Below are 57671 nucleotides of genomic sequence, written 5' to 3' on the forward strand. Positions count from 1 at the left end.
GGTACTGCACTTTTGTGGGTGTGGGAGAGTAGGTTATTGCCGCTTTATTATTCAATAGCCCCGGCTTCGCCGGGGCTATTTTTGTTTGGGGAGGTCGTTAGGCCTCCCCATTTGTCTTAACATCCCATCAGTACGGGTGCGCGGAAGGTGCTCTCTATACTAGAATGGTATGGCTTATGTTTAGGCATTAGCGGGTGTATCTAAAGCACCCCTCATAGAGTTGATGCCTCAGGCAGCGGTTCGCCCGAATCGACTGCATACCCTACCCGCCCACACTGGCGGATACCTCCCAAGGAGATTCATGTCTGAGACCCCCCGTCACGAGTCTAACGGCTCCGGCCCCCGCCAGCACCGCAAGAACAGCGGAGGAAAGGACTTCCGCTCCAAGAAGGGCGGCAAGAACTTTGGCGGCAAGGGCGGTTTCAAGCGTAACGACCGCGGAGGCAAGAAGTTCGACGGCCGTCGCTCCGACTCCCGATCCAAGGCACCTCGCTCCAACGGTCCCGAGGCTGAAGTACCTCGCGAAGAAGTACGCAGCATCGGTGGCCGTGCAGGCTACCGCCCCGCAAAGCCCAAGGCACCGGAAATTGATGACGACATCACCGGTCGCGAGCTGGACGGCGCAACCTTCCGTCAGTTGCGCGCCCTGGAACCTCGCAACGCAGAAACCGTCGCAAAGCACCTCGCCATGGCCGGTCGCTACCTCGACATCGACCCCGAATTTGCGCTGGAACACGCCGTTGCCGCATCCCGCAGTGCAGGCCGTATTGCCGCAGTACGCGAAGCCGTTGGCGTCGCCGCATACGTTGCAGAAGACTTCGAACTGGCACTGCGCGAACTGCGCACCCACCGCCGTATTAGCGGCTCCGTAGACCACCTGGCACTGCTGGTGGACTGCGAACGCGCGCTCGGCCGCCTGCCCAAGGCAATGGAAATGATTGCAGAATTCAAGAAGGAAGAACTGCCCGCTAACGTGCGCGTAGAGCTCGCCATCGTTGAATCCGGTATCCTCAGCGATCAGGGCAAGAAGTCCGAGGCCGTCGTAGCGCTGCAGATTCCTCAGCTGAACCCCAAGCGCGCCTTCGAGTACAGCCCCCGTCTGTTCAGCGCATACTCCGACGCGCTGGCTAACGCAGGCCGTAACCAGGAAGCAGAACGCTGGGCACGCCTCGCATTCATGGCAGAAGCAGCACTGGGCCAGGGCAATTTCGCAGAACCCGAAATCTTCGACATGTTCGGTGAAGCTGGCCTCTTCGAGCAGGAAGAGAAGTCCGTAGAACTCACTGAGACCGCAGAAGAAGCTGAAGAGACCGCTGAAGCTTCCGCAGAAGAGGAAGCAATCGAAACTGCAGAAGAAGTAGCTGAGGACGAGAAGACCGAAGCGCCCAAGACTGAAGAAGCAGAAGAAACCTCCGCAGAATAAGACTGCAGAGAATCTAAGAATTCTAAATACGTGACCTAAGTGTCAGCGTGAAACCGCTGGACGCCACACCCAAGCAGGGGAGAGCGTCCAGCGGTTTTCTATATAATCGCCCGAAGGCACCAACGCTAGAGTGTCTAACAGGTACGATTAATAGCGACAACCGCCAGAGCCCCCGAGAGGAACACTCTATGACCACGAACGTACTCCTATCCCGCTACGATGCCCTCCTCTCCGATCTGGACGGCGTGGTCTACGCGGGTCCCTTCGCCATCGAAGGCGCACCCGAAGCGCTCAACCGTGCCGAAGAAGAACTCAATGTACCGGTCATCTTCGTCACCAACAACGCATCGCGCTCCGTAGAATCCGTAGCAGAGCACCTGCGAGAACTGGGTGTGCACACCCGAGCAGAACGAGTCGTCAGCTCCGCACAGGCAGGCGCCGCACTGCTCGCACAGCACGTACCCGCAGGCTCCAAGGTACTCATCACCGGTACCGAAGCACTCGCCGACTGCGTTCGTGCGGTAGGCCTCGAAACCGTACGCAAGGAAGAAGAAGGCCCCGTAGCCGTCATCCAGGGTTTCGACCCCAAGATCGGCTGGGAAGACCTGGCGGAAGCCGCCTACACCCTCGCAAACCCCGACATCCTCTGGATTGCCACCAACACCGACCAGAGCATCCCCAAGGAACGAGGCCAGGCACCCGGTAACGGCACCCTCGTAGCAGCCGTGGCAAGTGCAACCCGCCGCACCCCGCTCGTCGCGGGCAAGCCCGAAGCACCCATCTTCCACACTGCAGCAAAGGCAGTGAACTCCAGCCGCCCCGTTATCGTGGGCGACCGCCTGGACACCGACATTCTCGGTGCCAACAACGCAAAGATGGACGGTGCCCTCGTCCTCACCGGCGTACAGACCTACCAGGACGTCATCGAGGCAGTACCGAATCAGCGTCCGACCTATATTCTGCGCACCCTCGAGGACTTCTTCGCACCCTACCCCGAAATTGAGGTGCTCTACGAAGGCTATGAAGTCACCGCAACCGGCCCCACCTGGCAGGCACGAGTCCGCGGTGAAAACCTGAGCCTGACCGGCCCCGAGGTTGAAGACACCGAAGCATTTGCGGGCAGCGAGAGCGAAGCCGAAGCATGGCGTGTAGCCTGCGCGGCATGGTGGGCGGCAAACCCCGAACAGGGCGCACGCCCCAACATCCAGGGGATCCCCGGTGCCTAAAGAACCGGAGACTAATAGCACGGCAGAGGAAACCGCTGAGCTTGATGCAGAATTCGAGCGCCAACTCGCGGCGACCCTCGCCATGGATCCCGTAGAGCGCGTCAAGCGCCTCGAAACGATGAGTGAGCAGCTGGAGAAAGACCTCGAAAACCTCTCCTAGTTCGCGGCGGTGTCACCTCAGAACAGCAATGCTCTGAGGTGACACTAGATAACCCGTCACCAGACGATGACATCACCAGACGACGACAGAAAGAAGACAAGGACACCGTGCGCCTCGATAAATACCTGGTCGAAGCCGGATTCGTGAGTTCCCGAACCCTCGCCGCAAAACTCATCGCGGCAAGGGACGTGCAAGTCAACGGCAAGGTTGCGCGCAAAGCGTCCATGCTCGTGGGCCCGGAGGATACCCTCTACGTGCGCCAGAGCGAGCTGACCGAATACGTCAGCCGCGCAGGCCACAAGCTCGCCGGTGCCCTCGACGCGTTCCCCGAAATCGAGGTAGAAGGCAAGCGTTGCCTGGACGCGGGAGCATCCACCGGGGGCTTTACCGACGTGCTGCTTCGTCGAGGAGCCGCCCACGTAGCCGCCGTTGACGTCGGACACGGGCAGCTCGTGGACACGCTACGCGAAGAACCGCGAGTCGGCGTGTACGAAGGACTCAACGTTCGCTACATGAAGCCCGAAGACATTGGTGGGCAGGTCGAACTGACGGTTTCTGACCTCTCGTTCATCTCGCTGACCCTGGTTATGGAGGCGCTAGCGAACGCCACCGAAACCGGCGGCGACCTGGTGCTCATGGTCAAGCCGCAGTTCGAGGTCGGCAAGCACCGCATCGGACGTGGGGGAGTGGTGCACGAAGAATCCGCCCGCCGTGAAGCAGTAGAAAAAGTTCAGGCATCTGCGGTCAGCCACGGATTGCGTGTGATGGGTATGGAACCCAGCCCGCTCCCCGGACAGGACGGCAACGTAGAGTACTTCCTATGGTGCAAAAAATAAAGGGTCTTCGGAATATATAGTGGAATTACTTTCTTAATAGTTTAAAAACAACTGGTGTTTAAATCGGATTTTCTGGTGGGATGTTAGGATAATCAATAGTATTATATAAAAGTATCAATCACATACGAGTGATACTTTGGGAAAAAAATAAAATAGTCCAATTTACTTGACCGTGTACTATGGTACATGGTTTATAATATTCAGGGGGTGAAATAAGATGATTTATCGCATTAGTGAGTTTGCAGATAAATGTGGAGTTAATAAAGAAACGATCAGATATTACGAGCGAAAAAATTTATTACAAGAACCTCACCGAACGGAAGCTGGTTATCGGATATATTCATATGATGACGTTAAGCGTGTTGGGTTTATTAAACGAATACAGGAACTTGGTTTCTCTTTAAGCGAGATTTATAAATTACTTGGTGTTGTAGATAAAGATGAAGTTCGTTGTCAAGATATGTTCGAATTTGTTTCTAAAAAACAAAAGGAAGTGCAAAAACAAATAGAGGATTTAAAACGAATTGAAACTATGTTATAATAGAAACATTAACAAACGAAAGGAGCTTTTTTATGAATAAATTTAAGGTAAACATTTCAGGAATGACTTGTACGGGTTGTGAAAAACACGTAGAATCAGCACTTGAAAAGATAGGTGCTAAAAATATTGAGTCTAGTTATCGTCGTGGTGAAGCAGTATTTGAACTGCCCGATGATATTGAGGTTGAAAGTGCAATAAAGGCGATTGATGAAGCAAATTACCAAGCCGGAGAAATTGAAGAAGTATCATCACTAGAAAACGTGGCGTTAATTAATGAAGGCAATTATGACCTTCTTATTATTGGTTCTGGTGCTGCTGCCTTTTCTTCGGCAATTAAAGCTATAGAATACGGTGCAAAAGTTGGAATGATTGAGCGTGGAACGGTTGGGGGAACCTGTGTGAATATTGGCTGTGTTCCGTCAAAAACTCTTCTTAGGGCAGGGGAAATCAATCATTTATCAAAAGACAATCCGTTTATAGGTTTACAAACATCCGCTGGAGAAGTGGATTTAGCTAGTTTAATCACGCAAAAGGATAAATTGGTGAGCGAACTTCGGAATCAAAAATATATGGATTTAATTGATGAATATAATTTTGATTTAATTAAAGGTGAAGCAAAATTCGTTGATGCTAGTACGGTTGAGGTCAATGGGACAAAGTTATCTGCAAAACGCTTTTTAATTGCAACAGGTGCATCGCCTTCGTTGCCCCAAATTTCAGGACTTGAAAAAATGGACTATTTAACTAGTACAACACTTCTTGAGTTAAAGAAAATACCAAAACGATTAACTGTAATTGGTTCAGGATACATTGGAATGGAGCTTGGACAACTATTTCATCATTTAGGTTCAGAAATAACGCTTATGCAAAGAAGTGAGCGACTTTTAAAGGAGTATGATCCTGAGATTTCAGAGTCAGTTGAAAAAGCGTTAATTGAACAGGGTATAAACCTTGTCAAAGGGGCAACTTTTGAGCGTGTTGAACAAAGTGGAGAGATAAAAAGGGTTTACGTAACAGTAAATGGCAGTAGAGAAGTCATTGAATCAGATCAGTTACTTGTTGCCACTGGAAGAAAACCAAATACGGATTCTTTAAATTTAAGTGCAGCAGGTGTTGAAACTGGAAAAAAATAATGAAATCCTGATCAATGATTTTGGTCAAACAAGTAATGAAAAGATTTATGCAGCAGGAGATGTGACTTTAGGACCACAATTTGTATATGTAGCAGCCTATGAAGGTGGAATTATTACTGATAATGCTATTGGTGGATTAAACAAAAAAATAGATTTATCGGTAGTTCCTGCTGTTACGTTTACGAATCCGACGGTTGCAACGGTTGGTTTAACAGAAGAACAAGCAAAAGAGAAAGGGTATGATGTGAAGACATCTGTATTACCTTTAGATGCTGTTCCAAGAGCAATTGTAAACCGTGAAACAACCGGTGTATTTAAACTAGTAGCAGATGCAGAAACACTAAAAGTATTAGGGGTTCATATTGTATCTGAAAATGCAGGAGATGTCATCTATGCAGCATCATTAGCTGTTAAATTTGGCTTAACGATAGAAGATTTAACAGAAACCCTAGCACCATATTTAACAATGGCTGAAGGGCTAAAATTAGTTGCACTTACGTTCGATAAAGATATTTCGAAATTATCTTGTTGTGCAGGCTAAGGGAACTTTTTTACAACTCCCTATTCAACGGTGTCGAAAGTAAATATAGTGCCGAAAATAAATAGTGCTAAGGCAGTCTGAGAGAAACCGCTCGGTAACGCAGGACGCGTTGAGGGCGGGGCTTTCTCAGGCTGCCGCGCTATTCGCAGGTATTTTTACAGGTATTTTAGAGATACCCCAGCTGTACATTATTCGAAATAATTTTCTAAAAATATAGCTATTTAGAAAATCTTCGAGAACATATTCGGTATGATAGGTGTAGATACACCATCTCAACACCCGATGGGAGAGAGTCGTTATGGCAGAACACGAAGGCCACGCACCGCAGGAAGCAACCGCGCAGGTAGCTACCGCAGGTGCGCGTCATGGTTCCGAAGACTCGGTGGAACAACGTCACCGTAAGATTCTCGTCTTCGCCCACGTGGGGCGCAAAGAAGCACGAGATGCCGCCCGACAGGCATGCACCCAGCTCTACGAAGCGGGACTCGCACCCGTCATGACTCGCTCCGATCTGGAGACCCTGAGTGAAAACTGGGACGAGCCCGTCCCCGTGCAGGTCGTCCACGAATCCGTGGCGCTCATCGATATTGAACTCGGCGTGGTGCTCGGTGGTGACGGTTCGATTCTTCGCGCCGCAGAAATGGTGCGCCGAACCAGTGTTCCGCTCATCGGTGTGAACCTGGGGCACGTCGGCTTCCTCGCCGAATCCGAAGAGAGCGACCTGACCGAAACCGTTCGCTGCATCGTCAACAACGAATACACCGTTGAAGAACGCATGGCAATCGACGTGGAAGTCTGGAACGACGGCAAGCGCGTGCACAGCGACTGGGCGCTGAACGAAGCCAGCGTCGAAAAGGGCAACCGCGAAAAAATGATTGAAGTCATTATCGAGGTGGACTGCCGCCCGCTCAGCAGCTTCGGATGCGACGGCGTGGTCATGGGAACCCCCACCGGCTCGACCGCCTACGCTTTCTCCGGCGGCGGCCCGGTCGTCTGGCCCGAAGTTGAAGCAATTCTCATGGTGCCCCTCTCGGCTCACGCGCTCTTCGCACGCCCGCTGGTAGCAGCGCCGACCTCCACTCTGGCGGTAGAAATGATGCCCGGAAACGGAGCCTCCGGTGTGCTTTGGTGCGATGGCCGCCGAACCGTAGAGCTGGACCCCGGCTCCCGTATTGAGGTGCGACGCTCCGAAAAGTCGGTGCTGCTCGCCCGTATTCACCCGGCTCCCTTCTCTGAGCGACTGGTGCGTAAATTTGAGCTTCCGATCCGTGGCTGGCGTGGCCCGCAGGACACCGAGAAGCACTAAAGAAAAGGAATGAACGTTCGTGATTGAGGAAATCCATATTCGAGACCTCGGCATCATCACCGATGCGAGGCTCCCCCTCGAACCCGGATTCTCCGTGCTGACCGGTGAAACCGGCGCAGGTAAAACCATGGTCGTCACCGCCCTCGGCATGCTCCTGGGTGCCCGATCCGACGCATCCAGCGTGCGTAACGGCGCTAAGAGCGCCCTCGCCGAAGCAGTGATTCGCCTGCCCCACGGGCACCGCGCCCTCGAGCTTGCCGAAGAAGCCGGAGGCACCGCCGAAGACATTGACGAACAGACCTCCGAGCTGCTTCTGGCACGCACCGTCAACGCCTCGGGACGCTCCCGCGCCCACGTCGGCGGTTGCTCCGCACCCATCGGAACCCTGTCTCAGATTGGTCAGACTCTTGTTGCAGTCCACGGCCAGTCCGATCAGCTGCGCCTCAAATCAGCGGCAGAGCAGCGCCAGTCCCTCGACCTGTACGCCGGCGAAGAGCTCTCCAACCTGCTGGAGAAGTACCGTGAAAACTACGAGCGATACCGCGCCGCCGCCGCAGAGCTGAAGGAAGTACGCGAAAACTCGCGCGCACGAGCCCTCGAAGCGCAGACCCTGCAGGGTGCCCTCGAAGAAATCAGCGCCGTCAACCCGCAGGCGGGTGAAGAAGAAGAGCTCAAAGCCGAAATGGTGAAGCTCATGAACGTTGAAGCGCTACGCATTGCGTCGGCAACCGCCTCCGCGGCGCTCAGCGGTAGCGAATACTCCACCGGCGACGAGCAGAGCGTCATGAGCCTGCTCGATGCAAGCCGCTCCGCGCTACAGGCACAGGCAGACGCTGACGAAGAGCTTGCTTCTCTCGCCGCGCGCGTCAACGAACTGTTGATTCTTGCCACCGATATCTCCTCGGAGCTGTCCTCCTACATGGCCTCCCTGGATGTTGAAGGCCCCGAACGTCTGGCGCAGGTGCAGACTCGCCGCGCCCAGCTGGCGACCCTCACCCGCAAGTACGGTGCCGATATTGCCGAGGTCCTCGAATGGGCCGAAGAATCCCGTGCACGCCTCGAGACCCTGGTGGATGACCCGCAGCGACAGGAAACCCTGGAAACCGAGCTGGTACAGCTACGCAAGGTGCTTGGTGCCCAAGCAGAAGAGCTGACCGCCCTGCGCCGTGCCGCCGCGCAGAAACTGGCGGACGCCGTCAGTGAGGAGCTCACTGCTCTTGCCATGCCGAACGCCTCCCTGGTCGTGGAAGTTGCCGAAGCCGAAAAGTTCTCGGTACACGGCCGAGACACCGTGACCTTCATGCTGGCGCCCCACCGAACCGCCGTGCCGCGCCCGCTCGGTAAGGGCGCCTCCGGCGGCGAGCTCTCCCGCGTGATGCTCGCCCTGGAGGTAGTGCTTGCCGAAGTGGACCCCGTACCCACCTTCATCTTCGACGAGGTGGACTCCGGCGTGGGCGGTAAGGCCGCTATCGAAATCGGTCGCCGCCTCGCCATGCTCGCCCGACACGTGCAGGTTCTAGTGGTCACCCACCTGCCGCAGGTTGCAGCCTTCGCGGACCAGCACATCCTCGTGCTGAAAAACGATGACGCGTCCCTCTCAAAGGTCAAGGTACTTTCCGAAGAGGAACGCGTGGTGGAACTGGCGCGAATGCTCTCCGGGCACGATCAATCAGAATCGGCGCGAGAGCATGCCCGAGAGCTACTGGCAGCCGGTCGAGAAGTGCCGCAGGGGCGCTGAAACTGACGGCAAGCCGGCGGCAAACCGGCAGAGAAAAGTATGAGGAAAGTGCTGGCAAAAGCGCCGAAAGGTGGCATCTTTCGCACCAAAGACCATCAAAGGGGCTGAAGTGTGCGAGCGTGCCTCAGAAAGTTGCCAGTACAGCCCGCGCCGGTGACCAATAGCGGTGCATGGATCCCAGAGGATGTGAGATACTCTGTGAATGCTCCTAGACCTGCTTCTACACGGCGCGGCGGGAATAATAAATCCCCAGCTCCGTTTACAGTGGTGATAAGGACAAATAGGGGAGGGAAAGCCGCCTGAGAGAATCCTCTCGCGGCAAAACCCTCTGCTTGGATAGCAGACAAGAAAATGGTAGGCTTGAATTCCGTGGTGAATGAAAAAAATAACGCTCTGAACGCGTCCTCTAACGACAAGGTAACCCGCCAGATTTTCGTGACCGGCGGCGTTGCATCTTCTCTCGGTAAGGGCCTGTCGGCCTCTTCCCTCGGTCAGCTTCTTCGCGCACGTGGCCTCTCTGTGACCATGCAGAAGTTCGACCCCTACCTGAACGTCGACCCCGGTACGATGAACCCCTTCCAGCACGGTGAAGTCTTTGTCACCGACGACGGTGCTGAAACCGACCTCGACATCGGACACTACGAGCGCTTCCTGGACGAAAACCTCGACCAGTCCGCTAACGTGACCACCGGCCAGGTCTACTCCTCCGTCATCGCAAAGGAACGCCGCGGCGAATACCTCGGCGACACCGTCCAGGTCATCCCTCACATTACTGACGAAATCAAGGCCCGCATGCGTCACGCAGCGGAAATTGACAACGCACCCGACATCATCATCACCGAAATCGGTGGTACCGTCGGCGATATCGAGTCCCTGCCCTTCATGGAAGCAGCACGCCAGGTACGCCGCGATGTTGGCCGCAAGAACGTCTTCTTCCTGCACGTCTCCCTGGTGCCCTTCATCGGCCCCTCCGGCGAGCTCAAGACCAAGCCGACCCAGCACTCCGTGGCAGCACTGCGCGGCCTGGGCATCCAGCCTGACGGTCTGATCCTGCGCTGTGAGCGTGAGGTCCCCGTATCGCACCGTACCAAGATTGGTAACGCATGCGACGTGGACAGCGACGCAGTCATCTCCTGCGCCGACGCACCCAGCATCTACGACATCCCCAAGACCCTGCACAGCCAGAAGCTCGACGACTACATCCTCGACTACTTCGGCATTGAGGCTCCCGCACCGGACTTCACCCAGTGGGACCGCCTGCTCGACGCAGTGCACCGCCCCGCAGCAGAGGTCAACGTTGGCCTGGTCGGTAAGTACATCGACCTGCCCGACGCATACCTGTCCGTCTCCGAGGCTCTGCGCGCCGGCGGCTTCGCAAACAACGTGAAGGTCAACATCAAGTGGGTTGCAGCCGACCTGTGCGCAACCGACGAAGATGCAGACCACCAGCTGCGCAACATGGACGCAATCCTCGTGCCCGGCGGCTTCGGCATCCGCGGCCTGGATGGCAAGATCGGTGCCCTCAAGTACGCACGCGAGCACAAGCTCCCGACCCTGGGCATCTGCCTCGGCCTGCAGTCCATGGTCATCGAGTACGCACGCAACGTACTGGGTCTGACCGAAGCATCCTCCACCGAGTTCGATCCGGAAACCTCCGTACCGGTTATCGCAACCATCGAAGAGCAGAAGCAGTTCGTCGAAGGTGCAGGCGACCTGGGCGGCACCATGCGCCTGGGCCTGTACGAGGCAAACCTTGTTCCCGGCTCTCAGGTTGCTAAGGCGTACGGTGCAACCGAGGTTGCAGAGCGTCACCGCCACCGCTACGAGGTGAACAACGAGTACCGCGAGCAGCTTGAAGAAGCAGGCCTGCGTATCTCCGGTACCTCCCCGGACTCCTCGCTGGTCGAGTACGTGGAACTGCCCGCAGAGGCACACCCCTACTACGTGGCAACTCAGGCACACCCCGAGTACCGCTCGCGTCCGACCCGCCCGCACCCGCTCTTCTCCGGCCTGATTAAGGCTGCTCTGGAGCGCCGCAGCGCCTAACATCTAGGCACAAACGTTCAGCATCCCGCTCACCCCGCGCAGGGGAGAGGGGGATGCTTTCGTTTAAACCTGAACATGCCTTATTCTATGCCCGTACCTGACGCGCCAAACGTAGCGGGGCTAAGAAGCCGCCTACAATGAAAGAATGAGCAACAACCAGCAGATTATTGATGCACCCTCCGAACGCACCATCCGCACCCGCACCGTGAAGTACAGCGGCTACGTGATCGAAACGACCGTTGAAGAGTACGAACTTAACGAAAACACCGTGCTGACCCGCGACGTCGTGGAAATGCCCGGCGCCGTCGCCGTGGCGGTCCTCAACGACAACAACGAACTGCTGATGCTAAACCAGTACCGCCACCCGGTGCGCATGAACCTCTGGGAAGTACCCGCCGGACTGCTCGACATCGACGGTGAAGACCCCCTGGTCGCCGCGCAGCGCGAACTTGCCGAAGAGGCAGACCTGCAGGCAGAAACCTGGAACGCACTGACCGACTACTTCAGCAGCCCCGGCGCAACCAGCGAAGCAGGCCGCGTCTACCTGGCGCGTAACCTCTCGGAACTGCCCGCCGAAGAACGTAGCGAGCGTACCGAAGAAGAAGCTGAAATGACCTACCGCTGGGTGCCCCTCGCCGAGGCGGTACAGCTGGTACTGGGCGGAAAGGTTCATAACGCGCTCGCTATCCAGGCGGTACTCGCCACCTACGCGGCTGCGCAGAACAACTTTGAAGGCCTGCGCCCCGCCGAGGGTGGCTGGGAGTTCCACCCCTACATGGGACAGCGCCGCGAAAAGCCGGAGAACTTCCGCAACCACTAAGAACGGAACAGGGGGGGGGCGGGGGAGTAGCCTCGCCTACGGCAAGCCCAAATATCAAGAGGCCCAAACATCAACAGAACCGACAGAGGAGATAGCGTGAAGCAGACAAAAAGCACGGTGAGCAAGGCGCCCCGCGGCGCGGGTCTGCTCGGCGTAACCTCTTCTGCCGGTTCCTCCGTGCTGGGTTCTTCTGCTCTGGATTCTTCTAGCCTGGGTGCTTTCCACCAGGAGGCACAGACCCCGCTCCAGAAAGCCGTTGACCAGTACCTCATCCACCTGCGCGTGGAACGAGGAAGCAGCGAGCACACCATCGCCTCCTACGCGCGTGATTTGCGACGATACAGTGCCTACATGGCGACCCTCGGCGTCATCGACCCCGAACGCATCACCACCGCGCAGGTGCGCTCCTTCATGCGGGAACTCGCCGCCCCCACCGTGCCCCTAGCTGGATTCGTCGCCGGATTTGACGCGGGGGAGAAGAACAACCAGAACGCGCAGGAAGTACAGGAAACGCAGGAAGAAGCCGCAGAATCGCTGGCACTGATAATCGCCTCCGAATCGGGGCGAGGTGCAGGAACCGGGCGCGCTGGAAAAGGGCAGACAGGAAAAGAGCGTGCCGGGCAGCCGGAGAAAGCCGGGGAATCGGAAAAAGAAACGCCAACCGCTGAAGGCGCACCGAGCCTGCCCCTACCCTTGGGCCCGAACTCCATCGCCCGCACCATGGCGGCAGTCCGCGGAGCACATGCCTTCTGGGTCTCCGCGCTCATCGTGCCCACCGATCCGGCGGCACCGGTCACCCCGCCCAAGAACGTTAAGCGCCTCCCCAAAGCAGTCAGTGTAGAAGACATCCAGCGGCTACTCGCCGTACCCGACCGTGAAACCGCCACCGGGCTACGCAACCGAGCCATACTCGAATTCCTCTACGCCACCGGCGCGCGCGTGAGCGAAATGCTCAACGCCGATATCGACGACGTGCACTTCGAGGGAACCCTCACCGATGAAGATGGCAACCAAATCACCCTGCCCGGCTACGTTCGACTCTTCGGCAAAGGAAACAAAGAACGACTCGTACCCATCGGAAGCTACGCCCAAAAAGCAATCCAAGACTATCTGGTGCGTGCCCGCCCCTCCCTCGTGGCGCACGGTAAAGGCACCGCCGCGCTCTTCGTCAACGGACGAGGCAGCAGACTCGGACGCCAAGGCGCCTGGCTCATCCTCAAAGAAGCCGCCGAAGCCGCCGGGCTCAGCTCTGACTTCTCGCCGCACTCCATGCGCCATAGCTTCGCAACGCACCTGCTGCAGGGCGGTGCCGATATTCGCGTGGTGCAAGAACTGCTCGGGCACGCCTCCATCGCCACCACTCAGGTGTACACCAAGGTCACGCCCGAGGGGCTCATGGAGGTGTACCGCATGGCGCATCCGCGTGCCCACGAACGGGGATAAAACCCCGTCAATCCGCGGAACAGCCGCTCTTGAGGTAACCTTATAGACAACGCTTAAACTTTAAAACTTCGAATTCATTGATGAAGGTGAACCATTGACTGAAGCTCAGGCTCAAGAACTCGGCCCCACCGGTCGACCCCTGCGCGTATACCCCGACCCGGCTCCGCTGAGCAGCCACGGTCCCGCCCGCATTATCTCTATGGTGAATCAGAAGGGCGGCGTGGGTAAGACCACCTCCACCATTAACCTGGGCGCGGCGCTGGCAGAATGCGGCCGTAAGGTGCTGCTGGTCGACTTCGACCCGCAGGGTGCTCTCTCCGCCGGTTTCGGTGCGAACCCGCACGAACTGGACCTGACCGTCTACAACGTCATGATGGACCGCAAGGTCGACATCAAGGACGTCATCCTGCCTACCGGCGTGGAGAACATCGACCTGCTGCCCGCCAACATTGACCTCTCCGCAGCTGAAGTTCAGCTGGTCAACGAAGTGGCTCGCGAGCAGGTTCTCGCCTCGGCACTGCGCAAGGTCCGTGACGAATACGACGTCATCCTCATCGACTGCCAGCCCTCCCTGGGCCTGCTGACCGTCAATGCACTGACCGCTTCCGAAGGGGTCATCATTCCGCTGATTTGTGAGTTCTTCGCGCTGCGCGCCGTCGCACTGCTGGTCGACTCCATCGAGAAAGTTCAGGATCGACTGAACCCCGACCTCGAAATCTCCGGCGTACTTGCCACCATGTTCGATGCGCGCACCATCCACTCCAAGGAAGTTCTGGCACGCATCGTGGACGCATTCGGCGACAAGGTCTTCGACACCGTCATCAAGCGCACCGTGAAGTTCCCGGACGCATCGGTGTCCGCTGAGCCGATTCTCAGCTACGCCTCCAGCCACCCCGGCGCGGAAGCATACCGCCAGGTGGCACGCGAACTGATCTACAAGGGCGGCGCACGCTAAAGCCCCCACACCTATACGCCCTCTGCTGAGGTGACTCTCACTCTTGAGTCACACCGGCAGAGGGCGTATAATTGTGTGGATTCTAAAGACCCCGCACACTGCTTACGCCGAAAAAGTAGGCGAAGCAGAAGCCGCATCTGAGACGGCACCAACAAAGCCGGGGAGAATAAACCTAAGGAGAATAGGTCGTTTATGACCACGAACGTCGCTGCCGTGAGGGTACCGACACCGAACGCAGACACCGCCGCAAACGCCCGGACTGAGGGCCGCGGCCTGCAGAACCCGGAACGCGGTTTCACCCTCACCCTCAGTAATTTTGAGGGTCCCTTTGATCTTCTACTCACCCTGATTTCGCGCCGCAAACTCGACATTACCGAGGTGGCGCTCGCAGAGGTCACCGACGAGTTCCTCGCATACCTGCACGCCCTCTACGCTGAAGGCACCGAACGTGCACTCGACGAAGCCAGCGAATTTCTGGTCACCGCCGCAACCCTGCTGGAACTCAAAACCGCACGCCTGCTCCCGCAGCATCGTGAACCCCTCGAAGAGGACGTTGCACTGCTGGAGGCACGCGACCTGCTCTTCGCCCGTCTGCTGCAATACCGCGCGTACCGTGAAGTTGCCGATATTTTTGCTGAACGCTGGGCGCAAGAATCACAGCGTTTTCCCCGTGCGGTAGCCCTCGAAGAACGATTCGCCCAGGCGCTTCCCGAGCTGGTTTTCACCGGAGGCGCTGAAGAGTTCGCCCGCATCGCCGCAGCAGCACTGAGCCGAACCCCCAAAGAACCCGAACCGGAACCCGAAGAAATCGTTGAAGAACTCAACGAGCACCTGCACGTTCCGCTCACCACCATCGCGGCTGAAGAACACTACATTCTGCACAGCCTGCTCGATACCGCGGCGCGGGAACTGAGCTTCGCCGAACTGGTTCAAGGATCCGGCGAATTAGAAATCGCGGTGGTTCGTTTTCTCGCCCTGCTCGAGCTCTACAAAGAAGGCGCCCTGCACGTAGAACAGGACGCACCGCTCGGATCTGTTCGGGTACGTGCGAGCGCGAGCGCCGCACAATTCGTAATCCGCGAAGAAACTGCAGACACCGCAGGCACACAGGATGCGCACGAAACCAGTGGAGCACTTGAGTCATCCGAAGCGAACGAATCTGAAGCTAACACGGAACCGGTAAAGGAGGATTATGAGTAATCACGGCTCACGCTTTGACCGTGAATTCACCCCCGACGACCTTGCCATCGTGAACATGGGCTACTGGGATCCGAACGCAGACGAGGATTCGGAACAGACAGACTCGGTGCCGGTAGAGGCGGAAATCTCAAAGCCTGCTGAGGCGGACGCTGAGCCGGCTGAGTACGAGGTAGCGGCAGCTCCTCTGGATGAGGTGACCGAAGACGCTGAGGTTACCGAAGATGCGGAGGAGGCTGAAGCCGCTGAAACGGTAGAGGACTCCGATGGTTCCGACATTTCCGACAGCTCTGGGGAATCGCAGGAAACTGCATCCCGCGAGTCGAAGGAATCGGTAACGAAACCGGTAGCGAAATCGGCAAAGATTCCGGCGGGAGGCCCCTCCACCGCACCCAGTGTGGCGGTCGATGCCGAAGCCGAATTCTCCAAGGTCGAGGCAATCCCCGGCGGCGTCAAAAGCGCCATCGAAGCAATCCTAGCCGTTGCCGAAGCGCCCGTGAGCGTGCGTGAACTCTCCGCCGCGCTCATCGTCAGTGAACGAGCTGTTGAGCACTCGCTCGACCAGCTGTACCGCGAGTACAACGGCGAAGAAAGCGGCTACGGAGAAGACGAAAACCGGGTGGCGCCCGAACCGCGCGGATTCCAGCTACGGAACATCGCAGGAGGCTGGAAGCTCTACGCCCGCGACGACTTCGCCCCCTGGGTGGCACGCTTCGTGACCCGCTCCAAGAGCGCGACCCTCAGCAAACCCGCCTACGAGACGCTCGCCGTGATTGCTTACCGGCAGCCGGTGACCAGGGCGAGGGTAGCCTCCATTCGAGGCGTGAACGCGGACGCGGCAATCCGTCAGCTGCTCCAACGGCAGCTGATTCGTGAGGCGGGTCGAGAAGCCGGAAGTGGCGCGACCCTCTACGAAACCACGGAGCTGCTGCTGGCGAAGCTCGGGTTGAACTCCCTGGAGGAGCTACCGGCGCTCGCGCCCTTCCTGCCCGATGACACGGAAGCCGCAGTGCTTGCCGAGGGCAACGACTAAGACAACGAATCAATAAGACGAACGAACGTTCTGGAAAAGCCTGAAACGTTCGCACTATACGACAGAAAAGAGAAGAACACCATGGCATATGGAAACTCCTCCCGCGGCGGCCGCTCTGCATCCGGTCGCCCCCAGAACTCCCGCGGTGGCCGTCCCGGCGCTGCTCGTCCCGGTCAGGGCGGTAAGCCCGGTGCTAAGGGCGCATCCGCACGCGGCGGTCGCCCCGGCGCACCGAAGAGTGGCGCAGGCAAGGGCGGCGCAAAGGGCTTCGGCGAGAAGAAATTCGGTGACAAGAAGTTTGGCGAGAAGAAGTTCGGCGCAGGCCGCGCAGGTTCCGGCCGAGGCCGCGGTACCGAACTGCCCAAGCGCGAACGCCGCGCACCGGGCCGCCCCTACCGCTCCGGCGAAGCCTTCGCAAACGAGCGTGGCGAATACCGCGTCAGCAACTACGCTGGTCCGCACCGCCCCCGCCGCCCCCGCAACGCCCCGGTAGACCACTACGAGTTCTACGACCACGACGGCGTGCGCCTGCAGAAGCTGCTGGCTCAGGCCGGTGTGGCATCCCGCCGCGTCTGCGAAGAAATGATTACCGAAGGCCGCGTCACCGTCAACGGTGAAGTCGTGACCGAGCTGGGCGTGCGCGTGGACCCCTCCAAGGTGACCGTGCAGGTGGACGGCATGACCGTTCAGACCAACGACAAACTCGTCTACATGGCATTCAACAAGCCCGCCGGCGTGGTCTCCACCATGGAAGATCCCGAAGGTCGCCCCTGCATCTCTGACTTCCTGCGTTCCTCCATGAGCGAGCGCGTGTTCCACGTGGGCCGCCTGGACGTCGAAACTGAGGGTCTGCTGCTGCTGACCAACGACGGTGAACTGGCGAACCGCCTCACCCACCCCTCCTACGAGGTGCCCAAGACCTACCTGGTGCAGGTTCCCGGCCCGATGGAGCCCGGCGTCGGCGCAGCCATGAAGAAGGGCATTCGCCTGGAAGACGGCGTGACCCGCGTTGACGAGTTCAAGCTGGTGGACTCCACCCCCGGCCACGTGCTCGTTGAGGTGACCATCCACTCCGGTAAGAACCGCATCGTGCGCCGCCTCTTCGACGCCGTCGGCTACCCGGTTGAGCGCCTGGTCCGCGTCGAGATGGGCCCGATCCGTATTGGTTCGCAGAAGCAGGGTACCGTCCGTAACCTCTCCAAGGTCGAGATCGGTCACCTGCTCGCTTCGGTGGACATGTAATAACGCTAAGGAGTTGTCATGAGCTCGCCCGCTGAGCTTTCCGCATCTGAGCTGCCCATGGACTCAACACTGACCGGGCCGGTGCTCATTATCGGCTCGGGTCTGCTGGGTGCCTCCATTGGTTTGGGGTTGCGTGCGGCAGGATGCGAGGACGTGTACGTCCAAGATATTTCACCCACCGCCGAGGCTGTGGCGCAGGATATCGGTGCCGGTACAAGCATCTCCACACTGTCGGAGGAGGAGCGCGCCGCCCTCGCCCCGCAGCTGGTGGTGGTGGCTGCGCCTCCGGATAGTGCCGGTGCCGTGTGCGCTCGCGCGTTGAACACCTATGCGCCTCGACCGGAGGCGGGCTACCCCGGCGCCGTGGTGACGGATGTTGCCTCGGTGAAGGTGCAGCCGCTGGCTGATGTGCTTGCCTCGGGTGCGGATGCGTCCCGTTACGTGGGTTCGCATCCGATGGCTGGGCGTGAGAAGTCGGGCCCGGTGGCTGCTCGCGGTGAGTTGTTTCAGGCGCGTCCGTGGATTATCTGCGAGCACGATTCGGTTCGCCCGGAGTGCGTGCGTCTGGTGCGTTCTGTGGCGGTTGAGCTGGGTGCGATTGTGACGTCTCTGAGCGTTGAGGAGCATGATCAGACGGTTGCTCTGATTTCGCATGTGCCGCAGGCGATGAGCTCGCTGTTGGCTTCGCGTCTGCAGGACACTCCGCTGTACGCGCTGTCCCTGGCGGGTCAGGGCCTGCGCGATACGGTGCGTATTGCGGCTTCGGACCCGACGCTGTGGGTACAGATTTTTGCGGCGAACGCTGACCCGATTGTGAAGACCCTCTACGGGGTGCGTGATGACCTGAACCGCCTCATCGCGACGCTGGAGAACCCGACGGCATCCGGCGCTCGCCTGGATTTGGCGCAGCTGATGAGCGAAGGTAACGCGGGTGTGAGCCGTATTCCGGGTAAGCACGGTACGGCGCCCGCCGCGTTCGCGAAGATGACGGTGCTGGTGGACGATACCCCCGGCACGCTGGCTCGTTTGCTTGCCGAAATTGGTGAGCTGGGCGCGAACCTTGAGGATTTGCGTCTGGAGCACTCGACGGGCGCCCCGGTGGGTATGGCTGAAATCTCGGTCAATCCGTCTATTCATGAGGCGCTGGTCCGCGATTTGTCGGCTCGCGGTTGGCGTGTTGTGAAGTAGAGTTAAAGCTGTATTTTCCGGCATAAAGTTTGAGACGAATTTTAAGGAGTGCTGATGCACGAGAACCCTAAACTGACGATTGCTATTGACGGTCCCTCCGGCTCCGGTAAGTCGTCTGTGTCTAAGGAAGTTGCGCGCCACTTTGGTCTGGCGTACCTGGACACCGGTGCAATGTACCGTGCCGCAACCTACCGTGTGCTGGAACTTGGCATTGACCTGAACGACGCTGAGGCGATTGCGAAGGCTGTCGAGGAGATGCCCCTGGTGTTCGGTACGAACATTAAGGAAGAAGAGATTCTGATGGGCTCGGCCGATATCCGTGAGGAGATTCGTAGCGAGCGCATTTCTTCGGCTGTGTCTGCTGTGGCTTCGGTTCCGGCGGTTCGTGAGCACCTGATTGGCCTGCAGCGTTGGATGATTGACCACGCTATTAACGGCATGGTCGCTGAGGGCCGCGACATCACCACCGTGGTCGCCCCCGATGCTGACGCGCGCATCCTGCTGACTGCTTCTGAAGAGGTGCGCATGGCGCGCCGCGGCCTGGAGAACTCCGAGAAGTCGGGCGCTTCGGGTGATTTGAGCAAGCAGATCGCTGAGCGTGATGCAAAGGACTCGAAGGTCAATAACTTTATGGAAGCTGCCGAGGGCGTGACCCTGGTGGACAGCTCGGATCTTGATTTTAATGCGACGGTCTCTGCAGTGATTAACGCTGTGAATGACCAGTTGAAGGCGAAGCGCGCGGGCTAGGCCCCGCCGAACGCTGGGGGAGTGGTGCATCCGCTCCCGATAAGACGTTGAGCCGCGCTCGCGTGCCGACTATTTGGTTGGGCGCGGGGGCGGGTAGAGAAAGGAATGCGCATGGCTGAGGACGCTATCCGCGACGATTACGAAGAGAAGTACCTGGGCGGTGGCGAGGACGACGTTACCGAGCGCCTCGCTGAGATTGATGATGAGACCGCTGACCAGCGTGCTCAGGCTCTGCTTGAGGGCCTTGAGGACTACGACCTGGATGAAGAGGACCGCGCCCTGCTGGGTGCTTGGGGCTTTGACATTGAGGAAGAGGAAGAGCAGCTCGCTGATCCGGTAGTGGCGATTGTTGGCCGCCCGAACGTGGGTAAGTCGACCATCATTAACCGTATTCTGGGCCGCCGTGAAGCGGTGGTTGAGGATAAGCCGGGTGTGACTCGTGACCGCGTGTCCTATAAGGCTGAGTGGCTGGGTAAGAGCTTCACCCTGGTTGATACCGGTGGTTGGGAGTCTGACGCTCGCGGTATTGATGCTCAGGTTGCTGAGCAGGCTGAGATTGCTGTGGAGCAGGCCGATGTTGTGGTCCTGGTGGTGGATGCCCGCGTGGGTGTGACCGCTTCGGACGAGCAGATCGTGCGTATGCTACGCCGCGTGAAGAAGCCGATCATTCTGATTGCTAACAAGATTGACGACGCTCACCTGGAGCCGGAGATTTATAACCTCTGGTCGCTGGGTATGGGTCAGCCGTTCCCGGTGTCGGGTCTGCACGGTCGTGGCCTGGCGGATGCTCTGGACGAGATCCTTGAGGTCATGCCGGAGCACTCGCAGTTTGCTCAGCCGGAGGCGCTGGGTGGCCCGCGTCGTGTGGCTCTGGTGGGTCGCCCGAACGTGGGTAAGTCGTCGCTGCTGAATAAGCTGGCTGGTTCTGAGCGTGCCGTGGTGAATGACCTGGCTGGTACGACTCGTGACCCGATTGACGAGATTATTGAGCTGGGCGGCTACCCTTGGCGTTTTGTGGATACCGCGGGTATTCGCCGTCGCCAGCACATGGCTAAGGGTGCGGAGTTCTACTCTTCGCTGCGTACTCAGACTGCTCTGGAGCGCTCTGAGGTTGCCGTGGTGCTGTTGGATGTTTCCGAGCCGATCTCTGAGCAGGATGTGCGTATCGTGCAGACCGTGATTGATTCGGGTCGTGCGATGGTCCTGGCATTCAATAAGTGGGATACCCTCGATGAGGACCGCCGCTACATGCTTGAGCGCGAGATTGAGCGCGACCTGGCGCACGTGCAGTGGGCTCCTCGCGTGAACATTTCGGCGAAGACCGGCTGGCACAAGGACAAGCTGGTGCCCGCCCTGGAGCACTCGCTGGAGTCGTGGGATTCGCGTATTCCGACCGGTCGCCTGAACGCGTTCCTGGGCGAGATTGTTGCCGCGCATCCGCACCCGCTGCGTGGTGGTAAGCAGCCGCGTATTCTCTTCGGTACTCAGGTGTCTTCGCGTCCGCCGAAGTTCGTGCTGTTTACTACCGGTTTCTTGGATCCGGGTTACCGTCGCTTCATTATGCGTCGTCTGCGTGAGACTTTTGATTTCACGGGTACTCCGATTGAGATTTCGATGCGTGTGCGTGAGCGCCGCTCCCTGGGTGAGCGTCAGAGCGCGAAGGCTAAGAAGGGTAAGGGCGGCCGCCGCTAGTAGCGGGGTGTCTGCTTGATGCCGTGTTGCTGGGCTGGCCCCTTGCTAGGCTGGCTCTTGTTAGGTTTGGCCCCCGCGCGCTGGATTCTGTACGGAAAATCTGCAAGGAAATCCGTGAGGAAAAGATTTTTAAGATTTTTTCTAAAAATGGTGAATCTGGCTTGCGCGGGGGTTAAAAGCCCGGTATAGTTATTCGAGTGTTCAGGGGAAACCTTGAAAACAATATCGTGAATAACGAATCGGGTTGTGGCGCAGCTTGGTAGCGCACTTGACTGGGGGTCAAGGGGTCGCAGGTTCAAATCCTGTCAACCCGACAGATAAAGCTCCGGAAGGTTTTTCCTTCCGGAGCTTTTTTGTATGCCGTTTAGGGGTTTGCGGGGATTGATGGTGCGGGGCTGGGTTGTGTCGGTTTGAATGTTCCCGAGGCACTGCATGCTCTGGCAGGGCTTTGGCGGGCCCTTGTTCCCTTGTAATAGCGGGGGAGGGAGGCTGGGTAAGCCCTCAAACCGGGGTGGGCTTTAGGTTAGTGTGCAATTATGAGCTTCGATCTAAATGTTGGAATATGCCCGATTTTGTGGGTGTTCAGTGGTACATTGGGTACACAAGGAATCACGTTTTAGCGGTCAGAAATTTTAGCTTTGGCACTGAATTTCCCTTGACAAATCAAGGAATATTTAGGTTTCTGTGACTAAAACACGACTTCATACACACTGAATTTCATAGCCGCAAAACCAACATGAACCCAAGTGAAGGCATATATCCCCAGAGGATAGCGCCCATAACGCATAAAACAGCTAGGTGCACGCACCTGCAACACACGGCACACACGCCGCCACAAGCGTCGCTGGGAAGGTTTTACGGCACAACTCGATCCCGCCCCCGTGGGCGTGGAAAGGAACACAATAAACCATGTGGCAGCAAGTCTACGACCCGCTGAACTCGAGCGCACTCTCCGCACTCGTAGCAGCAGTCCCGATTATTTTCTTCCTTCTGGGCCTCACCGTCCTGAAGCTCAGCGGTATTAAATCTGCCGTTATCTCCCTCGTTCTAGCTCTCCTCATCGGTTGCGCTATCTTCGGTATGCCCGTCACTGCAGGTGCCGGCTCCATCCTCTACGGTTTCCTCTCGGGCATGTGGCCCATCGGCTGGATCGTTCTCATGGCAGTGTGGCTCTACCGCATTTCCGTGCGTTCCGGCGGCTTCGAAATCGTTCGTTCCTCCATCTCCTCCATCTCTACCGACCAGCGCATCCAGATGCTGCTGATTGCATTCTGCTTCGGCGGCTTCCTTGAAGGTGCTGCAGGCTTCGGTATCCCGATTGCTATCTGTGCTGCACTGCTCGTGTCCCTGGGCTTCAACCCGCTCAAGGCTGCAATGTTCGCTCTGATTGCTAACGTGAGCTCCGGCGCATATGGCGCTATCGGTATCCCCGTGACCACCGCAGCAACCCGCGGCGGCGTGGACCTGCACGGTCTGTCCATCGAAATGGTCCTGGTTATCCAGATCATGGCAGGCCTGATCCCCCTGGTGCTCGTCGCTATTCAGGACGGTCTGCGCGGTATCCGCGAAGTCGGTCTGGTAGCTCTCATGGTCGGCGTTATCTACTCCGGTGGCCAGTCCGTTCTGCTCGCAACCCTGGGTAACCCCGAGCTCGTTGACATCATCCCGCCGCTGCTGGCACTGGTCGCTCTGGCACTGGTCATGCAGAAGTGGCAGCCCAAGCACATCTTCCGCGAGCCCACCGCTCCCTCCCTGGAAGAAGTTCAGGCGCAGCAGAGCGTCAAGCACACCAGCGGCGAAATCCTCAAGGCTTGGAGCCCCTTCGTCTACCTGTCCGTCGTGATTCTGCTCTGGTCCACCGCTCTGAAGCCCCTCTTCGCTGCTAAGGGCGCGCTCGGCTTCACCAACATCTCCTTCCCCCTGCCCTGGCTGCACCAGAGCATCTCGCAGGCGGCACCGATTGTTGCAACCCCCAAGCCTATCGACGTGACCTACACCTGGAACATTGTGGGCGCATCCGGTACCGCAATTCTGGTGGCTACCATCATTACCATCCTGACCTCCTCCATCAGCTGGGGTGAGGCTATCGAGGAGCTCGGCGGCACCTGGAAGCAGCTGCAGACCCCGATCCTCATGATCTGCCTGGTCATGTCCGTTGCTAACGTCATGAACTACGCGGGTATGATTACCTCCATCGCACTGGCTGTTGCCGCTGTGGGTGCTATCTTCCCGCTGCTGTCCCCGATCATCGGTTGGATTGGCGTGTTCGTGACCGGCTCTGTGGTGAACAACAACATCCTCTTCGCTGGCCTGCAGGCTACCACCGCACAGCAGATTGGCGTCAGCCAGACCCTGCTGGTTGCATCTAACACCGCCGGTGGTGTGATGGCGAAGATCGTTTCCCCGCAGTCCATCGCAATTGCAGCTGCTGCTGTGAACAGCGCAGGCGAGGAATCCAAGATTACCTCCATGGCGATCAAGTACAGTGCAGCTCTGCTGGCTGTCACCTGTGTTTGGGTTTATGTCCTGTCTCTGGTCGGCCTCTAAACAGCGTGAGAACCCGATGCGTGTAACCTACCTTCTCTGAAGGTAAGGTGCCCGCGACACGGTTGAGCGAAAGCCCCTTCTACTTCGGTAGGAGGGGCTTTTGCGTTATCTAGGATTGCTAGGGAGGCGCAGTTGGTGGTTCGAAGGGGAGCGGTGAGGAGCGAATACCAAGGAGTGTAAATATGCACATAAATATCGTTTGTGCACACTTAAGGTTATCCTATCCTGAACTCCACTAGGAGACCTGCTAGCTTAGACAGATAAAGTCATGAGCACCTAGTTAGCGGGAATAATCCCGCTTTCTTTCAGTTAAAACCAGGGAACAACTTCAGCCCCTGAGAACTGATGACCATAACGCTTCACCGATGGGCCACTCCGCCACATAGCGGAGGAACCCATCGGTTTTATGCGGCCTAGCGCTTCCATACAGCACGGGAGCCGTATCGGAAGAAGCGACCGCTAATACACACAGACCGAAAGGAACACCCGCCCCAATGTGGCAGCAAACCTACGACCCGCTGAACTCACCGGTGCTCTCCGCACTGGTCGCAGCAGTACCCATCATCCTCTTCCTGCTGGGCCTGACCGTCCTGAAACTCAGCGGCCTCAAATCAGCACTGCTGACCCTCGTCACCACCCTCATCATCGGTTGTGCCATCTTCGGCCTGCCCATCACCGCAGGTGCCGGTTCCATCCTCTCCGGCTTCCTCTCGGGCGCATGGCCCATCGGCTGGATCGTGCTCATGGCGGTGTGGCTCTACCGCATCGCCGTACGCGCCGGTAACTTCGACATCGTGCGTTCCTCCGTCTCCTCCATCTCGAATGACCAGCGCATCCAGGTGCTGCTGATCGCATTCTGCTTCGGCGGCTTCATCGAAGGCGCAGCAGGCTTCGGCATCCCGATCGCTATCTCTGCGGCACTGCTGGTATCCCTGGGCTTCAACCCCCTCAAGGCATCCATGCTGGCGTTGGTAGCTAACGCCGCGTCCGGCGCATACGGTGCTATCGGTATCCCCGTGACCACCGCAGCTAAGGTCGGCGGCCTGGACACCGCACACCTGTCCGCAGGCATGGTTCCGGTACTGCAGATCTTCGTCGCCTTCGTGCCGCTGCTGATGGTCGCGATCCAGGACGGTATGCGTGGCATCCGCGAAGTCGGCCTGGTTGCGCTCATGACCGGCGTCATCTTCTCCGGCGGTCAGGCAGCTATCCTGATGCTGCTCGGCTCTCCCGAACTGGTCGACATCATCCCGCCGCTGCTGTCCCTGGTAGCACTGGCACTCGTGATGCAGAAGTGGCAGCCCAAGCACATTTACCGCGAACCCACCGCTCCGACCCTCGAAGAAGTTCAGGCTCAGCAGAGCGTCAAGCACACCGGCGCTGAGATTGTTAAGGCGTGGAGCCCCTTCATCTTCCTCTCTGCAACCATCCTGCTCTGGTCCACCGCGCTCAAGCCCGTGTTCGCAACCACCGGTCCGCTGGGGGCTGCAACCCTGGCATTCCCCATCCCCGGCATTCACGAAGCCATCACCACCGGTGCCGGTAAGACCGTGACCGCCATCTTCTCCTGGAACACCCTGGGTGCATCCGGCACTGCAATTCTGGTGGCGGCACTCATCACCATCCTGACATCGAAGATCAGCTGGGGTGAAGCCTTCGAAGAACTCGGCGGCACCTGGAACCAGCTGAAGATGCCGATCCTCATGATCTGCCTGGTCATGTCTGTCGCAAACGTGATGAACCACGCCGGTATGACCACCTCCATCGCTCTGGCGCTCGCAGCAGCCGGCCCGGTCTTCCCGCTACTGTCCCCGATCATCGGTTGGATTGGTGTGTTCGTGACCGGCTCCGTGACGAACGCTAACGTGCTCTTCGCGGGTCTGCAGTCCACCACCGCAGCCCAGATTGCTGTTGACCCGACCCTGCTCGTGGCCGCAAACACCGCCGGTGGCGTGATGGGTAAGATCGTCTCCCCGCAGTCCATCGCAATCGCGGCGGCGGCAGTAAACAGCGCCGGTGAGGAATCGAAGATTACCTCCATGTCCATCAAGTACAGCGCTATTCTGCTGGGCCTGGTCTGCGTCTGGTCCTTCGCTCTGTCGCTCATGATGGGCTAAAGGCCGATACCGGATTCGGCGTCACCCCGCATAAGAAACCCCTCGAGGAGAACCCTGCACTTTCTCTGCAGAAGACGAATCGAGGGGTTTCACGCATATTCAGGGAAGTTTCAACAGACCGGGAAGAGGCGTAGAATTACTTCTTGTGCTTGCTCCCGCATGATTCTGCACATCACCACAGATTGTGCTCCAGAAGAAAGACCGGGCAGGTGCCTCATAGAACACCTACTACTCAAGGAGAAACAATGCAGGCGCTCGCAACGATTACTACTGTCTTTGCCTTCGTAGCAATTGCTATTCATGTCTACATCTGGATTATTGAATCCTTCCTCTGGACTAAGCCCAAGGGCCGCGAAACCTTCGGAATGACCGAAGAATTCGCCGAGTCTACCAAAGAGATGGCGGCAAACCAGGGCCTGTACAACCTGATGCTCGCCTGGATCGCCGCAACCGGTCTGCTGGCTTTCTGGTTCGGCTCCCCGCAGGTGGGCGTGGCGCTCATGTTCGCAGGCCTGGGCTCCATGGCGATTGCCGGTGTCTACCTGTTCCTCACCTCCCCGGATAAGCGCAAGCCGGCACTGATTCAGCTGACCCCGCCGCTGCTGGCGCTGATTTTCCTCTTCGTGATGATCTAACCCTGTGGCGATCTAATTCAGGGCGGAACCTCTCAACGTATAGAAGCCGCGTGCTTACTTCTACGAAGTGGCGCGCGGCTTTTCTGCGCCCTTGCACGCAAGCACGCCAAGCGTGGGGAGCTTAGGGCGAGGGGGCTTAGGTAAAGAGCCCCGAACAGCCTCGCCGATGCGAGTCCACCAGGTGCGCGTTGACCATACCGACCGCGCACATAAGCGCATAGGCGGTCACCGGACCCAAGAACACACCTCCTAGAGCTTTAAAAGATTTGGCAAGAAGCGCGGACTCGGGTGTATCGGTAGGAATATCCTCCAGGGTATGCGGCGCGATAGTCTCGTGCGGCGCGAAGGACCACAGCCACGCCGGTAGCCCGCCCGGTACACGCGTGCCGTCGGATAGGGTGCGCTCGCGCATCCGTTCCAGATCCTCGAAGCTCAGGGTGCGAACCCGACGGCGGCGAGTGTCTGCCGCCTCGCTGCTATCCTCTTTGGCCGGGGTAGAAGAGGGCGCGATAAGGGGAAGATGAATATCCTCCGCGGAGGCGTCACGCGGCGTGGCGGCAAGCTCACGCATCCGAAGGGTCAGCCGTGCGTTGGAGATGACCGCGCGAATCTTCCGCTCGTTACGGATAATGTCTTCGTTCTGGAGGAGTCTCGCAACATCCTGGTCGGTGAACGCAGCCACGCGTTCGGGATCGAAGCCTTCAAAAGCGTGACGAAATGCCTCGCGGCGGGCAAGAATCGTTCGCCAAGAGAGTCCCACCTGAAAAGCCTCGAGGCTCAGGGCTTCGAAGAGTCCCCGCTCATCGGTGACGGGCATGCCCCATTCGGTGTCGTAGTAGTCGCGCAGAAGCTCATCGGTCACCCACGTGGGGTAGTTCGGGGTGTTTTCGAGGGGGTTGGCGGGAATAGTAGGTTGCGAGGTCACGGTTTCTCTTCTCTGAGATTGCTGTGCTCATCCGAGTATTTCGGAAGCATGTTCTACTTAAACACTAGCCCTAGCGTGAGTAAATCGCAAGTATATTCGATTATGTGTCGTGGTGCAGAGCAACGAAACCGAAAACAGGTACGACAGAGGGCGGAGCCCGCATCCGATGCACGCTCCGCCCTCTGATAAGTCTCAATCACCGCCGGGTGACATCGCTAGAAGAGCCGCGCCTCCCGCACCTCTTCCGGCTCCTCCAGATCGAGGAGGAACTGCTTACGTTCAACACCGCCAGCGTAGCCAGTCAAACTACCATCAGCACCAATAACGCGGTGACACGGAATCATAATAGAAACCTTATTGCGGCCGACCGCCTGACCCACAGCCTGCGCCGGAGCACCCGGGCCAACCGCACGCGAAATCTCGCCGTAAGTGGTGGTGTACCCAGCAGGAACAGTCTTCAGATGCTCCCACACAATCAGTTGAAAATCGGTGCCTTCAGGGTCTAACGGCAATGTAAAAGAAGTGCGCTTGCGCTCAAAGTACTCAGAGAGCTCTACCTCAGCACGCGACAGCAGCTGCGCCGCAGCATACTCTTCGGTAGGCTCTTCCTCTTCCGCCGTGTTGTGCTCCCGCAGGTAGGCTCCGGGATTCTCGATGAGTCCACCGAGCTCATGGGGGAGCGGAAAATGTGCCTGATCCTCGTACCAGATGCCAACAATCGCGTTCGCGCGGGCGGCGATATAGAGCACGCCGACGGGGCTCGAATAGCGAGTGTACCAGCGCGCGAGCGCTTCCGGCGGCTGCGGCGAATCGGTCGCTTTGGTCATGCTCTTCCTCGTTGGTTCGTGGGCGTGTATTGCAGATGGTATTAGAGGTAAATATCCCTTTCAACCATCATAGGGGAGGGGCGCCTCCGTACCGTACCCGTAGCGGGTTTTGTCTATAACTAACCGCTATATATGAGATGTATGCACCGCCGTTGAAACATCTCAGGATGCCCCGTCAATTTTGCCTGAACCTGAAGAGCTGGCATTCTGTGAAGTACACACCGATACACCGCAATTCAATACTCCGGCTTCTCCACCCCGCACCGGGTGGGGGATGACCTGTGTTTCTCGTGCCCCAACGTTGGGTTCAACGACGACTGAAATTGCAAGGAGAAACATGGAAGATCTGAAAGACATCCGCCGGCAACTCAAAGAAAACCCGGAGAGCCGAGAGCTCAATAACCGTTACGCGCAGGCGTGCCTCGACATCGCGAAAGAATATACCGTTACGTCCCAGGGACATATCTTTATTTGCTCGCCCTCAGATTTAGAAGCCGTACGGTACGTCATGGCCAAGATCCCTAACGATTCGCTTCTAGACGGCGAAACCTTAGAGGAATACAAACGCCTGGAGAGAGCCGTTACCCAGGCTCGTATAAATAGAGGTAAACCCGGTAGCAAGATGGGCATTTACTATGCCCTCATCCTTTTTATAGTGATGCCTTCCATGGCGGCACCAGTCCTTCTGCTATGGGAACTCACCGTGCTTGGCTCAGACCACACCCGGGACCCGAGAGCCCTCATTTACCTGATTCCTGTCGCTCTCATTACCGCTGCGCTCCTCTGGGTTGGGTGGCTTGTTGAGCGAATCCCCGGCTGGAAATATAACGCTCTGATCGTCGAAGAGAACAAAAGACTAGAACTAGCCAGAGCCGAAGCTGAAGCGCAGCGGAGCACTGACTCAAACCAGAAATAATCTTGAGTGTAGGGTCGGACTCTGAACCGCGATTTTAATGCAAACGTGCCGCCTCACCGGTACCGGTGAGGCGGCACATTTATGCTGTCTAGGGGATGGCAGGCACGCTACTTAGCAGCTGCTCCGTTGGGATTGCCCTCCGTGTGGTGAAGGTGCGGCAGGTGGGTCGAGTGCAGGTCGTGACCGAGCACATCGTGTGCGTCCGGGTCCTCGTTCGGGAGCACGTGCGAGTACTTGGAGTAGTAGCGGTACAGCGCGTAGGCGCCAATCACAGTCAGTACGATAGCAACGCCCAGAGCCCACGGTACAGCTGCGGGAGAATACATGACAGAGAAGAGCACCAACAGCCAGGAGAGAGCAGCTGCAAGAACCGAAATGTTCATAGCAATAATTGCAAGCTTGCGGCGACGGACATCAACCATAATCGGTGCGGGAAACCCGCTCCCTCCTTCCAACGGAGCCTCTCTCCGTTCTCACGACCACCGGAAGGTGCCAGATGCATAACCAACCGCCATCTTCGGCGACCAGAATAGAATCAATAAGCCTATATATCTATGATACGGCGCTTGAAGTGGACATCAAAGGCAAACAAACGCTGTTAGATCAACCCCACACAACATGTAAACGGGTATCTCAACAAGGGGCATAAAACCAGTGATTTTTACAGCGAGAACTGCAACACGAAAAGCGAACCCCACTCATCGTTAATGCAGAGAACCTAGTAACAAGAGATAAAAGTCCGTCCGCCGCAGTACGTGAAGCACCACGGCGGACGGGAGCGTAAATAAAGTATCAGCGCGAACCGTCGGCTCCTGTCAGGACAGCGCATGAATATGTCGCGTACGCGTCCTGTGCGGTATTGACACCTCACGAACAACACCGCGCCAGGTGATCGGCGGAAGATACCGAATTTACAAAAACCAACGGTACCCCAGCGCTAATTTTTGTAGAAATTATGCCGCAATAAACGTTGAATTGAGCGTCATAAAACAGCGAAAAGCCCCGGCTGCTTCAACCCCATAGCGGGGGAGAAGTAGCCGGAGCTTCGTTAGTACGCGGGCTGTGTCGTTAGGCAACGGGTGCTGCGATTAGGCGGTCGGAACGTCCTCGTCAACCCACTCGAGGGTGCGGGAGACAGCCTTCTTCCACAGGCGGTACTGGCGGTCAACCTCTGCGGGCTCCATGGAGGGCAGCCAGCGCTTGTCCTCAGCCCAGTTGTCCACAACGTCCTGCTCGCCGGTCCAGAAACCAACAGCGATACCTGCAGCGTATGCTGCGCCCAGAGCGGTGGTCTCAACAACCTTCGGGCGGATCACGGGAACGCCGAGGATGTCAGCCTGGAACTGCATGAGGAACTCGTTAGCGGTCATGCCGCCGTCCACGCGCAGCTCGGAGAGCTCAACACCGGAGTCAGCGTTCATTGCGTCGAGAACCTCGCGGGTCTGGAATGCGGTTGCTTCCAATGCCGCACGCACGATGTGTGCACGGTTCACGTAGCGGGTCAGACCAACGATCACGCCGCGAGCGTCGGAACGCCAGTGAGGTGCGAACAGGCCGGAGAACGCGGGAACAACGTAGCAGCCACCGGAGTCCTTGACGGAGGTAGCCAGTTCCTCAGACTCTGCAGCGTGCTCAATCATGCGCAGGTTGTCGCGCAGCCACTGGATCAGGGAGCCGCTCATTGCGACCGAGCCTTCCAGAGCGTAGACGGGTGCTGCGTCGCCAATCTTGTATGCGACGGTGGTCAGCAGACCGTTGTTGGAGAAGACGGGCTCGTTGCCGGTGTTCATGAGCATGAAGTTACCGGTACCGTAGGTATTCTTCGCCATACCCTTCTCGAAGCAGGCCTGGCCAAAGGTGGCAGCCTGCTGATCGCCCAGGATACCGGCAATCGGGGTGCCGTTAAGCAGACCGGTTGCGCGGCCGAAGCCGTACACCTCGGAGGAGGACTTGATTTCGGGCAGCATGCTCATGGGGATGCCCATGTCTGCAGCGATCTGCGGATCCCATTCGAGGGTGCGGATGTTCATCAGCAGGGTACGGGATGCGTTTGTTACGTCGGTGACGTGAACGCCGCCGTCAACACCACCGGTCAGGTTCCAGACCAGCCAGGTGTCGGTGTTGCCGAAGAGCAGGTCGCCGCGCTCTGCGCGCTCGCGTGCGCCTTCAACGTTGTCCAGGATCCACTTGATCTTGGGACCGGAGAAGTAGGTGGAGAGGTTCAGACCAACGATGTCGTGGTACTTACCAACGCCCTCTTCGCCTGCGAGTTCTTCAACGATTTCCTGGGTGCGGGTGTCCTGCCAGACGATTGCGTTGTAGACGGGCTCGCCGGTGTTCTTGTCCCACACGACGGTGGTTTCACGCTGGTTGGTGATGCCGACTGCAGCGATTTCGTGGTGGTTGACGTCGCCGTTTGCCATTGCGGTTGCTACGACCTTGCGGACGTTCTGCCAAATCTCGGTTGCGTTGTGCTCGACCCAGCCGGCCTTGGGGAAGATCTGCTCGTGTTCGAGCTGACCGTGCGCTACGTTCTCGCCTGCCTTGTTGAACAGGATTGCGCGGGAGCTGGTGGTGCCCTGGTCGATGGAGAGGATGTACTTGCGCTCGGTGTTGAGGGTTGCGGAGTGCAGAGAAGTCGTCATTGATTTTTCCTTAGAACAAAAGAACGGGGGGGTATTAGAGAGGTTTAGAGGGGCAGAACTGCCGGAACGATCAGGCCTGCGAGGATAGCGCCGATGATTGGGCCAACAACCGGAACCCATGCGTAAGACCAGTTGGAACCGGTCTTACCGGGGATGGGCAGGAAGGTGTAGGCGATACGGGGGCCGAGGTCACGTGCGGGGTTGATAGCGGAACCGGTTGCGCCACCGAGGCTCATACTGATGGATACAACGACCAGGGCAACAGCCAAGGGGCCAGTCTGGGCGGGGGTCTTACCGGATGCGATGATCCAGCCAATCAGGACGAAGGTGCCGATAATCTCGGTGAGCAAGTTCCAGCCGTAGGACTTGATGGCGGGGCCGGTTGCGAAGATGCCGAGGCGGTCGCCCGGGTCCTCATCGAAGTGCTTCTTGTAGGTGAGGTACGCTCCGGTTGCGCCGGCCATTGCGCCGAGCATCTGAGCGATGATGTACAGGGCGATGTTGCCTGCGGTTGCGGGAACACCGGTTGCCAGGTCGCGGCCTGCGGTTGCCAGGCCGACGGTCACTGCGGGGTTCAGGTGTGCACCGGAATGGAAGGAGAGGTACACGGCGGTGAACACTGCCAGACCCCATCCGAAGGTGATAACACCCCAGCCTGCGTCCTTAGCGTAGGACTTCTTGAGGGTCACTGCGGCGCATACGCCGGCACCGAGCAGAATCAGGATGAAGGTGCCGAAGAACTCGGAAGCGAAGATTCCGAGGGTGGTGGGGGCGCCGGATGCATCCACGAGAGCGGAAGAGCCGGCTGCAAGTACAGTTCCTGCGGAAGCAAGAAGAGACATTGTTGCTCCTTGAAGACGAAGCGTCTGGAAGGCAAGCGAACCTTTGCTTGCGCATTCCCGTGCGTCCTCACCGCACGGGCGGATCGGGGCACAACGCTGTGCTGAAATGTGTAGCGGTTGCTACGAAAAATTGATAGATGTTTCTGGATGAGAAGCAGATCGTACCAGTGGGTTAACCCTGTATTTAGCTCGCTGCTTCTTATGCAGGGGATTATCGTAAACGGTTATTTAACCTCTCGTCCACCCCTCACCGAAAATATGAGATAACCCATGCTCGGTGAGGGGTGAACGGTCGGTTCGTACCAAATAATCGGTTACGAAAGGTATGTGTGGAATCTTTAAGGATTAGAGCTTCACACGAGGTGCCACGGGGGTGACAGCCTCAATCTTTGCCGATGCCTCAGCGTCGGTGGAGGTGGACTCCGCCTCGCGGATAGCCTGCACGCGTGCGGCGTAGAGGTCGCGCTCTTCCTTGACCTTCTTGTCGTCCCAGCCGAGCTCGGCACGCATGATGTCGAGGATTTCGTCTGCTGCTGCCAGGCCGCGGTCGCGCTGCTCGAGGTCGAGGCGTACGCGGCGGACCAGCACGTCCTCCAGGTGCAGGGCGCCTTCGTAGCGGACAGCGAAGACGACGTCTGCACGCAGGAACTGGGGTGCCTTAGCCAGGGGAGCACCGAGGGAGGGGTCAGCGTCGATGAGAGCGCCGAGGTCCTCAATCTGCGCGCCGTAACGCTCGAGCAAGTGGGTGATACGGTCCTCATCCCAGCCGTAACGCTCTGCGTAGCGTGCACGGTTAGCAGCGATTGCGTGGTAGCCGTCTGCACCGACCAGGCCGATGGTTGCGGTCACGGAGGGGTTCTGCTTAGCCTGCTCGCCCAGTGCGAAGTCGACAGCGTCGGCAGCCATGACACGGTAGGTGGTGAGCTTGCCGCCTGCGATGGCGCTCATGCCGGGTGCAACCTCGGTCACGGTGTGCTCGCGGGAAACCTTGGTGGATGCTGCGCCGTCCTTGACCTTGGGCTGCAGCAGCGGGCGCAGACCGGTGTAGGTGCCGATGATGTCCTCGCGGGTCAGCGGGTTAGCGATCAGCTTGTTGGCCTGCATCAGGACGTAGTCGATGTCCTTGCTGGTTGCGACGGGGCGCTCGCGGTCCTCGGCGTAGGGGGTGTCGGTGGTGCCGATGATCCAGTAACGCTGCCAGGGGATGATGAAGAGAACGGACTTCTCGGTCTTGGTGAAGATACCGCTGGTTGCGTTGATACGGTCGCGGGGAACCACGATGTGGATACCCTTGGATGCGAGAACCTCCAGGCCTGCATCGGGGTTAGCCAGGGACTCGGACTCTTCGGTCCACACACCGGTTGCGTTGATGACGTGCTTTGCGCGTACGTTCAGGCGCTCACCGGTCTCCAGGTCTGCCAGCTCTGCGCCGATGACGCGGCCGGATGCGTCCTTGGTGAAGCCGACAACCTGGGTGCGGGATGCAGCCAGTGCGCCGTAGCCTGCAGCGGTGCGGACGACGTCGATGACGAGGCGTGCGTCGTCAACGCGTGCGTCGTAGAACTGGATTGCGCCGCTGAATGCGGAGTCCTTGATGTCGGGGAAGACGGTCTTGGTGCCGGTCTTGGTGAAGTGACGCTGGGAGGGGACGCCCTTGTTGCCGCGGGAACCGAGGAATGCGAGGGTGTCGTACATGCCGATGCCGATTGCGGAGTATGCGCGCTCGATGACGGGCATCTTCAGGGGCCACAGGAAGGGCTGTGCGTGCACCAGGTGGGGTGCGATCTTGTTCAGCAGCAGGCCGCGCTCGGTCAGTGCTTCGGTCACGAGCTTGAAGTCGAGGTTGTAGAGGTAGCGCAGGCCGCCGTGAACGAGCTTGGAGGACCATGCGCTGGTGCCTGCAGCCCAGTCGCCTGCTTCGACGATACCGGTGCGCAGACCGCGGGTTGCTGCGTCGAGGGCAATGCCTGCACCGGTGATGCCGCCGCCGACGACCAAGATGTCGAGTTCTTCGTTGACCATGCTCTTGAGCGCCTTGGCGCGGGACTCGGCGGTCAGCTGAGACTGCTGTGCAATGTGCTGGGAGCTCATGTACTGCTCTTTCCTGTATTGCCGCTTGTGCGGCGTGGGGGTTTCATCTTGCATTTAGTAAAACCCAATGGTGAAATAATAACCAAGCAGTATGAACGGATTTTCACTGGGGGTCTGTGGCAGATGAACGAACGCGCTAACCATACCTACGAGGCAGCGCAGCTTTACTACATTCACAACATGACGATGGACGCTATCGCGGCCCGTCTGGGGGTCTCTCGAGCCACTGTGTCACGTCTGCTTAAAAGTGCTCGTGAAAGCGGCATGGTGCAGATCCGTCTAGATGATTCCTTCCGTGCCCGCAGCGAGCTTGAGCGCCGCATCGGTGAGCGCTATAAGGTGCGCGTTACTCTCGTGAATGTCCGTTCGGATGCTACCCCCATTGCCCGTATGAGTCAGGTATCCCGTACCGCGGCGGCTCTCCTTGATTCCCTGATTGATAATGGAACGAGCCTGGGTGTGGCGTGGGGTTCAACGATGACTGAGATTTCTCGTCATCTGCCGCGTCGTCCTCTGAAAGGCGTGACTGTCGTGCAGATGAACGGCGCCGGTAATGCGCACCATTCGGGTATTCCGTACTTGGGTTCCTTGCTGGGGCAGTTGGTGAATGCCTATGATGCGCAGACTATCCATTTTCCGGTTCCCGCGTTCTTTGACTATGCGGACACCAAGACCGCCATGTGGCGTGAGCGTAGCGTGCAGAAGAATCTGCATGCCCAGCAGAATGTTGACCTCGCTATTTTTGGCGTGGGTGCTTTTGGTGGACCTATTCCTTCTCACGTGTATTCGGGTGGCTATTTTGAGGCGCAGGAGCAGCGTCAGCTGCGTGAGCTGGGCGTTGTGGGGGATATGTGTACGATTCTTCTGCGTGAGGACGGCTCCTGGGCTGATTTGGAGCTGAATAAGCGTGCATCCGGTCCGACTCCGAAGGAGCTGGCTCGTATTCCGCGTCGTATTTGCGTCGCGTCCGGTACTCACCGTGTGCGTGCTTTGCGTGGTGCGTTGCGTACGGGCGCAATTACTGACTTGGTTCTTGATGATGCCCTGGCAAAGGCGCTCATGGAGAAATAGCTAAAAATAATCGCCGGGTGGAGGGGCACCTTGAAGCTAAGGGTGGTGCGTGAGAGTTTTCTTGGTGAAGCTCTCAAGCGCCGCCTGAACAATGTTTCAAGGTGCCCTTTAGTGTCGTCAAAAACTGCTTTCTGACCCTACAATGTGAAACGTTTGCGCATGTGAAAGTGCATATTAGTGCACTCCATTGAATCCAATGAAGGTGTGCGCCACTCACCGTTAGAAAGAACCAACCATGACCCCCACCTATAACGCCCAGGCGAATCCGCACCTGGGCGCACTCGGCATTACCACCATGCACGGTGATGCCCAGTCTTCCGACGCTACTCCTCTTGCCGGCCCCGGCGCTGGCGACTGGAAGATTACCGGTACGAAGCTCGGCGGCGCCTGCCCGACGATCCTTGCCGGACGCGACGGCTTCATTCAGGTGCTCTGCACTCAGGTCTTCGCCCACGGCGAGTTCATCACCCCGAAGCTCTCTATCCTTGACCCGCATACCGGCCGCGAGCTCTCCCACCTGGACATCCCGAAGGGCGCACTGCTGGGCGGCGTGTACGCCTACCTCGACGCGCAGGACCGAATGGTTCTGGTGGATGGCTCTCAGTGTCTGCTGCGCCTCTCCCACTCTGCTGACGGACGCAGCATCCGAGTTGATGAGCGTATTGACCTGAGCCGTATGCTCGCGCAGAGTGCCAATGACGCTGTGGTTGGTCTGGTACCCGACTGGTCCGGCCGCATTTGGGTTGCGACGAAGAACGGCTACATTGCGGTGATTGATTCTGCCCGCGGCACGATTCGCTCGATGCGCCTGAATAAGGCGTCGATTGCGGGTGAGCGTATCGATAACTCGATTTCGGCGTGCCCGCAGGGCGTGAGCGTGGTGACTTCTCATGCTATTTATATGCTGAACGCTACCGCAACCGGTGCGCCCACCCTCAAGTGGTGGCATGCCTACGACCGCGGTAGCGCCCGCAAGCCGGGTAAGCTCGCGTGGGGTTCGGGTGCCTCCCCGACGTTCTTCGGTCCGCACGGTTCGGATTACGTGATGCTGACCGATAACTCTGATATTCAGGAATCGGTCATTGTGTACCGCACCGATAACGGTGCGAAGGTCGGTAGCGCCGGCCTGTTTACTGCCGGTACCTCTGGCACTGAGAACTCCATGATCGGTGTGGGTAACACGATGGTCGGTGCAAGCACCTACGGCTACCCCTACCCGAAGTACCCGGAGGGTGCCGGCCCGTCGGTTCCTGCGAATGCGCTTTTTGCTCCCGGTATGGAGCGTTGGGATATTACCGACCGCGGTCTGCGTAAGATCTGGGACCGTAAGGACGTGTACTCTTCGGCTGTTCCTCGCTATTCCACCGCTGACGGCCTGATTTATACCTGTGAGCGTCGCCGCGGTCCGGCTGGTTTGGCGAATGGTGCTTACGCGTGGGCTGTCGCGCTGGACATGGAAACCGGTAAGACGATGCACGAGCAGCGCCTGCCTCAGCATGTGAGCCTGCTGCTTGGCGGTGGTGACACCCTGCAGATGGTGGGCACGATTGACCGTTACGGCACCTGGTGGCAGGGCACGATTAGCGGCGTGTACCGTATCGCGAAGGCCTAGGGGAGTAGAAAATGACTAAGAATAATCTGATGAATGCTTCTCGCCGTACCGCGTTGAAGGTTGCGGGCGCTTCGGCTGCCCTGGTAGCTGGCGGCGTGAGCGCTGCGGAGGCGGCAACTCGTTCGGGCGGTAAGCGCGCTCGCGTGAGCCCGGTGACCCAGCGTCCTGGTGGACAGCACAGTGGTGGACAGAACGGCGGCGCGGCGAGTTCTGCGCTGGTGCAGGTTCCGATGCGCTATAACGAGTCATGCATCCGCCTGGAGTTGAAGGTTGCTAACGGTGTGCAGGCTGTGTCTATGCAGAGCCAGCCTGCGCGTACTGTTGCTTTCCGGAATCTGCCGACTCGCCTGAGCATTATTAATGAAGGTAATTCGACGCTGCCGGTGGGTACTCGCCTGATGGTGCGTGCTCGCGCGCAGGATCCGAAGACTGGTTTGTTGTTGAATCCCGCGGTGACTCTTCGTGTCACCTCGGGGCAGGCGGTGCTGCCTTCGGGTAGCCTGGGTGCTTCGGCTTTGGTGGCTCCTGTGGATGCTCTGAATCTTGATGCGGTGCGCCGTAGCGAGCAGACCGGTCAAGCTGGTGCCGGTAGCGAGAATGTTCTGGAGTTGCGCACTGCTATTCCTCGCGGTCACCGCTTGGATGTTCAGCTGAATTATCAGGTGGCTTCGGGTGTTGCCGGTTCTGCATTGAAGCAGGTTCATGTGAGCGCTGTGCTGGATATGGCGGCGGCTGGTTTGTCCTCTTCGTTCTACGAAGTGCAGAGCCCGGCTGTGGTTGCTTCGCTGAACTAGCAGTTGAGCTGGCCCTTGTGAAAAATGGCCTAGTGAAGGATGGGCGCGGCGGGGGAGTGGCTCCGTTGTGTGTTTTTATACCTTATATATAGGCGCCTGTTCAAAAAGGTATGTTGAAAGGTCGGAGTCGTTCCTGGGAACGGCCCCGACCTTTGCATTGTCTAGTCTGCTGGCGTGGCTGGCAGTTAATTTTTCTTATGCGGTTTCGCTCCTGTCGTGTTCGCCGAATGCCACCTGCACCGCGTGGTGCAGTGCTTCGCGCACCATGGCGATGGCGGGGTTGGCGGCGGACTCTCGGCGTACGGCGGTAAAGATTTTGCGGCAGGGCTTGCCGGGTAGCTCCACGATGCGTAGCCCCTCGGTGGTGGAGAGGGAGGAGAGGATGAAGCCGGGCACGATGGTGACGGCGAATCCTGCTTTGACGAGGTTGGAGTTCGTAATCATGTCATTGGCGCTGTAACGGATGACCGGCTCGAATCCTGCGGTGCGGCACTGGTTGAGCGCCCAGCTGCGGGAGGTGTTCTGTTCCATTTCGAGAACCCAGGGCAGTGCGTGCGCCTCCTCGATTGAGGTGATGGTGGAGGTGCTGGGCACAATCAGGCTGAGCGGGTCTTCGGTGAGTAGTTCGGAGTGCAGTTCGGGGTATTCGGGGATGTGGTGGTGCGGGTAGGCTTCGGAGAGCACCATGTCGTATTCGCGGCTTCGAGTCAGGGAGGTTCCGGTTTCGGGGTCGATTTGCAGTACCTGCAGGGTGAGTGAGGGTGCGTGTTCGGTAAGGTAGCTGAGGGTTTCCGGTAGCAGTGCGAAGGCTGCGGACTGGAAGATGGCGAGGCGGACCATGCCTGCGGGTTCGCCGGTGAGGTTGGCGACGGAGGTTTGCATGCGGTCGAGTTCGCGCAGGATGCTGCGGGCGCTGTCGACAATGATGAGTCCGGCGCTGGTGAGCTGTACACGCCTGCCGATGCGCTGCAAAAGCGGGGTGCCGGTTTCTTTTTCGAGGGTGGCAATCTGCTGGGAGACGGCGGAGGGGGTGAGGCTGAGTGCTTCGGCTGCGGCGATGACGGTGCCGCGTTCTTGGATTTCGAGGAGCATTTGCATACGTCGGATGTCGTAGATGGACATATTTTCCTCCCTGGTGCACTCGGCATTGCGCTGGCTGTGGCTGCCACCGTATTCCATGGTGCGTCTCTCATCGTGGACTCTTGTATATGGTACCGCGCAGGCTTCCGGCCGGCTCTTTTTGAGACGCCTGAAATGGGGTGCCGGCATGTTGGCTTGTGTAGCGAGTATTTTCGCGCTGAATGTGACGATTCTTGGGGTTGAAGATGCTTTTGGGACTGGTTTTGAAGTGTTCGTCTGTTACGAAGTGGGTTCGATATTTGCGCTCTGAAAGTGCTAGCCTGAGAGAGATGGATAGCGATGTCGCTACAAACTTCACCTTGTCTCTTCGAACAGGAGGTTCGGAGGGGGCGCGGGGTGAAAACCTCACCGCACAATCATTAAGAAAATCTAAATGAATTTTGGAAAAAACATTCAGTTTTTCTAATGAGGTATTTATTACCCTTTTGTGGTGAAATAGAGACATCGCCAAACGTGGTGTGCACCGCACACAGTAAGATAGTTAGGAGTCAAGGATGACCCATCCTTTCGCATCTGAGCACTACCAGAAGATGGCTCTGGAAGCTCGTCAGCTTGTTCGTCAGTGGGTAAACGAGTCCCAGTCGATCAAGCCCACCTTCGCGGCTGAGCAGCTCGCCGGTGTTCTGAAGGACCCCAATGGTCTTCCCTTCACCGTCGGCTTTGTTGATGGCGTTATTCGCCCCGAGGATGACAACGTCTCCGGTCGCAACCTCTCCCGCATTTCCGGTCTGGCACCTTCCTTCCTGCCCTGGTACATGAAGTCCGCTGTTGGCTTCGGTGGCAAGCTGGCTGGTAAGGTCGCATGGCCCACCGTTCCTGTTGCACGCCGCGTGCTGCGCGAGATGGTCGGTCACCTGATCGTTGACGCTTCCGAGGAGAAGCTGGGCGACGCAATTGCAGAGCTGACCAAGACCGGTAACCGCCTGAACGTCAACCTGCTCGGTGAGGCAGTTCTGGGTGACAAGGAAGCAGAGCACCGCCTGGCTGAGACCAAGCGCCTGCTGGCACGTGACGACGTTGACTACGTCTCCATCAAGGTGTCCGCTGTTTCCGGCCCCCACCAGCACTGGGCATTCGACGAGGTCGTTGAGACCGCAGTTCGTCGCCTGACCCCCCTGTACGAGCTGGCTGCATCCACCTCCCCCAAGAAGTTCATCAACCTGGACATGGAGGAATACAAGGACCTGGACCTCACCATTGAGGTGTTCACCAAGATTCTGGACCAGCCCCACCTGAAGGACCTGGAAGCCGGTATCGTGCTCCAGGCATACCTGCCCGACACCCTGGCTGCAATGCAGCACCTGCAGGAGTGGTCCGCAAAGCGCGTTGCTGCTGGCGGCGCAGGCATCAAGGTTCGCCTGGTTAAGGGTGCAAACCTCTCCATGGAAATCGTGGAAGCTGTTATGCACGGCTGGCCGCTGACCACCTGGGACACCAAGCAGGCTGCTGACACCAACTACAAGCGCGTTCTGGACTACGCACTGCGCCCCGAGCACGTGAAGAACGTTCGCCTCGGTATTGCAGGTCACAACCTCTTCGACGTTGCTTTCGCACTGCTGCTGTCCGAGGACCGCGGCGTGAAGGACCGCGTCGAGTTCGAGATGCTGATTGGTATGGCTGAGCAGCAGGCAGAGATCATCCGCCGTCGCGTTGGCCACCTGCTGCTGTACGTGCCCGTCGTGAACCCCAAGGAATTCGACGTTGCTATCGCATACCTGATCCGTCGTCTCGAGGAGAACGCTTCCTCCGAGAACTTCATGTCCGGTATCTTCGACCTGGCAACCGACGAGTCCATCTTCAAGCGCGAAGAGGACCGCTTCATGCGTGCGCTGAACTCCGTCACCGACGAGGTTCCCGCATCCAAGCGCACCCAGAACCGTCTGACCGAGAACGAGGACAACGTCTTCGTACCGGCAGGCCGCTTCGAGAACACCCCCGACACCGACCCTGCACTCTCCGGTAACCGCGAGTGGGGCCGCGCAATCCTCGAGCGTTCCAAGACCACCAAGCTGGGCATCGAAACCCTCAAGGCTAACGAGCTGACCAGCGAAGCTGACGCTGAGAAGCTGATCAAGGAAACTGAGGAAGCTGGTAAGGCATGGGGCAAGCTCTCCGGCCACGAGCGTGCAGAGATTCTGCGCAAGGTCGGTAAGGCTATCGCACTGCGCCGCGGTGACCTGCTGGAGGTTATGGCAGCTGAGGCTGGCAAGACCCTGGAGCAGGGCGACACCGAGGTCTCCGAGGCAATCGACTTCGCATACTACTACGCAATGCTGGCTGAGGACCTCGAGAAGATCGACGGCGCAAAGCCCAAGTCCGTTGACCTGACCCTGGTTGTTCCCCCGTGGAACTTCCCGACCGCTATTCCCGCCGGTGGTGTTCTGGCTGGTCTGGCTGCAGGTTCTGCTGTCATCTTCAAGCCCGCAACCATCACCGCTCGTACCGGTGCCCTGATCGCAGAGATCATGTGGGATGCAGGCGTTCCCAAGGAAGTTCTGAAGCTCGTCAAGGTTGTTGACCGCGCTGCAGGTAAGCTGCTCATCTCGCACCCCGAGGTTGACCGCCTGATCCTGACCGGTGGCTACGAGACTGCTGAGCTCTTCCGCTCCTGGCGTGATGACCTGCCCCTGTTCGGTGAGACCTCGGGTAAGAACTCCATCATCGTCACCCCGAACGCTGACATCGACCTCGCCGTCAAGGACGTCGTCTACTCGGCATTCGGTCACGCAGGTCAGAAGTGCTCCGCTGGTTCGACCGTCATCCTGGTTGGCTCCGTTGCACAGTCCGAGCGTTTCCGTCGTCAGCTGATTGACTCCGTCAGCTCCCTGCACGTGGCACACCCGCAGGACATCGAGTCCGAGATGGGCCCCGTTGTTCAGAAGCCGGAAGAGAAGCTGCTGCGCGGTCTGACCACCCTCGGCCCGGGCGAGCGCTGGCTCATCCAGCCCAAGGAACTGGACGACACTGGCCGCCTGTGGAGCCCCGGTGTTCGCGAAGGTGTCAAGCCCGGTTCCGAGTACCACATGACCGAGTACTTCGGCCCCATCCTGGGTATCATGACCGCTGACACCCTGGAAGAGGCAATCGAGCTGCAGAACGCACCCGATTACGGTCTGACCGCAGGTCTGCACTCGCTGGATGCTGATGAGCTCGAGCTGTGGCTCTCCAAGGTCCAGGCAGGTAACCTGTACGTCAACCGTGCAATTACCGGTGCAATCGTTCAGCGTCAGCCCTTCGGTGGTTGGAAGAAGTCCACCGTTGGCTCCGGTACCAAGGCTGGTGGCCCCAGCTACCTGATCGCTCTGTCCGATTGGGAGCCGGCACAGGCAACCGCGACCGCAACCACCCAGTCCGTGACCGTTCGCGAGACCCTGGCTACCATCGAGAACTCCGAGCTCGGCAAGCGCGATGACTTCGCATTCATCAAGCGCGGTGTCTCCTCTGACGCACACGCTTGGGACACCGAGTTCGGCTTCGGCCACGATCCCTCGAAGCTGGGCGTGGAGCGCAACATCCTGCGCTACGTACCCACCCAGGTTCTGGTTCGTGCAGACGAGTCCGCATCCGCAGCAGAGACCCTGCGCGTTGTGCTCGCCGGTCTGGCAGCTAACGCACCGGTTGCTCTGTCCGTCGGTAAGGACCTGCCGGTCGACGTCCGTGGCGTCCTCGAGAACAAGGGCATCAAGTACGAAGTCAAGTCGGACGCTCAGTTCCGCGAGTACCTGGCTTCGAACGCTAAGACCCCGGTTCGCGCACTGGCTGGTACCCCGCTGGAAGGCACCCGTATCCGCTACATCGGTAACGATGAGAAGTCCCTCTACACCGCACTGGGTGGTCGCCCGGACGTTGCAGTGTACTTCGCACCCGTCACCGAGGCTGGCCGTATCGAGATGCTGCCCTTCCTCCGCGAGCAGGCTGTTTCGATTACCGCACACCGTTTCGGTAACCCGAACCGCTTCTCCGAGCGCGTCATTTCTTCCCGCTAAGGCGCTGTGAGAGTTTAGCTCTCTAGCCTAAGGCTCAGGGCCCTGCACCATCATGGTGTGGGGCCCTGAGCCTTTTGGTGTGTCTGATGGCTCCCTGCTGGAGGTGAGTAATAGGGGTGCTTCTAGGGCCTTGGGAAGGGGCGCTTGTTGAGCGGTTAGATAGGATAAGGAAAATATAGTGTCATAGAAGTGGTACGGGGGTGTTTGGACGTGCCCCGCGTTACTTCTTATGTGATAATTGGTGTAGGACGTTCCGTCATCCCACATACGGAACGACACCGTGCGCGGGACGGTCCGCGCTACGCAAGAACACACTGAAAGGACACCGCTGCTATGAGCAACGTTCCCGCAGAACTCTCGTACACTTCTGAGCACGAGTGGGTTTCCGCTCTCACCGCCGAGGGCACCGTACGTGTTGGTATTACCGACCACGCTCAGGATGCACTGGGTGACGTCGTCTACGTCGACCTTCCCTCTGTCGGCGACTCTGTAGCTGCTGAGGATAGCTTCGGTGAGATTGAGTCCACCAAGTCTGTCTCTGATCTTTTCGCTCCCATTGCGGGCGAGATTGTCGCAGTGAACGAGGGCCTGGAGGATGACCCCGCACTGGTTAACTCCGATCCCTACGGCGAGGGCTGGATCATTGAGATTCGCCCCGAGAACGCTGATGACCTGGCGAACCTGCTGGATGCAGAGGCGTACAAGGCTGAGCTGGACAAGCTCTAAGTCGATAGACTCTAAGACCTTCTATAGGCCTCGGATAAGAGGTATGTAGTGGTGAGACGGCGAGACCGATTGGTCTCGCCGTTTTTCTTTTAAAATGCACACAAACGCAAATAGTTGGGCGCATTTAAGGTTCGTCTTGAAGGTGTAGGAATTCACTAAAGGGGCTTGAAGGATGACTAAACCCCTAGTGGGAGCCTCTTTCAAGTTAAATGTGATGAAAACTTCAACTATCGCGAGAAGATAAAATTTTCCTCGTAAAGCAGTCCAATATGAGATATATGTGTTCGAAGTATTGGAATTTTGCTAAAATTGGTACTGTCTCTACTGATTAATGTTTGATTGTGTGGCTATTTTTGGGTTCAAAAAGCCCCTGAAAAGGGCGAACTAAATAGCAAAATGCCTTGTGAGGCTATAAGATTGTCTCGAAGGTTTGCGGTTTATCATTTCGTGATAAACAACTAAACTTATCTATCACACTCTCAACACTAAGCAAAGATGTTCGGCACGGAGCGAGACCCCCGACCGGGGGAACGAGCCACTCACTCAAATTTCGGCTCGTATCGACATCGTCTGAACAAGTACCCGAAAGACATAGATGACCTCACGCATCGATGAGAACCTCACTAACGCTGAGGTTCAACTAGAGGACGTGGAGAACGGCGGCTCTGACCGTAACCCGCGTGACGTTAAGAGCCGGACCATTGGTCAGGTTCTTAGCCAGCTTGACCTGGAGTTCCCCGGAATTAGTGCATCCAAGATCCGCTTCCTGGAGGAGCGCGGTCTCGTGCACCCCAGCCGTACCGAAACCGGTTACCGCAAGTACTCCCAGACGGATATTGAGCGCCTGCGCTACATCCTCACCATGCAGCGCGACCACTACATGCCGCTCAAGGTAATCCGTCAGCACCTGGAGGACATGGAAGCCGGTCGCGTACTGAACTCCATGCCTGCCACCGTAAGCGAAGACGTGCTAGACACCGTCCTTGGCCCGAACGAGCAGGAAGGTCGCACCTACACTCTCCGCGAGCTGGCAGAATACGCTAACACCACCCCCGAACTGATTCGCGAGCTGATTGACTTTGGACTGCTCGAAGACGGTTCGGATGTGGAGTACACCGATTACGATGTGCTGATTGCCCGCGTTAGTGCAGAACTGACCCAGCACGGCATTCAGCCTCGTCACCTGCGCGCATTCAAGTCAGCGGCAGACCGCGAAATTTCCCTCGTGGAAATTGCGGTGGCTCCGCTGGCATCACGCCGCGACGCAGCCTCTCAGGCTCAGGCGCAGGAACGAGCCGACAAGATCCGCAAGTTGTGCTTGCAGCTGCACGCAACTCTGGTCGAATCGGCGATGCCTACCTACGAGTAGGCGCACGAAGACGCAGACTACCGGACAGTCTGCTGCTCGTAAACCCTCAGCGGTTCTACCACACCCCAAACGGGGATTTCCCTCGGGAAACACCACTGACCATGGTGATTCCCTCTATAGTCCCTACCCCTTACCAACGGGTAGCGGCCTCTAGACTTGGACGAAGCCGACGCTGGCACGCTCGGAATTTCTACCCCTTCGTCCAACACGAAGAGCTTTCTCACCAGGGGGCTCCCGGCCTGCCAAGGCTGTTCACTCAACTCAGCTGTAAATGCGTACGGACTGCTCCGTACGCATTTACTTTTTAAACTCCCCTGTGGGATGGATACCCAGAAAAAGCGAGGAGAATAGCGGGGGAGGAGCACCCCCACAGGGCGTTAAAGAGGTACGAATGAATCTGAAAAGATCATTCGCTTCGGTGGGTTCAATTTTAAGTAGAGCCCTCTATCAGTTAAAATAGATTGAACAACCGCGCCTATCGCGCATCGGTCGCACTATCGAATCGTGTTCTACGAACCGAATAGTCGAGCCAATGTGTAGTATTGAAAACCGCGTAGCTAACCTCGCAGAGGGAAGCCACGCGAATCATAGATGCAGATTCTAAGGCCTAGCCCTAGAATCTCACCCCGAAAATCGGGGCTACACCGGAACGAAGTCGACCACATTTGATAGGGCGCGGTGAATCGCATTAAACGGGTTAACGAAAAGGAGGGACCGTGCTAGAGCAGCAGGTAGCCGAAAATGCAGGCGAGGCCGCAGGCACCCATGAGGCACCCCAGGGCTTCGACCAGCCCCTGGATGGCTTCGACACCCTCTTCCCCGTAGCGCCGCCTCCGCGCGGTGAACAAGGCGTACTCTTCACCGACCCGGTCTCTGTCGTCGAGGAAAACCTCGGCTACCGTGGCGCCGTCGCCTGCAAGGCAGCAGGCATCACCTACCGTCAGCTCGACTACTGGGCACGCACCGACCTGGTTGTACCCACCGTGCGTAGCGCCTCCGGCTCCGGTACCCAGCGCCTCTACAGCTTCCGCGATGTGCTCGTGCTTAAGATTGTGAAGCGACTGCTCGACACCGGCGTGTCCCTGCAGCAGATTCGCACCTCCATCGAGCATCTGCGTACCCGCGGCATTGACGACCTCGCGAACATCACCCTGATGAGTGACGGTACCACCGTCTACGAATGCACCTCCCCGAGCGAGGTTATCGACCTGGTTCAGGCTGGTCAGGGCGTCTTCGGTATCGCGATTGGCCGCGTCTGGCGCGAAATCGAAATGAACCTCAACGGCCAGCCCGGCGAAGAGATGCACGAAAACTTCGAAGGCGACGAACTTGCCGCCCGCCGTGCCCGCCGCGCACAGGCATAAAACACAAAACGTGAATCAGCCCGCGCTCACTACCTATCGGGTAGCGAGCGCGGGCTGAAGCTTTAAATGCGAGGGAATATTCAATGCTCACTTGAGAAAAAACTCAAGATACACCCCTGTCAGAGCCAGAAGAAAAGCGAAGATTCGCTAAAATAAAGGGGCATTACACCTCACTCATAAAAGGGACCTGCATGCCCCGCATCGTCAGTATCAGCAGCCTCAAGGGTGGCGTTGGCAAAACGTCCATCACTTTGGGGCTCGCCTCCGCGGCATTACACAGCGGACTCTCCACACTTGTTATTGACCTCGACCCCCACGGCGACGCCAGCACCGGCCTGGCAGTGGATGAAACCATCCCCGACGTCGCCTCCCTGATTGCCAGCTCCAATGAGCGCGCCTTCGCGGAGGAAGCCGGTAGCTCCTCCTGGAACGCGCTCGTCGGCAAACCCACCCTGCTGACCAATAACCCCGTGACCACCGGTAGCGTGAAGGTGGCGCGAGGCTCGGCGCGCTCCACCCTCGTGGACCGGCAGGAAGCCGCGCCGTTCATCCGCCGATTCAAGCGCATGGTGGAGGCGGCAGCGGACGCCTACGACGTGATTCTGATTGACTGCCCGCCGTTCCTCGGAACCCTGTCTTCGATGGGCTGGGCGGTGAGTGAGCGTATCCTCTCGGTCGCTGAGCCTTCCCTTTTCTCTGTAGCGGGCACCGAACGAACCCTGCGTGCCATCGTGCGCTTTCAGCAGGAAAGCGGCATCAGCATTGACGGTGCGGGAGTAGTTATCAACAAGATGCGCCCCAACGACAGCGAACACCGCTACCGACGCGACGAAATGCGCTCCCTCTTCGGCGAGCTCGTGGCAGATCCTGTGCTCGCTGAAAGCCCCGTGCTGCAACGCGCCCAGGGTGCGGCGTACCCGATTCATTTTTGGCCCGACGAAGAGTCGGTTGATCCCGCCATTGACTTCACCCGCCTGCTGGCTGGGCTCATGGCAGACCTCTAAGCGCAGACATCTACGCGTCACTAATCCGCGGGCTCACATAGTTTCAACGCTTGAGGTTTCAACGCTTGAGTGCGTCTTCTCAAAGAACCTCTGTATTTTCAGCGCTGTGTTCTCAGCCCTGTGTTCTCAGCGCTGTGTTCTTTGGGACGGCGCACTTTCGTATATCCGTCAACATTGACACTAGATAGTGGGAATAGCCGGTAGCCTCCACGCGTTATAGTGGCAGTAACAGAAATAACCCCGCCATCGAGGGGCACGCTGGGAACGAGCCCAGCCTCAACATCATCAACGAGAGGACCACATGAGCATCGAGAACGTAGAACGCATTGACGGCGTAGCACAGTACGACCTCATCGTCATCGGCTCCGGATCCGGCAACACCCTCATCGGCCCCGAATGGGACGACAAGAAGGTCGCCCTCATCGACGGCGGTATCTTCGGCGGCACCTGCCTGAACGTTGGCTGCATCCCCACCAAAATGTACGTCTACCCGGCGACCATCGCGCAGAAGACCCGCGAGGTCAAGCACCTGGGCGTCGACGCACACGTAGACGCCGTGCACTGGGCGCAGATTCGTGACCGTATCTTTGCCTCCCGCATTGACCAGATTGTTGAAGGCGGCCGCAACTGGCGTGCCGGTCTGCCCAACGTCGACTTCTACGACCAGTACGCGCGCTTCGTCGGCTCCCACACCGTCGAGCTGACCGACGGCACCCGCCTGCAGGGCCGCCAGATTGTTGTTGCGGCAGGTTCACGCGCCGTGCTGCCTCCCGTACCCGGTATCGACTCCTCCAAGGTCTACACCAATGACAACGTCATGCGCATGGACGAGCTGCCCGCCCGTATGGTCGTCATCGGCGGCGGCGTGATTGCGGCAGAATTCTCCCACGTTTTCTCCGCATTCGGTACCGAAGTAACCCAGCTGAACCGCTCCTCCCGCCTGCTACGTGGCGTGGACGAAGAGGTCGTGGCACGCTTCGAAGAAGCCGCAAGCAAGCAGTGGAACATCGTCAAGGATGCGTCCCTCTCCGAAATCCGTGAGAACGCCGACGGCAGTGTGACCGTCGTAGCTAAGCACACTACCGAGAACGGTGAAGAACTGCTCGAAATCCCGGCAGACGCTGTGCTCGTGGCAACCGGTCGTCGCCCCAACACCGACACCCTCAACGCGAAGAACTACTTCGACGTGCAGGACGGCGGCCAGCTCAGCGTCGATAAGTACCAGCGCGTGCTCTACAACGGCGCGCCCGTACCCGGCGTCTACGCCCTCGGCGACGTGTCCAGCCGCTACCAGCTCAAGCACGTGGCAAACCACGAGGCACGCGTTGTGCAGCACAACCTCAGCCACCCCGAGGACCTGCGTGCCAGCGACCACCGCTACGTACCGGCTGCCGTCTTCAGCAACCCGCAGATTGCTGTGGTCGGCATGACCGAAGAGCAGGCGCGCCAGGCGGCTGAACGTGAAGGCTTTGAGATTACCGTCAAGGCACAGAACTTTGGCGACACCGCCTACGGCTGGGCAATGGAAGACAAGATTGGCCTGTGCAAGCTCATTGCCCGTAAGGACAACGGTGAGCTGCTCGGTGCACACCTGGTCGGTGAAGAGTCCTCCGTGCTCATCCAGCCGCTCCTGCAGGCAATGAGCTTCGGCATGGATGCGCGCACCCTCGCACGCGGCCAGTACTGGATTCACCCGGCACTGACCGAAATCGTTGAGAACGCGCTGCTCGGTCTGGAATTCGACGAGCCCGCCAACTAATACCGACCGGTTCAAAGAATACCGCTCAAGGACTCAGGCTCTGAGCGGTGAGGTAAACATAGAGGAGGGGGCCGTACCACAGCGGTACGACCCCCTCCTCTCGTTTCGGTAGCTAGAGCCGGTTAGGCATTGTCGCTTTCAGGCTTCTTCTCAGCTTATGCCTTCTCAGTAGGAGCTGCAGCGGAAGAGTCCTCAGCCTTTTCCGCCTTCTCAGGCTTCTTGGCGTCGTCCTTAGCCTCCGCCTTCTCTTCCTGCGGCTTCTGCATCATTTCGGCGGTTTGCTCACGCAGCTCCTCAAACTTCTCAGCCGCCTGCTCACGCAGCTCGGCAAGACGCTCCGCCTGATGATCCGCGTACTCGTGCAGACGCTCCGCAGCCTGCTCACGCAGTTCAGCGAACTTCTCAGACTGCTCCGCCGCGTACTCCTGCAGACGAGCCAAAGAATCCGACGTGCTATCAGAAACCTTGCCGTACATCTCATCCACGTAGGAGGAGAAGTCCTGCAGAATCTTCGCGCGGCGCAGCTTCTGCGAAGGAGTCAGGTAGCCGTCCGCCTCGGTCAGATCACGGTTCATGATGCGGAACTCGCGAATACCCTCGGCGCGGGAAACCAGCTGGTTCGCCTCGTCCACGAGCTTCTGAATTGCGGCACGAACCGCCGGGTGAACAGCAGCCTCCGGGATGGAGAGTGAACGGGGCAGACCCAGGTGCTCCAACTGCTCGGGTAGGGTATCCGGATCCAGGGTCACCAGAGCCGCAATAAACGGCTTCTCGTCGCCAACCAGCATCGCCTGAGAAACCAGGGGAGAGGTACGCAGATGACTCTCCGCAATACCCGGAATCACGTTCTTACCGCCGGCGGTGACAATGATTTCCTTCTTGCGGCCCACAATCTTCAGGTAGCCGCGCTCATCGAAACGAGCCAGGTCACCGGTGCGGAACCAGCCGTCCTCAGTGAACGCCTGAGCGTCCTCTTCAGGGTTCTTGTAGTAGCTGCTAATCACGCCCACGCCACGAACCAGAAGCTCGCCGTCCTCAGCAATATAGCCTTCGGAACCGGGGATGAGCGGGCCGATCATACCAATCTGGTACGGGTTGATGCGGCCAGCCGCAATCGGGGCGCAGGTCTCGGTCAGGCCGTAACCCTCAACCACCTGCACACCCACCGCGTGGAAGAAATGAGCCAGGCGCTCGCCGAGGGGACCGCCGCCGGAGACCGCGTAACGCAGCTCGCCGCCGAGAGCCGCACGCAGCTTCGAGTAGACCAGCTTGTCGTAGAGAGCGTACTGCGCCGCCAGCTTGAGGGGCACACGACCCTCAACCTTCGCCTGCGACCAGCGCACCGCAATATCGGTGGAACGCTCAAACAGAGACTTATTGAACTTGCCGCCCTTAGCCGCCTTTGCCATGGCACCTTCGTACACTTTCTCAAAGACGCGGGGCACCACCAGCAGCATGGTCGGCTTGAAGCTATCCAGGTCAGACGCCAGGTTCTTGATGTTGGGGGAGTGACCAATAACCAGGCCAGCATCCAGCGCCAGAACCTGAATCAGGCGCGCGAGAACGTGCGCCAGCGGCAAAAAAAGAATGGAGGAGTTGCGGGAGTTCGCAATCTCCGGCTCGACCAGCCTGGTGTTGGCGCTGAGGTTCAGGAAGTGGCCGTGAGTCAGCGCGCAACCCTTAGGGCGACCGGTTGTGCCGGAGGTGTACACAATGGTCGCGAGGTCGTCACAACCGGCTGCGGAACGTACCTGCTCCAGCTGCTCATCGCTGACCTCGGAGGCGCGAGCACTGAGGGCATCAAGGTCGCCGTTCTCAATGACCCAGCGGTGCTTGAGCTGGAACGGCTCAGAAGTAGAAGCGGCGTATTCTTCAGCCTCAGCCACACGATTCAGGAGCTTCTCATCCTCGACGAAGATGGCGACAGCCTCAGAATGGGACAGCGCCCATGCAGCCTGGGCGGCAGCGTTCGTCTCATATACCGGCACGGAGATGGCGCCCGCGTACCAAATCGCGAAGTCAATGACAGTCCACTCAAAACGGGTGCGGCTCATAATACCCACACGGTCACCCGGGCGGATACCAGAGGCAATCAGGCCCTTAGCCAGGTCGGTCACCATCTGGTGGAACTGCTGGGCGCGAACCGGCTGCCAGTTACCCGGAGACATCTGACGGCGGTACAGTACCGGATTGGAGCTATCGGCACGGTGGCGCTCAACAATGCTTGTCAGGTTCAGCGAGGGGTCGACAAGAACCTCAGCGGGAGTGGAGAAGACTTTCATAATGCGCCTTTCAAATCAGGGCGTGAGCCCGTGGCGAATCCGGTGCCGCGGGGCGCCCTCGATGGTTCGAGGTGCCGTGATGGCTATCTGAATGTTCTGCCCACCTCGGCGGGTGATGCATTCGCCGGTTGGTACGCTGAACCTTCAGAATTTAGTGGTTTAGTGATGCGACAAAAGCTTGAACAGTAGAGAGAAGATACTCGGCGTCGTAGTCGAGCGTTGCCACATGGTAGCTGCGGGTCAGCCACCTAAATTCTACAGGAACTGAACAATGTTCGAGAAAATATTTGTGGGAGCTATCCGACACAGTATGATCGCCCAGTGAACGCAAATACAGAATCGGCGACTTCAACTGCGGGATCAGAGCACGAGTCTCAGCACCCAAAAGATGCAGCTGATGCACCGCCGCGGTCGGAACGATAGAATACGCGCCCTCACTCACGCCCGGAACCGCAATATCGGAACCAATCGCCTTGAGCACCGGCAGAACCTTCGACACCTTACCGGCGTGGCGCATCATCGGGTTCACATCCACCATATAGGGGTTAATCAGCACCGTACCCGCCACCGGCAGACGCGCTGACAGATGAGTCGCAACCGTACCGCCCATGGACATGCCAATGACCACCACCTGCAGGCCCTGATTAGCCAGGCGGCGGTACCCCCGCTCAGCAGAATCCAGCCACTGCTGGTACGTGCTATCACGCAAATCCTGCCAACGGGTCGCGTGCCCAGTCAGCACAGGCATCTCCACCGCGTAACCGAGCTCCATAAAATGCTGAGCCACCGGGCGCATGCTATGCGGCGAACCCGTAAAACCATGCACCAGCAAAATACCCACGGAATGCTGCACCGAATCAGGGGCAAAAGAAACAGGGGAGTGGTCGAACGCATCCTGCTCTTCCCCGAGGCGACGCGCCAAAGATTCCTTAACATTTTGGGTCGCAAGAAGCCTGCGCTCGCGAGCCTTGCGCCGAATCCTCTTAATCGGTTCCAGCGAATTATCGAAAATGCTCATGGTCCTCCTCCGCCAACCTGCGCGAGTATGAGCGCAGGTGAGGCTCTATAGCGTACCCTGACCGGCTACCACGGATACAGCACCGATGCTGGTATATCGCCCCCAGCGCACCCGATACACCGGTGCGCAGAAAAATCGTTCTCTTTTCTTTAATTATCGCGCGTTCTCTCGCTACGCTCCAGACAAGATAGAATTGACCCGGGAATATTCAGAGAGGAGTCCCCAATGCCTAACACCGCCCTCTATTCAACGCTCAAGGTTCTTGGCTCACCCCTGCTGCAGGGACTGTACCACCACGACGTGGTTGGCCTGGAAAACCTGCCCGAGGGGCCCTACATCGTCGCCAGCAACCACCTGGCATTTTGCGACTCCATTTTTATTCCTCTCGCCATGCCTCGCACCGTGAATTTCCTCGCCAAGAGCGACTACTTCACCACCCCCGGCGTGAAGGGCCGCGCCATGGCGGCATTCTTCCGCGGCGTTGGCCAGCTTCCCATGGACCGCTCCGGCGGCCAGAAGAGCCAGGAATCCCTTAACGCCGGCGCGCAGGTCCTCAAGGACGGCGGCATCATCGGCATCTACCCCGAAGGCACCCGTAGCCCCGACGGACGCGGCTACCGCCCCAAGGTCGGTGTCGCCCGCCTCGCAGTTGAAGCAGGCGTGCCCGTAGTGCCCGTCGGACAGATTGGTACCGACCTGATTCAGCCCTCCGGCTCGAACCGTATCCGTCTGCGCCATGACGGCAAGCCCATCCAGGTGCGTACCATTATCGGTAAGCCCCTCACCTTCGAGGAATACACCGACGGCTCAGACCTGAGCCACCGCGTTCAGCGTGAAATCGCCGACCGTATTGGCTCCGAGATCCGTGCCCTCAGCGGCCAGGAATACGTGGACGTGTACGCCGACCGCGTCAAGAAGCTCATGACTGATAAAAACATGAGCGCTGATGAGGCAGTCGCACACCTGCAGCACTAGGCATTGAGACAGCACCCTGAGACAACACCTCGGGTGCGCATATACTCCAGATGCGCACATACGCCAGAGGGCGGGATGCGGTACATGCCGCATCCCGCCCTTTCGTATGCGGCTCTGCAACGGTGCTCATCAACCCGCGTATCGCCGACACCGGGTGGCGCCGACACCGGGTGGCGCTATCTAAACATGTGAGATGTACCTGACTGCAGGGTTAGGTGTTGAAGCAAGCAAGAGTACAATTAGGTCTATTCGGCCTGAAGAATCGCAAGCCAGCACGCCGCACACGGCGCGCCGAGCACCCGAAACGCGGCTGAATCAGAAAACGCACAAGACCATCCCGATGGAGTGAAGATGAGCAATCAAAACCTCAACACCTCGCAGGCCACCGACCACGGCCTAGACACCTGGCGTCAGCTGCACATTGACCAGCAGCCCACCTGGAGCGAGCACGAAGATTTTGAGAGCACTATCGCCGAGCTGAACTCGGTACCGCCGCTCGTCTTCGCCGGTGAGGTCGACGCCATGCGCCAGGCACTCGGTGAGGTCGCTGAAGGCCGCGCATTCCTGTTGCAGGGCGGCGACTGCGCAGAAACCTTCGCTGGTGCAACCGCCGACAAGATCTCCGGCCGCATCAAGACCATCCTGCAGATGTCTGCAGTGCTCACCTACGGCGCCTCCATGCCCGTGGTGAAGATGGGCCGCATGGCGGGCCAGTTCTCCAAGCCGCGCTCCGCAGACATGGAAACCCGCGGCGACGTCACCCTGCCCTCCTTCCGCGGCGAGACCGTCAACGGTTTCGACTTCACCCCCGAAGCCCGCGTACACGACCCCAAGCGCATGCTGCGCGGCTACCACACCAGCGCATCCACCCTGAACCTGGTGCGCGCCTTCACCAAGGGCGGCTTCGCCGACCTGCGCGCCGTGCACCAGTGGAACCGAGGCTTCACCTCTAACCCCGCCCACGAGCGCTACGAGAAGACCGCTAACGAAATCGGCCGCGCCCTCAAATTCATGGAAGCATGCGGTGTGAACTTCGAGGCCCTCAAGACCACCGACATGTACGTCGGCCACGAGGCACTAGTTCTGGACTACGAGCGCGCCCTGACCCGCATCGATTCGCGCACCCACCTGCCCTACGACACCTCCGCACACTTCCTGTGGATTGGTGAGCGCACCCGCGGCATCGATGACGCCCACGTGGACTTCCTCTCCAAGGTCCGCAACCCCATCGGCGTGAAGCTCGGCCCGACCACCACCACCGAGGACGCACTCGCACTGATTGACAAGCTCGACCCGAACCGCGAGCCCGGCCGCCTGACCTTCATCACCCGCATGGGCGCGAAGAACATTCGCGAGAAGCTGCCCTCCATCGTTGAAGGCGTGCAGGCCGAGGGCGCGAAGGTCGTGTGGGTGACCGACCCGATGCACGGCAACACCATCTCCGTGCCCTCCGGCTACAAGACCCGTCGCTTCGACGACGTGCTCGACGAGGTTCGCGGCTTCTTCGAGGTGCACGAGGCTCTGGGCTCGTTCCCCGGCGGTATCCACGTGGAGATGACCGGCGACGACGTGACCGAATGCCTGGGCGGCTCCGACGCTATCGACGAGGCAGCACTGGCTGACCGCTACGAGTCCCTGTGCGACCCGCGTCTGAACCACTCGCAGTCCCTGGAAATCGCGTTCCTGGTCTCCGAGTACCTCAAGAACCGCGCATAAAACGTTCATACGCCTCGCCGTACTAGTCGGTGAGAAATAGCAGAAAAACAATGCCCGGGTCTTCACTCATTGTGAATGAAGACCCGGGCATTGCGTTTAACCTGTGCACCACACAGACGAGGACGGAGTGCACAGACGAGGACAGAGCGCTCGAGGGGGAGCACTACTAGAAGGTCAGGAACGCCTCAATATTGCGCCACCACTGCGACTGCACCAGTGAGGTCGCAAGCCACCAACCGGTAAAGCTCGAACCCATGCCCAGCAGAATCAGCGCCAGAGCCCAACCGCCCACCGCCATACCCGAGGGCGGGGTCCTAAACTGCTTGGCGGGCAGGCGAGGATCCTTCTGCGAAGACTGCTCGGATTCCTGAGAAGAAGCGGCCTCCTCTGCCGGTGAAGCCTCCGACGCGCTCGCCGCCCCCTTAGACTTCGAGCGACGCGTGCCGGAGGGACTCAACGAACGCTCCGCATGGATTGGGGCGTACTCGCCATGAGCCGAGATGAACTCCTGCTCCGTCTGCGGGCCAATGCCAACGGACTGAGTCAGCGGGCCCTTCGCCGCGGCGGTACGGCGGCTCATGAATGAGCCCAGACCACGCTTGCCGGATTTGCCCTTTGAGCCTTCCTGCTCCTGATCAGTGTCAGAATCGTCATTATCGGAGGCGGAACTCACCAGAGGCGGAATGCCCTGGCGGTTCAGCACGGAGTCCTCAGCATCCACGTCGGCAAGGTGCACGCCCTGACCCGCCGTCGAAGCATCGTACACGAGGCTGTCGGGGGAGTACACATCGTAGGCGAGCAGATCGCGGGCATCGCTAAACGCGCTAATCGGGGTGTTACGCACCATCTGCGCGGCACCGCTACGCTCCGCAATATCGGCAACAGCCTCCCATAGAGGAAGCTCCGGCTCCGGGCACGAGGGGGCACGCCAAGCACGCTCAGACTCACCCAACGACTCAGAAATCTCCAGCAGAGCCGTGAACAGCTCGGTCGCATCCTCCGGGCGGGCGTGAGGCTGCTTGCGGGTACACCACGAAATCAGCCCCGCAATGTCGCGGTCTGCACCCGGCGCCACATCGGTCAGCGCGGGCATCTCAATATTGGCGTTGTGGTAGAGCACCTGCTGGTCGTTCTCCAAACCCACAAAGGGCAGACGACCTGAAAGCATGCGGTACATCATCACACCGAGTGCAAAAATATCGGCTTGCGCGCCGACCTTCACCTTCGGATCAAGAACCTCCGGCGCTACGTAGGCGGGGGTGCCCATGGGGGCGCCCGCATCCACCTGATCGTCACGGCGGGAGAGACCAAAGTCCGTCAGCTTCACCTGGCCGTTAGCGTCGAGAAGAATATTGCCCGGCTTAATATCGCCGTGCAGGTAGCGGTTCGCGTGCACCTCCGAGAGCGCCTCCACCACCGGAATGAGGATATCCAGAGCCTCACCCAGGGACAGCGCATTACGTACACGTAGCAGCTGGCTCAGCGTACAACCGTGCACGTACTCGAGCACGATATACATGACCATCTGGCCCGAAAAATATTCGGTACCCGACGAAATCACGCCCACCGTATGCCCGCCGCCACCCACCTGGCGCATCGAGCGCTCCTCACGGTGGAACTTCTGACGGTTCGCTGCATCCTCAGCCAAAGCGGGGGAGAGAACCTTGAGAGCAACCGGGTTATTCGACCACAGGTCCAGCGCATAATACACCTCGCTCATGCCGCCGCGGCCAATAAGCGAACCCACCTGGTAGTGACCCTCAATAATGGCGCCACTGAGCCACTGCGAAGAACCAATAGCGGTATCCGGGGCAGCGGGACGAGTGGCGGGAGGAACAGGAGGATTTGCAGAAGAACGAGGGTTCACAGGAGAAATCCGGCGTGGGCTGGGAGTATTCATACGTCTCAACATTTTAGCCCGCCCACCTGGGCAGAAGCGATGCCAAAGGGCGCCGGGCAGGTGAACACTCAGCGAATTCTTACAAAGTGCCGGTGGACCCGACTCCACCGCAAGAACAACGGACAGGGCACAAGAACGAAAGA

Annotated in this window: 41 protein-coding genes, 1 tRNA gene and 2 pseudogenes; 34 read left to right on the top strand and 10 right to left on the bottom strand. The window is 58.6% G+C overall.

All coding sequences use genetic code 11. The features are described from left to right. Window positions 1–301: 301 nt before the first annotated feature. The 22 genes and pseudogenes from HMPREF2980_RS02485 (at window position 302) to HMPREF2980_RS02580 (ending at window position 26566) form a co-directional block, all read left to right on the top strand. The gene (locus HMPREF2980_RS02485; RefSeq protein ID WP_049345317.1) at window positions 302–1423 is read left to right on the top strand and encodes a tetratricopeptide repeat protein; all 1122 of its coding nucleotides are present in this window, start codon (window positions 302–304) and stop codon (window positions 1421–1423) included. A 188-nt stretch (window positions 1424–1611) separates the two neighbouring features. Beyond that, entirely contained in the window at window positions 1612–2649 is a 1038-nt protein-coding gene (locus HMPREF2980_RS02490; protein ID WP_070642036.1) for an HAD-IIA family hydrolase, read from the top strand. Further along, window positions 2642–2809, top strand: a complete 168-nt coding sequence (locus HMPREF2980_RS02495; RefSeq protein WP_005506658.1) for a hypothetical protein — start codon at window positions 2642–2644, stop codon at window positions 2807–2809. The genes HMPREF2980_RS02490 and HMPREF2980_RS02495 overlap by 8 nt, the downstream gene beginning before the upstream one ends. A 107-nt stretch (window positions 2810–2916) precedes the next feature. Continuing rightward, entirely contained in the window at window positions 2917–3645 is a 729-nt protein-coding gene (locus tag HMPREF2980_RS02500) for a TlyA family RNA methyltransferase (RefSeq protein WP_070642033.1), read from the top strand. A gap of 217 nt (window positions 3646–3862) precedes the next feature. Further along, window positions 3863–4183: pseudogene (gene merR, locus HMPREF2980_RS09290) on the top strand (Hg(II)-responsive transcriptional regulator); the annotation flags it as partial. 35 nt (window positions 4184–4218) lie between these two features. After that, window positions 4219–5860, top strand: a pseudogene (gene merA, locus HMPREF2980_RS09295) (mercury(II) reductase). Between the two features lie 298 nt (window positions 5861–6158). Further along, window positions 6159–7166: an NAD kinase gene (locus HMPREF2980_RS02505; protein WP_102034204.1), complete on the top strand. Its 1008-nt coding sequence runs from the start codon at window positions 6159–6161 to the stop codon at window positions 7164–7166. A 19-nt stretch (window positions 7167–7185) separates the two neighbouring features. Next, window positions 7186–8904, top strand: coding sequence for a DNA repair protein RecN (gene recN, locus HMPREF2980_RS02510; RefSeq protein ID WP_049356231.1), 1719 nt, complete (start codon window positions 7186–7188; stop codon window positions 8902–8904). 351 nt (window positions 8905–9255) lie between these two features. Then, a complete protein-coding gene (locus tag HMPREF2980_RS02515) occupies window positions 9256–10950 on the top strand; it encodes a CTP synthase (RefSeq protein WP_070667205.1) in 1695 nt (564 codons plus the stop codon). A 145-nt stretch (window positions 10951–11095) separates the two neighbouring features. Beyond that, window positions 11096–11770 carry an NUDIX domain-containing protein gene (locus HMPREF2980_RS02520; RefSeq protein ID WP_070642020.1) on the top strand — a complete coding sequence of 225 codons (675 nt, stop codon included), beginning with the start codon at window positions 11096–11098 and terminating at the stop codon, window positions 11768–11770. Between the two features lie 96 nt (window positions 11771–11866). Beyond that, complete coding sequence (locus tag HMPREF2980_RS02525; RefSeq protein ID WP_070690015.1) at window positions 11867–13213, top strand: site-specific tyrosine recombinase XerD; 1347 nt, start codon at window positions 11867–11869, stop codon at window positions 13211–13213. A gap of 94 nt (window positions 13214–13307) precedes the next feature. Next, entirely contained in the window at window positions 13308–14168 is an 861-nt protein-coding gene (locus HMPREF2980_RS02530) for a ParA family protein (RefSeq protein WP_005506637.1), read from the top strand. A 192-nt stretch (window positions 14169–14360) separates the two neighbouring features. Next, window positions 14361–15368 carry a segregation and condensation protein A gene (locus HMPREF2980_RS02535; protein WP_049350384.1) on the top strand — a complete coding sequence of 336 codons (1008 nt, stop codon included), beginning with the start codon at window positions 14361–14363 and terminating at the stop codon, window positions 15366–15368. Next, entirely contained in the window at window positions 15361–16398 is a 1038-nt protein-coding gene (gene scpB / locus HMPREF2980_RS09300; protein ID WP_083313495.1) for an SMC-Scp complex subunit ScpB, read from the top strand. The genes HMPREF2980_RS02535 and scpB overlap by 8 nt, the downstream gene beginning before the upstream one ends. An 81-nt stretch (window positions 16399–16479) precedes the next feature. Next, the gene (locus tag HMPREF2980_RS02545) at window positions 16480–17640 is read left to right on the top strand and encodes a pseudouridine synthase (protein WP_005507699.1); all 1161 of its coding nucleotides are present in this window, start codon (window positions 16480–16482) and stop codon (window positions 17638–17640) included. A gap of 18 nt (window positions 17641–17658) precedes the next feature. After that, a complete protein-coding gene (locus HMPREF2980_RS02550; protein WP_049356222.1) occupies window positions 17659–18828 on the top strand; it encodes a prephenate dehydrogenase in 1170 nt (389 codons plus the stop codon). 54 nt (window positions 18829–18882) lie between these two features. Next, window positions 18883–19575: a (d)CMP kinase gene (gene cmk, locus HMPREF2980_RS02555; protein ID WP_070690017.1), complete on the top strand. Its 693-nt coding sequence runs from the start codon at window positions 18883–18885 to the stop codon at window positions 19573–19575. A gap of 111 nt (window positions 19576–19686) precedes the next feature. Next, window positions 19687–21267 (top strand): ribosome biogenesis GTPase Der, encoded by a 1581-nt coding sequence (der, locus tag HMPREF2980_RS02560; protein ID WP_049361980.1) that lies wholly within the window; start codon window positions 19687–19689, stop codon window positions 21265–21267. 240 nt (window positions 21268–21507) lie between these two features. Continuing rightward, window positions 21508–21581, top strand: a tRNA-Pro gene (locus tag HMPREF2980_RS02565). A gap of 595 nt (window positions 21582–22176) precedes the next feature. Then, window positions 22177–23814: an L-lactate permease gene (locus HMPREF2980_RS02570; RefSeq protein ID WP_070688925.1), complete on the top strand. Its 1638-nt coding sequence runs from the start codon at window positions 22177–22179 to the stop codon at window positions 23812–23814. Between the two features lie 494 nt (window positions 23815–24308). Then, window positions 24309–25931 (top strand): L-lactate permease, encoded by a 1623-nt coding sequence (locus HMPREF2980_RS02575; RefSeq protein WP_070688924.1) that lies wholly within the window; start codon window positions 24309–24311, stop codon window positions 25929–25931. A gap of 245 nt (window positions 25932–26176) precedes the next feature. Then, window positions 26177–26566: a DUF1304 domain-containing protein gene (locus tag HMPREF2980_RS02580; protein WP_049340790.1), complete on the top strand. Its 390-nt coding sequence runs from the start codon at window positions 26177–26179 to the stop codon at window positions 26564–26566. Window positions 26567–26702: 136 nt separating this feature from the next. Here HMPREF2980_RS02580 and HMPREF2980_RS02585 read toward each other — a convergent pair whose 3' ends face one another. Both HMPREF2980_RS02585 and HMPREF2980_RS02590 read right to left on the bottom strand, forming a co-directional pair. After that, window positions 26703–27491: a DNA-3-methyladenine glycosylase I gene (locus HMPREF2980_RS02585; protein WP_070690019.1), complete on the bottom strand. Its 789-nt coding sequence runs from the start codon at window positions 27489–27491 to the stop codon at window positions 26703–26705. Between the two features lie 215 nt (window positions 27492–27706). After that, window positions 27707–28318, bottom strand: coding sequence for a methylated-DNA--[protein]-cysteine S-methyltransferase (locus tag HMPREF2980_RS02590; protein WP_070690022.1), 612 nt, complete (start codon window positions 28316–28318; stop codon window positions 27707–27709). A gap of 337 nt (window positions 28319–28655) precedes the next feature. Between HMPREF2980_RS02590 and HMPREF2980_RS02595 the strand changes: the two genes are divergently transcribed. Next, the gene (locus HMPREF2980_RS02595) at window positions 28656–29234 is read left to right on the top strand and encodes a hypothetical protein (RefSeq protein ID WP_044150609.1); all 579 of its coding nucleotides are present in this window, start codon (window positions 28656–28658) and stop codon (window positions 29232–29234) included. A gap of 107 nt (window positions 29235–29341) precedes the next feature. On the opposite strand, the gene HMPREF2980_RS02600 is transcribed toward HMPREF2980_RS02595, so the two are convergent. The 4 genes from HMPREF2980_RS02600 to HMPREF2980_RS02615 all read right to left on the bottom strand — a co-directional run bounded on the left by HMPREF2980_RS02600 (window position 29342) and on the right by HMPREF2980_RS02615 (window position 34812). Next, complete coding sequence (locus tag HMPREF2980_RS02600) at window positions 29342–29656, bottom strand: N-acyl-D-glutamate deacylase (protein WP_246823643.1); 315 nt, start codon at window positions 29654–29656, stop codon at window positions 29342–29344. A gap of 666 nt (window positions 29657–30322) precedes the next feature. After that, window positions 30323–31879 carry a glycerol kinase GlpK gene (gene glpK / locus HMPREF2980_RS02605; RefSeq protein WP_049340778.1) on the bottom strand — a complete coding sequence of 519 codons (1557 nt, stop codon included), beginning with the start codon at window positions 31877–31879 and terminating at the stop codon, window positions 30323–30325. 44 nt (window positions 31880–31923) lie between these two features. Next, a complete protein-coding gene (locus tag HMPREF2980_RS02610) occupies window positions 31924–32721 on the bottom strand; it encodes an MIP/aquaporin family protein (RefSeq protein WP_049332597.1) in 798 nt (265 codons plus the stop codon). A gap of 345 nt (window positions 32722–33066) precedes the next feature. After that, on the bottom strand, window positions 33067–34812 hold the full coding sequence (locus tag HMPREF2980_RS02615) for a glycerol-3-phosphate dehydrogenase/oxidase (protein ID WP_070690025.1): 1746 nt from the start codon (window positions 34810–34812) through the stop codon (window positions 33067–33069). A gap of 123 nt (window positions 34813–34935) precedes the next feature. Between HMPREF2980_RS02615 and HMPREF2980_RS02620 the strand changes: the two genes are divergently transcribed. From HMPREF2980_RS02620 to HMPREF2980_RS02630, 3 genes are all read left to right on the top strand, one after another. Continuing rightward, window positions 34936–35883: a sugar-binding transcriptional regulator gene (locus tag HMPREF2980_RS02620; protein WP_049350373.1), complete on the top strand. Its 948-nt coding sequence runs from the start codon at window positions 34936–34938 to the stop codon at window positions 35881–35883. 235 nt (window positions 35884–36118) lie between these two features. Next, on the top strand, window positions 36119–37495 hold the full coding sequence (locus HMPREF2980_RS02625; RefSeq protein WP_070690026.1) for a 6-pyruvoyl tetrahydrobiopterin synthase: 1377 nt from the start codon (window positions 36119–36121) through the stop codon (window positions 37493–37495). An 11-nt stretch (window positions 37496–37506) separates the two neighbouring features. After that, the gene (locus HMPREF2980_RS02630) at window positions 37507–38289 is read left to right on the top strand and encodes a transcriptional initiation protein Tat (RefSeq protein ID WP_070690029.1); all 783 of its coding nucleotides are present in this window, start codon (window positions 37507–37509) and stop codon (window positions 38287–38289) included. Between the two features lie 195 nt (window positions 38290–38484). Here HMPREF2980_RS02630 and HMPREF2980_RS02635 read toward each other — a convergent pair whose 3' ends face one another. Beyond that, window positions 38485–39411 carry a LysR family transcriptional regulator gene (locus HMPREF2980_RS02635; RefSeq protein WP_049337534.1) on the bottom strand — a complete coding sequence of 309 codons (927 nt, stop codon included), beginning with the start codon at window positions 39409–39411 and terminating at the stop codon, window positions 38485–38487. Between the two features lie 512 nt (window positions 39412–39923). Between HMPREF2980_RS02635 and HMPREF2980_RS02645 the strand changes: the two genes are divergently transcribed. The 6 genes from HMPREF2980_RS02645 (at window position 39924) to HMPREF2980_RS02670 (ending at window position 49637) form a co-directional block, all read left to right on the top strand. Then, window positions 39924–43415, top strand: coding sequence for a bifunctional proline dehydrogenase/L-glutamate gamma-semialdehyde dehydrogenase (locus HMPREF2980_RS02645; RefSeq protein WP_070690031.1), 3492 nt, complete (start codon window positions 39924–39926; stop codon window positions 43413–43415). A gap of 333 nt (window positions 43416–43748) precedes the next feature. After that, complete coding sequence (gene gcvH / locus HMPREF2980_RS02650) at window positions 43749–44141, top strand: glycine cleavage system protein GcvH (protein WP_049337538.1); 393 nt, start codon at window positions 43749–43751, stop codon at window positions 44139–44141. A 595-nt stretch (window positions 44142–44736) separates the two neighbouring features. After that, entirely contained in the window at window positions 44737–45510 is a 774-nt protein-coding gene (locus HMPREF2980_RS02655) for a transcriptional regulator FtsR (RefSeq protein ID WP_049337539.1), read from the top strand. 716 nt (window positions 45511–46226) lie between these two features. Continuing rightward, on the top strand, window positions 46227–46874 hold the full coding sequence (locus tag HMPREF2980_RS02660) for a MerR family transcriptional regulator (protein WP_070604573.1): 648 nt from the start codon (window positions 46227–46229) through the stop codon (window positions 46872–46874). A gap of 191 nt (window positions 46875–47065) precedes the next feature. Then, on the top strand, window positions 47066–47878 hold the full coding sequence (locus HMPREF2980_RS02665) for a ParA family protein (protein WP_005507726.1): 813 nt from the start codon (window positions 47066–47068) through the stop codon (window positions 47876–47878). Between the two features lie 301 nt (window positions 47879–48179). After that, entirely contained in the window at window positions 48180–49637 is a 1458-nt protein-coding gene (locus tag HMPREF2980_RS02670) for a mycothione reductase (protein ID WP_012903832.1), read from the top strand. A 155-nt stretch (window positions 49638–49792) separates the two neighbouring features. Here HMPREF2980_RS02670 and HMPREF2980_RS02675 read toward each other — a convergent pair whose 3' ends face one another. Then, window positions 49793–51919, bottom strand: a complete 2127-nt coding sequence (locus HMPREF2980_RS02675) for an AMP-dependent synthetase/ligase (RefSeq protein WP_070690033.1) — start codon at window positions 51917–51919, stop codon at window positions 49793–49795. Between the two features lie 151 nt (window positions 51920–52070). Beyond that, window positions 52071–52937 (bottom strand): alpha/beta hydrolase, encoded by an 867-nt coding sequence (locus HMPREF2980_RS02680; protein ID WP_070688912.1) that lies wholly within the window; start codon window positions 52935–52937, stop codon window positions 52071–52073. A gap of 225 nt (window positions 52938–53162) precedes the next feature. Here HMPREF2980_RS02680 and HMPREF2980_RS02685 point away from each other — a divergent pair, with 225 nt between their 5' ends. Further along, window positions 53163–53912, top strand: coding sequence for a lysophospholipid acyltransferase family protein (locus HMPREF2980_RS02685; RefSeq protein ID WP_049353010.1), 750 nt, complete (start codon window positions 53163–53165; stop codon window positions 53910–53912). A 351-nt stretch (window positions 53913–54263) separates the two neighbouring features. After that, window positions 54264–55628, top strand: a complete 1365-nt coding sequence (locus HMPREF2980_RS02690) for a class II 3-deoxy-7-phosphoheptulonate synthase (protein ID WP_049340751.1) — start codon at window positions 54264–54266, stop codon at window positions 55626–55628. A gap of 166 nt (window positions 55629–55794) precedes the next feature. On the opposite strand, the gene HMPREF2980_RS02695 is transcribed toward HMPREF2980_RS02690, so the two are convergent. After that, window positions 55795–57495 carry a serine/threonine protein kinase gene (locus HMPREF2980_RS02695; protein WP_246823645.1) on the bottom strand — a complete coding sequence of 567 codons (1701 nt, stop codon included), beginning with the start codon at window positions 57493–57495 and terminating at the stop codon, window positions 55795–55797. Window positions 57496–57671 lie beyond the last annotated feature (176 nt).

Origin of the sequence: Rothia sp. HMSC076D04, from assembly GCF_001814645.1 — a bacterium.
Classification (GTDB): Bacteria; Actinomycetota; Actinomycetes; order Actinomycetales; family Micrococcaceae; genus Rothia; species Rothia mucilaginosa.

Excerpts from the sequence above, each read along its gene's own strand:
- HMPREF2980_RS02485 (WP_049345317.1), top strand. The coding sequence starts at position 302 with ATGTCTGAGACCCCCCGTCACGAGTCTAACGGCTCCGGCCCCCGCCAG.
- HMPREF2980_RS02490 (WP_070642036.1), top strand. The coding sequence starts at position 1,612 with ATGACCACGAACGTACTCCTATCCCGCTACGATGCCCTCCTCTCCGAT.
- HMPREF2980_RS02505 (WP_102034204.1), top strand. The coding sequence starts at position 6,159 with ATGGCAGAACACGAAGGCCACGCACCGCAGGAAGCAACCGCGCAGGTA.
- HMPREF2980_RS02515 (WP_070667205.1), top strand. The coding sequence starts at position 9,256 with ATGGTAGGCTTGAATTCCGTGGTGAATGAAAAAAATAACGCTCTGAAC.
- HMPREF2980_RS02520 (WP_070642020.1), top strand. The coding sequence starts at position 11,096 with ATGAGCAACAACCAGCAGATTATTGATGCACCCTCCGAACGCACCATC.
- HMPREF2980_RS02535 (WP_049350384.1), top strand. The coding sequence starts at position 14,361 with ATGACCACGAACGTCGCTGCCGTGAGGGTACCGACACCGAACGCAGAC.
- scpB (WP_083313495.1), top strand. The coding sequence starts at position 15,361 with ATGAGTAATCACGGCTCACGCTTTGACCGTGAATTCACCCCCGACGAC.
- HMPREF2980_RS02545 (WP_005507699.1), top strand. The coding sequence starts at position 16,480 with ATGGCATATGGAAACTCCTCCCGCGGCGGCCGCTCTGCATCCGGTCGC.
- HMPREF2980_RS02550 (WP_049356222.1), top strand. The coding sequence starts at position 17,659 with ATGAGCTCGCCCGCTGAGCTTTCCGCATCTGAGCTGCCCATGGACTCA.
- cmk (WP_070690017.1), top strand. The coding sequence starts at position 18,883 with ATGCACGAGAACCCTAAACTGACGATTGCTATTGACGGTCCCTCCGGC.
- der (WP_049361980.1), top strand. The coding sequence starts at position 19,687 with ATGGCTGAGGACGCTATCCGCGACGATTACGAAGAGAAGTACCTGGGC.
- HMPREF2980_RS02570 (WP_070688925.1), top strand. The coding sequence starts at position 22,177 with ATGTGGCAGCAAGTCTACGACCCGCTGAACTCGAGCGCACTCTCCGCA.
- HMPREF2980_RS02575 (WP_070688924.1), top strand. The coding sequence starts at position 24,309 with ATGTGGCAGCAAACCTACGACCCGCTGAACTCACCGGTGCTCTCCGCA.
- HMPREF2980_RS02580 (WP_049340790.1), top strand. The coding sequence starts at position 26,177 with ATGCAGGCGCTCGCAACGATTACTACTGTCTTTGCCTTCGTAGCAATT.
- HMPREF2980_RS02590 (WP_070690022.1), bottom strand. The coding sequence starts at position 28,318 with ATGACCAAAGCGACCGATTCGCCGCAGCCGCCGGAAGCGCTCGCGCGC.
- HMPREF2980_RS02595 (WP_044150609.1), top strand. The coding sequence starts at position 28,656 with ATGGAAGATCTGAAAGACATCCGCCGGCAACTCAAAGAAAACCCGGAG.
- HMPREF2980_RS02600 (WP_246823643.1), bottom strand. The coding sequence starts at position 29,656 with ATGGTTGATGTCCGTCGCCGCAAGCTTGCAATTATTGCTATGAACATT.
- glpK (WP_049340778.1), bottom strand. The coding sequence starts at position 31,879 with ATGACGACTTCTCTGCACTCCGCAACCCTCAACACCGAGCGCAAGTAC.
- HMPREF2980_RS02610 (WP_049332597.1), bottom strand. The coding sequence starts at position 32,721 with ATGTCTCTTCTTGCTTCCGCAGGAACTGTACTTGCAGCCGGCTCTTCC.
- HMPREF2980_RS02615 (WP_070690025.1), bottom strand. The coding sequence starts at position 34,812 with ATGAGCTCCCAGCACATTGCACAGCAGTCTCAGCTGACCGCCGAGTCC.
- HMPREF2980_RS02620 (WP_049350373.1), top strand. The coding sequence starts at position 34,936 with ATGAACGAACGCGCTAACCATACCTACGAGGCAGCGCAGCTTTACTAC.
- HMPREF2980_RS02625 (WP_070690026.1), top strand. The coding sequence starts at position 36,119 with ATGACCCCCACCTATAACGCCCAGGCGAATCCGCACCTGGGCGCACTC.
- HMPREF2980_RS02630 (WP_070690029.1), top strand. The coding sequence starts at position 37,507 with ATGACTAAGAATAATCTGATGAATGCTTCTCGCCGTACCGCGTTGAAG.
- HMPREF2980_RS02635 (WP_049337534.1), bottom strand. The coding sequence starts at position 39,411 with ATGTCCATCTACGACATCCGACGTATGCAAATGCTCCTCGAAATCCAA.
- HMPREF2980_RS02645 (WP_070690031.1), top strand. The coding sequence starts at position 39,924 with ATGACCCATCCTTTCGCATCTGAGCACTACCAGAAGATGGCTCTGGAA.
- gcvH (WP_049337538.1), top strand. The coding sequence starts at position 43,749 with ATGAGCAACGTTCCCGCAGAACTCTCGTACACTTCTGAGCACGAGTGG.
- HMPREF2980_RS02655 (WP_049337539.1), top strand. The coding sequence starts at position 44,737 with ATGACCTCACGCATCGATGAGAACCTCACTAACGCTGAGGTTCAACTA.
- HMPREF2980_RS02665 (WP_005507726.1), top strand. The coding sequence starts at position 47,066 with ATGCCCCGCATCGTCAGTATCAGCAGCCTCAAGGGTGGCGTTGGCAAA.
- HMPREF2980_RS02670 (WP_012903832.1), top strand. The coding sequence starts at position 48,180 with ATGAGCATCGAGAACGTAGAACGCATTGACGGCGTAGCACAGTACGAC.
- HMPREF2980_RS02675 (WP_070690033.1), bottom strand. The coding sequence starts at position 51,919 with ATGAAAGTCTTCTCCACTCCCGCTGAGGTTCTTGTCGACCCCTCGCTG.
- HMPREF2980_RS02680 (WP_070688912.1), bottom strand. The coding sequence starts at position 52,937 with ATGAGCATTTTCGATAATTCGCTGGAACCGATTAAGAGGATTCGGCGC.
- HMPREF2980_RS02685 (WP_049353010.1), top strand. The coding sequence starts at position 53,163 with ATGCCTAACACCGCCCTCTATTCAACGCTCAAGGTTCTTGGCTCACCC.
- HMPREF2980_RS02690 (WP_049340751.1), top strand. The coding sequence starts at position 54,264 with ATGAGCAATCAAAACCTCAACACCTCGCAGGCCACCGACCACGGCCTA.